48 protein-coding genes and 5 tRNA genes (1 of these 53 running past the window's edge) are annotated in these 57,671 nt (G+C 41.3%); 16 read left to right on the top strand and 37 right to left on the bottom strand.

Annotation, left to right across the window (positions count from 1 at the left end; genetic code table 11):
* The 13 genes from trpB to OFN98_RS04490 all read right to left on the bottom strand — a co-directional run.
* Window positions 1–815, bottom strand: partial view of a tryptophan synthase subunit beta gene (gene trpB, locus OFN98_RS04550; protein ID WP_270874216.1) — the 5' portion only. The gene continues 367 nt to the left of window position 1, outside the view; 815 of the gene's 1,182 nt are visible here — the first part of the coding sequence; it begins with the start codon at window positions 813–815; its stop codon lies off the left edge, out of view.
* Between the two features lie 141 nt (window positions 816–956).
* Window positions 957–2,636: an ammonia-forming cytochrome c nitrite reductase subunit c552 gene (locus OFN98_RS04545; protein WP_270862141.1), complete on the bottom strand. Its 1,680-nt coding sequence runs from the start codon at window positions 2,634–2,636 to the stop codon at window positions 957–959.
* A 21-nt stretch (window positions 2,637–2,657) separates the two neighbouring features.
* Window positions 2,658–3,158, bottom strand: coding sequence for a cytochrome c nitrite reductase small subunit (gene nrfH, locus OFN98_RS04540; protein ID WP_270859678.1), 501 nt, complete (start codon window positions 3,156–3,158; stop codon window positions 2,658–2,660).
* 187 nt (window positions 3,159–3,345) lie between these two features.
* On the bottom strand, window positions 3,346–4,617 hold the full coding sequence (locus tag OFN98_RS04535; protein ID WP_270871420.1) for a uracil-xanthine permease family protein: 1,272 nt from the start codon (window positions 4,615–4,617) through the stop codon (window positions 3,346–3,348).
* Window positions 4,618–4,631: 14 nt separating this feature from the next.
* Window positions 4,632–5,213, bottom strand: coding sequence for a LysE family translocator (locus OFN98_RS04530; RefSeq protein WP_270859676.1), 582 nt, complete (start codon window positions 5,211–5,213; stop codon window positions 4,632–4,634).
* Window positions 5,214–5,219: 6 nt separating this feature from the next.
* Window positions 5,220–6,587, bottom strand: a complete 1,368-nt coding sequence (locus tag OFN98_RS04525; RefSeq protein WP_270862138.1) for a sodium-dependent transporter — start codon at window positions 6,585–6,587, stop codon at window positions 5,220–5,222.
* Window positions 6,587–6,922, bottom strand: a complete 336-nt coding sequence (gene rsfS, locus OFN98_RS04520) for a ribosome silencing factor (RefSeq protein WP_270859674.1) — start codon at window positions 6,920–6,922, stop codon at window positions 6,587–6,589. The genes OFN98_RS04525 and rsfS overlap by 1 nt, the downstream gene beginning before the upstream one ends.
* The gene (gene nadD / locus OFN98_RS04515) at window positions 6,910–7,464 is read right to left on the bottom strand and encodes a nicotinate (nicotinamide) nucleotide adenylyltransferase (RefSeq protein WP_270866716.1); all 555 of its coding nucleotides are present in this window, start codon (window positions 7,462–7,464) and stop codon (window positions 6,910–6,912) included. Before nadD ends, rsfS begins: the two co-directional genes overlap by 13 nt.
* Window positions 7,465–7,565: 101 nt before the next feature.
* Window positions 7,566–7,642 (bottom strand) — tRNA-Arg (locus OFN98_RS04510).
* 13 nt (window positions 7,643–7,655) lie between these two features.
* Window positions 7,656–8,036, bottom strand: a complete 381-nt coding sequence (locus tag OFN98_RS04505) for a response regulator (protein WP_270859672.1) — start codon at window positions 8,034–8,036, stop codon at window positions 7,656–7,658.
* Window positions 8,037–8,046: 10 nt separating this feature from the next.
* On the bottom strand, window positions 8,047–12,159 hold the full coding sequence (locus tag OFN98_RS04500; protein ID WP_270876628.1) for an ATP-binding protein: 4,113 nt from the start codon (window positions 12,157–12,159) through the stop codon (window positions 8,047–8,049).
* A 147-nt stretch (window positions 12,160–12,306) separates the two neighbouring features.
* Entirely contained in the window at window positions 12,307–14,112 is a 1,806-nt protein-coding gene (uvrC, locus tag OFN98_RS04495; RefSeq protein WP_270874214.1) for an excinuclease ABC subunit UvrC, read from the bottom strand.
* The gene (locus OFN98_RS04490; RefSeq protein ID WP_270873833.1) at window positions 14,078–14,566 is read right to left on the bottom strand and encodes a hypothetical protein; all 489 of its coding nucleotides are present in this window, start codon (window positions 14,564–14,566) and stop codon (window positions 14,078–14,080) included. Before OFN98_RS04490 ends, uvrC begins: the two co-directional genes overlap by 35 nt.
* Window positions 14,567–14,717: 151 nt before the next feature.
* Between OFN98_RS04490 and guaA the strand changes: the two genes are divergently transcribed.
* Window positions 14,718–16,253: a glutamine-hydrolyzing GMP synthase gene (guaA, locus tag OFN98_RS04485; RefSeq protein ID WP_270874213.1), complete on the top strand. Its 1,536-nt coding sequence runs from the start codon at window positions 14,718–14,720 to the stop codon at window positions 16,251–16,253.
* A 32-nt stretch (window positions 16,254–16,285) separates the two neighbouring features.
* Here the strand turns inward: guaA and OFN98_RS04480 are convergent, their stop codons facing one another.
* From OFN98_RS04480 to OFN98_RS04445, 8 genes are all read right to left on the bottom strand, one after another.
* On the bottom strand, window positions 16,286–17,083 hold the full coding sequence (locus tag OFN98_RS04480) for a class I SAM-dependent methyltransferase (RefSeq protein WP_270874212.1): 798 nt from the start codon (window positions 17,081–17,083) through the stop codon (window positions 16,286–16,288).
* Window positions 17,084–17,152: 69 nt separating this feature from the next.
* Window positions 17,153–18,277, bottom strand: a complete 1,125-nt coding sequence (locus tag OFN98_RS04475; protein ID WP_270874211.1) for an ABC transporter permease — start codon at window positions 18,275–18,277, stop codon at window positions 17,153–17,155.
* Window positions 18,274–18,414 (bottom strand): hypothetical protein, encoded by a 141-nt coding sequence (locus OFN98_RS04470; protein WP_270874210.1) that lies wholly within the window; start codon window positions 18,412–18,414, stop codon window positions 18,274–18,276. The genes OFN98_RS04475 and OFN98_RS04470 overlap by 4 nt, the downstream gene beginning before the upstream one ends.
* Before the next feature lie 30 nt (window positions 18,415–18,444).
* Entirely contained in the window at window positions 18,445–19,188 is a 744-nt protein-coding gene (locus OFN98_RS04465; RefSeq protein WP_270874209.1) for an ABC transporter ATP-binding protein, read from the bottom strand.
* Entirely contained in the window at window positions 19,185–20,111 is a 927-nt protein-coding gene (locus OFN98_RS04460; RefSeq protein ID WP_270874208.1) for an HlyD family secretion protein, read from the bottom strand. Before OFN98_RS04460 ends, OFN98_RS04465 begins: the two co-directional genes overlap by 4 nt.
* 107 nt (window positions 20,112–20,218) lie before the next feature.
* Window positions 20,219–20,294: transfer RNA gene (locus tag OFN98_RS04455), tRNA-Lys, on the bottom strand.
* A 17-nt stretch (window positions 20,295–20,311) separates the two neighbouring features.
* A tRNA-Asp gene (locus OFN98_RS04450) sits at window positions 20,312–20,388 on the bottom strand.
* Window positions 20,389–20,393: 5 nt separating this feature from the next.
* Window positions 20,394–20,469: transfer RNA gene (locus OFN98_RS04445), tRNA-Val, on the bottom strand.
* A 118-nt stretch (window positions 20,470–20,587) separates the two neighbouring features.
* Here OFN98_RS04445 and OFN98_RS04440 point away from each other — a divergent pair.
* From OFN98_RS04440 to OFN98_RS04425, 4 genes are all read left to right on the top strand, one after another.
* Complete coding sequence (locus tag OFN98_RS04440; protein WP_270865254.1) at window positions 20,588–21,175, top strand: transglycosylase SLT domain-containing protein; 588 nt, start codon at window positions 20,588–20,590, stop codon at window positions 21,173–21,175.
* 57 nt (window positions 21,176–21,232) lie between these two features.
* Window positions 21,233–22,039, top strand: a complete 807-nt coding sequence (gene kdsA, locus OFN98_RS04435; RefSeq protein WP_270874207.1) for a 3-deoxy-8-phosphooctulonate synthase — start codon at window positions 21,233–21,235, stop codon at window positions 22,037–22,039.
* Window positions 22,040–22,049: 10 nt separating this feature from the next.
* Window positions 22,050–22,511, top strand: coding sequence for a hypothetical protein (locus OFN98_RS04430; protein ID WP_270874206.1), 462 nt, complete (start codon window positions 22,050–22,052; stop codon window positions 22,509–22,511).
* 101 nt (window positions 22,512–22,612) lie between these two features.
* Window positions 22,613–22,689 (top strand) — tRNA-Glu (locus OFN98_RS04425).
* Here OFN98_RS04425 and OFN98_RS04420 read toward each other — a convergent pair.
* Genes OFN98_RS04420 through OFN98_RS04395 form a run of 6 tightly spaced genes read right to left on the bottom strand, consistent with a single transcriptional unit; the run spans window position 22,668 to window position 26,132 of the window.
* The gene (locus tag OFN98_RS04420) at window positions 22,668–23,459 is read right to left on the bottom strand and encodes an energy-coupling factor ABC transporter ATP-binding protein (protein ID WP_270874205.1); all 792 of its coding nucleotides are present in this window, start codon (window positions 23,457–23,459) and stop codon (window positions 22,668–22,670) included. The genes OFN98_RS04425 and OFN98_RS04420 overlap by 22 nt on opposite strands.
* 35 nt (window positions 23,460–23,494) lie before the next feature.
* Entirely contained in the window at window positions 23,495–24,127 is a 633-nt protein-coding gene (locus OFN98_RS04415; RefSeq protein ID WP_270862235.1) for an energy-coupling factor transporter transmembrane component T, read from the bottom strand.
* A gap of 42 nt (window positions 24,128–24,169) precedes the next feature.
* Window positions 24,170–24,646, bottom strand: coding sequence for a hypothetical protein (locus OFN98_RS04410; RefSeq protein ID WP_270874204.1), 477 nt, complete (start codon window positions 24,644–24,646; stop codon window positions 24,170–24,172).
* Window positions 24,643–25,233 carry a cobalt transporter CbiM gene (gene cbiM, locus OFN98_RS04405; RefSeq protein WP_270874203.1) on the bottom strand — a complete coding sequence of 197 codons (591 nt, stop codon included), beginning with the start codon at window positions 25,231–25,233 and terminating at the stop codon, window positions 24,643–24,645. The genes OFN98_RS04410 and cbiM overlap by 4 nt, the downstream gene beginning before the upstream one ends.
* Window positions 25,223–25,366 (bottom strand): hypothetical protein, encoded by a 144-nt coding sequence (locus tag OFN98_RS04400; protein ID WP_270874202.1) that lies wholly within the window; start codon window positions 25,364–25,366, stop codon window positions 25,223–25,225. Before OFN98_RS04400 ends, cbiM begins: the two co-directional genes overlap by 11 nt.
* Window positions 25,367–25,376: 10 nt before the next feature.
* Window positions 25,377–26,132, bottom strand: coding sequence for a DUF4198 domain-containing protein (locus OFN98_RS04395; protein WP_270874201.1), 756 nt, complete (start codon window positions 26,130–26,132; stop codon window positions 25,377–25,379).
* A gap of 166 nt (window positions 26,133–26,298) precedes the next feature.
* Here OFN98_RS04395 and serS point away from each other — a divergent pair, with 166 nt between their 5' ends.
* The 3 genes from serS to lepA all read left to right on the top strand — a co-directional run bounded on the left by serS (window position 26,299) and on the right by lepA (window position 36,650).
* Window positions 26,299–27,552 carry a serine--tRNA ligase gene (gene serS / locus OFN98_RS04390; RefSeq protein ID WP_270874200.1) on the top strand — a complete coding sequence of 418 codons (1,254 nt, stop codon included), beginning with the start codon at window positions 26,299–26,301 and terminating at the stop codon, window positions 27,550–27,552.
* A gap of 689 nt (window positions 27,553–28,241) precedes the next feature.
* Complete coding sequence (locus tag OFN98_RS04385) at window positions 28,242–34,760, top strand: hypothetical protein (RefSeq protein ID WP_270874199.1); 6,519 nt, start codon at window positions 28,242–28,244, stop codon at window positions 34,758–34,760.
* A 99-nt stretch (window positions 34,761–34,859) separates the two neighbouring features.
* Window positions 34,860–36,650 carry a translation elongation factor 4 gene (gene lepA / locus OFN98_RS04380; protein ID WP_270876627.1) on the top strand — a complete coding sequence of 597 codons (1,791 nt, stop codon included), beginning with the start codon at window positions 34,860–34,862 and terminating at the stop codon, window positions 36,648–36,650.
* A 446-nt stretch (window positions 36,651–37,096) separates the two neighbouring features.
* On the opposite strand, the gene OFN98_RS04375 is transcribed toward lepA, so the two are convergent.
* From OFN98_RS04375 to OFN98_RS04365, 3 genes are all read right to left on the bottom strand, one after another.
* A complete protein-coding gene (locus tag OFN98_RS04375; protein WP_270876626.1) occupies window positions 37,097–37,906 on the bottom strand; it encodes a transporter substrate-binding domain-containing protein in 810 nt (269 codons plus the stop codon).
* A gap of 132 nt (window positions 37,907–38,038) precedes the next feature.
* Window positions 38,039–38,968 (bottom strand): ribose-phosphate pyrophosphokinase, encoded by a 930-nt coding sequence (locus OFN98_RS04370; protein ID WP_270859651.1) that lies wholly within the window; start codon window positions 38,966–38,968, stop codon window positions 38,039–38,041.
* A 57-nt stretch (window positions 38,969–39,025) separates the two neighbouring features.
* Complete coding sequence (locus OFN98_RS04365) at window positions 39,026–40,780, bottom strand: DNA polymerase III subunit gamma/tau (RefSeq protein WP_270876645.1); 1,755 nt, start codon at window positions 40,778–40,780, stop codon at window positions 39,026–39,028.
* A 94-nt stretch (window positions 40,781–40,874) separates the two neighbouring features.
* Between OFN98_RS04365 and OFN98_RS04360 the strand changes: the two genes are divergently transcribed.
* From OFN98_RS04360 to OFN98_RS04330, 7 genes are all read left to right on the top strand, one after another.
* A complete protein-coding gene (locus OFN98_RS04360) occupies window positions 40,875–41,420 on the top strand; it encodes a YajG family lipoprotein (RefSeq protein WP_270874197.1) in 546 nt (181 codons plus the stop codon).
* A 7-nt stretch (window positions 41,421–41,427) separates the two neighbouring features.
* Window positions 41,428–42,039, top strand: coding sequence for a ComF family protein (locus OFN98_RS04355; RefSeq protein ID WP_333720403.1), 612 nt, complete (start codon window positions 41,428–41,430; stop codon window positions 42,037–42,039).
* Between the two features lie 79 nt (window positions 42,040–42,118).
* Window positions 42,119–44,770, top strand: a complete 2,652-nt coding sequence (gyrA, locus tag OFN98_RS04350; RefSeq protein WP_270868799.1) for a DNA gyrase subunit A — start codon at window positions 42,119–42,121, stop codon at window positions 44,768–44,770.
* Entirely contained in the window at window positions 44,763–45,794 is a 1,032-nt protein-coding gene (locus OFN98_RS04345) for an aspartate-semialdehyde dehydrogenase (RefSeq protein ID WP_270862114.1), read from the top strand. The genes gyrA and OFN98_RS04345 overlap by 8 nt, the downstream gene beginning before the upstream one ends.
* Window positions 45,795–45,871: 77 nt before the next feature.
* Window positions 45,872–46,894, top strand: a complete 1,023-nt coding sequence (hemE, locus tag OFN98_RS04340; protein ID WP_270876624.1) for a uroporphyrinogen decarboxylase — start codon at window positions 45,872–45,874, stop codon at window positions 46,892–46,894.
* On the top strand, window positions 46,894–47,787 hold the full coding sequence (locus tag OFN98_RS04335; protein WP_270876623.1) for a radical SAM protein: 894 nt from the start codon (window positions 46,894–46,896) through the stop codon (window positions 47,785–47,787). The genes hemE and OFN98_RS04335 overlap by 1 nt, the downstream gene beginning before the upstream one ends.
* A gap of 100 nt (window positions 47,788–47,887) precedes the next feature.
* Window positions 47,888–48,973 (top strand): hypothetical protein, encoded by a 1,086-nt coding sequence (locus tag OFN98_RS04330; protein ID WP_270876622.1) that lies wholly within the window; start codon window positions 47,888–47,890, stop codon window positions 48,971–48,973.
* A gap of 268 nt (window positions 48,974–49,241) precedes the next feature.
* Here OFN98_RS04330 and OFN98_RS04325 read toward each other — a convergent pair whose 3' ends face one another.
* The gene (locus OFN98_RS04325) at window positions 49,242–50,339 is read right to left on the bottom strand and encodes an MBL fold metallo-hydrolase (RefSeq protein WP_270876621.1); all 1,098 of its coding nucleotides are present in this window, start codon (window positions 50,337–50,339) and stop codon (window positions 49,242–49,244) included.
* A 124-nt stretch (window positions 50,340–50,463) separates the two neighbouring features.
* Here OFN98_RS04325 and OFN98_RS04320 point away from each other — a divergent pair, with 124 nt between their 5' ends.
* The gene (locus OFN98_RS04320) at window positions 50,464–51,642 is read left to right on the top strand and encodes an NAD(P)/FAD-dependent oxidoreductase (protein WP_270876620.1); all 1,179 of its coding nucleotides are present in this window, start codon (window positions 50,464–50,466) and stop codon (window positions 51,640–51,642) included.
* A 57-nt stretch (window positions 51,643–51,699) separates the two neighbouring features.
* Here OFN98_RS04320 and OFN98_RS04315 read toward each other — a convergent pair whose 3' ends face one another.
* From OFN98_RS04315 to OFN98_RS04290, 6 genes are all read right to left on the bottom strand, one after another.
* Window positions 51,700–52,386, bottom strand: a complete 687-nt coding sequence (locus OFN98_RS04315) for a tetratricopeptide repeat protein (RefSeq protein ID WP_270862109.1) — start codon at window positions 52,384–52,386, stop codon at window positions 51,700–51,702.
* Between the two features lie 75 nt (window positions 52,387–52,461).
* A complete protein-coding gene (locus OFN98_RS04310) occupies window positions 52,462–52,944 on the bottom strand; it encodes a TlpA family protein disulfide reductase (RefSeq protein ID WP_270876619.1) in 483 nt (160 codons plus the stop codon).
* Window positions 52,934–53,602, bottom strand: coding sequence for an ABC transporter ATP-binding protein (locus OFN98_RS04305; RefSeq protein WP_270876618.1), 669 nt, complete (start codon window positions 53,600–53,602; stop codon window positions 52,934–52,936). The genes OFN98_RS04310 and OFN98_RS04305 overlap by 11 nt, the downstream gene beginning before the upstream one ends.
* 1 nt (window position 53,603) lies before the next feature.
* Window positions 53,604–54,740: an ABC transporter permease gene (locus tag OFN98_RS04300; RefSeq protein WP_270876617.1), complete on the bottom strand. Its 1,137-nt coding sequence runs from the start codon at window positions 54,738–54,740 to the stop codon at window positions 53,604–53,606.
* On the bottom strand, window positions 54,727–55,971 hold the full coding sequence (locus tag OFN98_RS04295; protein ID WP_270876616.1) for an ABC transporter permease: 1,245 nt from the start codon (window positions 55,969–55,971) through the stop codon (window positions 54,727–54,729). Before OFN98_RS04295 ends, OFN98_RS04300 begins: the two co-directional genes overlap by 14 nt.
* Window positions 55,971–57,353 (bottom strand): Fe-S-containing protein, encoded by a 1,383-nt coding sequence (locus tag OFN98_RS04290; RefSeq protein WP_270876615.1) that lies wholly within the window; start codon window positions 57,351–57,353, stop codon window positions 55,971–55,973. Before OFN98_RS04290 ends, OFN98_RS04295 begins: the two co-directional genes overlap by 1 nt.
* Window positions 57,354–57,671: the final 318 nt, after the last annotated feature.

Genomic DNA, 57,671 nt, shown 5'->3' with positions numbered 1-57,671 from the left:
TTGCCCTTTGTGATAGTCGCAGCGTGATAAGGGGTATCCACGCCAAGTCCTGCGGCTTCGACGCCGATTAAATTTACGCTCTCATCGTCTAAAAACGCAGTGAAAATTCCAATCGCGTTGCTTCCGCCACCCACGCAGGCGATGACGAAATCAGGCTTAATGCCAAGTTCTGTGGCTTGTGCTTTGGCTTCGTCGCCGATAATGCGCTGGAAATCGCGCACCATAGCAGGGTATGGGTGCGGTCCCACAGCCGAGCCGATGACATAAAACACGCTTTCAATCTCATTTACCCATGCTTGAATTGCCGCTGTGGTGGCCTCTTTGAGCGTTTTTAATCCGTCAGAAATGGTGACTAAATTTGCGCCAAGTAGCTTCATGCGAAATGCGTTTAATTGTTGTCTTTGTGCGTCTAATTCACCCATATAAACATCGCACTCTAAACCCAAAAGTGCCGCAGCTGTCGCAGTCGCCACGCCGTGCTGACCTGCGCCGGTTTCTGCTATGACCTTTTTTTTGCCCATTTTTTTGGCGAGCAATGCTTGGGCTAGGGCGTTGTTTATTTTGTGCGCGCCAGTGTGGTTTAGATCCTCGCGTTTGAGATAAATCTCATGCCCGTAATGCTCGCTAAGGCGCGTAGCGTGGTAAAGCGGGCTAGGGCGACCGGCGTAGTTTTTCAGCAAATCTGCCAGCTCGTCTTGAAATTCTTTGGTTTTTGAAATTTTATCGTAAGCTTCCTCTAACTCTTCTAGCGCAAACATCGCAGTTTCTGGGACAAACTGCCCTCCAAATGCGCCAAAATATGCCTTTGCGTTCATAAGCGTCCTTCAAAAATAAAATTTGGCGATTATACAAAATTTAGCGTTAAATAGTGCTTTTGTGAAGGTTAAATTTTAAAATTTTAGGGCAAAAAAAATGCCCCGATTGCTCGGGGCAGCTGAATTTCAATCAATCAAAGATTATTTAAAATTCATATTTTTGATATCCTCGTCAAGTTTTTTGAGTCTATCAGAAGGATCAATCGCTGTTGGGTAGTTGTGAGATGTGATAACCTCTGGCTCAGGGATCTCGTCTGCGTTTTGGCGTAGAGCGATTGTGATACCGTATGGAGCTAGGGCATTAACAAGTGCTGCTTGACCCTCTCTTGCGATAGTTTGGCATTGTCCTACGATTCTGCTTGCTTCTTGTGGAGCGTGGAATCCGTAGCTGTTCTCGCTAAATCCGAAGTCCCAGCGAATGTGAGCTTTTCTGTGGTAAGCTAGAACATCTTTTAGTGCCTCGCTGATAGCTGCTTTTTGAGCGTCAGCATCAAGGCCTGAGAATTGCTCGTGTTTAGCTAGCTCTTCGCGTGCTGTAACGACATCTTGGATAAATGCCATTAGGTTGTTTTCACATTTTCTAAGCTCGAACGCATAGCGATTTTGGATAAATGAAATTCTATCTTTTAGCTCTTGCTCGCTTTGCATGTGGCAAGTTTTGCAAGCACCAGTGATGTCAGCATAAGGTGTTTGGATAGTGTGATTTGTGATTTTCTTAGCACCTTCGCGTTTGTATGGCATGTGGCAATCTACGCATGTTACACCGCTTCTAGCGTGGATACTTGTAGAGTATAGCTCTGCTTCTGGGTGTTGCATTTTTACGATTGGAGCGTCAGTTAGTTTGTGTTTGTAGTCGAATTTGAACTGACCATTTGCAGCTTTCTCATCGTAGTATTCATCGAAATTCTCGATTTTGAAAGGCTCATCTTTTTTCCATTTAGCCCATGGGAAAACTAGTGTAGAGTTCATGCCTGGATAGTATTCGACATGGCATTGCATACAAACATAGTTTCTCATCTCTACTCTTGTGCCTTTGATACCTGATTTAGGATCTGCTTCATAACCACGCTCAACCATTGCATTTACAAATCCTGGGCGAGTTACGCGTAGGCTCATATCATCTGGGTGGTGGCAGTCTGCACAGGCTGAACCTAGTTGAGCGCCGCCGTGAGGATCTTCGCCGTGTTTTTTAGTGATCATTTTAACAACATCGAAGTATGGGATAGAGTTCATTTTTGTCCATGCTTCTTTTTTGAATACGCCATTTTCTTTGTCATTGTCGAAATAACCCATTGGTTGGTTAAATGACTCTGGGCGAGTAGCTGGATCGTGTAATTCTTTATAATCAGGATCGCTCATTATAGCCATGATATGACCGCTGTGGCAGTTCATACAATATCCTGGTTGACCGTTAAATTTAGGCAATCCGTGAGAATTTAGATACTCTTTGTTGTTGCGTTTAGTCTCCATTTGATCTATTTGTGAATAGTAGTGAAGTCTTGGGCGATTGTAATCTACCGCAAACGCATAGCCCTTCCAAAATACGCTAGCAGCTGGGAAGCGGCGAAGTTTTGAGTATGGTAATGAACCAGCCCAATCAGTCTCGAAATTTATGTCTTTCATTTTCAAAGTCATATCAAGATGACTTGGGAAATTTTTACCCCACTCTTGGATATTTGGAACAGTATCGTCGTTCTTAGTAAGCATTAGTGGATATTCTCTATCCTCATTTTTTTTACTGTTAATGTCAGCGAAAAGCGCAAGGACGCCAGCACCTGCAAGTGCCGCGATGACAAAAACGGTAGCAAAAAGTTTTTTCATTATGGTACTCCTATTTAAATTTTAATAATTATGGGCGTGTCCGGCTTGTCTATGACAAGATACGCAACTAAGGGCTTCGTTTTGGACATCTGAGCCACCTGCTTGTTTAGCGTGAATCGCTGGTTCAGCATACTCTTTATGACACTCGATGCAGTTTTGTTGCACGATTGCTTTGCTCTTAGGGCTAGCTGAAAAAGCTACCGGGTTGTCCTTGAAAGTAAAAGCATAGCCATGGTGAAGACCGCTTTCTGCTTTCATTAGCCATTTGCCGACAAAGTCGTGTGGCAAGTGGCAATCACCACAAGTAGCGACATGCTGGTGACCACCTTTTTCCCAGCTCTCATAGACTTGGTTCATGACATGGCATTTTTTACAGGCGATTGGATCTTTGCTAAGATGCACTAGGCCGTCTGCATAGACAAATGTAAAAACACCGAAGCCAAACACTAAGCCTATCAAGGCTGAAAGAATGAGGCCGGCTACAGAAAAAGGCTTTTTCTGTGATGATTTGTTAGTAATCAAAGCACTCCTTTCATTTAAAATTTGTTAAGTTGGTATTTTAGCACGATTTAGTAAAAATTTATTGATTTAAATCAATAAATTTGCTTAAAATGTTACATAATTATAATTTATTACAAATTTTTTTTATTTGGAATTTTAGTAGGAATTTAAAGATAAATTTTTGCAAATTTATCTTTAAATTTTGAGTTTATTCTTCGTCGCTTTCTAGCTGCTCGAAGTCCATTTCTTCGATTTTATCGACCTTTGGTAGAACTAAATTTAAAACCACGCCCACGATTGCTCCAAGGCCAATTCCGCTAAATTTAGCAAAACCAAAATCCAGCACCAACCCGCCGATTGAAACGACCAAGATTAGCGAGATTATGACCATGTTTCGCGGATTTGACAGATCAACTTTGGCTTTGATGAGAGATTCCATGCCCACAGAAGCGATGATTCCAAAGAGCAAAATCATAATTCCGCCGATGACAGGCACCGGGATTGTGGCGATAAATGCCCCTAGCTTGCCCACAAATGCAAGCAAAATCGCAGTTATGGCTGTCCATGTCATAATGGCTGGGTTGAAGGCTTTGGTTAAGCGCACAGCGCCTGTAACTTCGCTATAAGTGGTGTTTGGCGGACCACCAAAACACGCAGCTGCCGTGGTCGCCAAACCGTCGCCTAAAAGCGTGCTTTTAAGCCCTGGGTTTTTTAAGAAATTTTCCTTTGTTACATTACTAATCGTCAAAATATCGCCGATATGCTCGATTGTAGGGGCTATGGCGATTGGAAGCATGTATAAAATCGCATTTAGATTAAAGCTTGGTGCGCTGAAATTTGGCATGGAAAACCACTTCGCGTTGCTAATGGGCGAGAAATCCACGATCCCAAAGCACAGTGAGGCGATGTATCCCACGAAAATACCAGATAAAATCGGTATAAGCCTGATGATACCCTTGCCAAACATTATGGCGATTATCGTGGCGATTAGCGAGATAAAAGCGATGATAAGCGCGGTGGTTTGCGGGATTGCGTCGATATCCTTTGCCATAGCCATATTCACAGCTGTTGGGCTTAGGATTAGGCCGATTGCGATGATGACAGGACCCACGACGACTGGGGGCAAGAGCTTGTGTATGAAGCCATCGCCTTTGTATCTAACCACAAAGCTAAGTGCTACATAGAGCAAACCTGCCGCCATTAATCCGCCCATTGTCGCACTCACACCCCATTGCGATACGCTGAAAGTTATCGGTGTGATAAACGCAAACGAACTAGCCAAAAATATCGGCACGACCTGCTTTCTCGTGCAAAGCTGAAAAACAAGCGTTCCAATACCAGCTGTAAATAGCGCAACATTAGTATCAAGTCCTGTCAAAATCGGCACCAGCACTAGCGCGCCAAATGCTACGAACAGAAACTGCACGCCTAAAAGCGAATCTTTTAGCCTAAAATTATATCCTTCATACCTCTCTGCCATTTTCCCTCCTTAAATCATCTAAAAATCATCAAAATTCCGATTACGCACATTAAAATCGCGCAAAAAATCTCTAAATATCGCAAATGTGTTTTAAGCAAATTTTTCAAAATCGTTCCGCCAAGCGAATACACGCTAAGCGCGATAATCTCGCTTAGACACATTACGCCGATTAAGCCGAAATTATAATAACCCAAAATTTGGTTAGCATCGATAAATTTAGGATAAATCGCGGCGAAAAATATCCATGCTTTGGGATTTGTCGTAGAAATCACAAAGCCTTGCGCGAATAAATTTTTCTCTATTTTTTGCTCTTTTTCTTCAAATTTTCCGTTGCTTCTAAAAAGCGAAATTCCAAGATATAAAATGTAAATTCCGCCCAAAACCTTGATCACAAAAAGTGCGCTTGGGTGCGTTATCAAAAGCCCAGCAATGCCCAAAATGCAAGCAAGCGAAACGAGCGCAATGCCGATAGTTTGGGCTATGAGCGCAGGAAGCGAGCGCGCGTATCCATGCGACATGCCTAAATTTAGCGCATAAATCATATTAATGCCCGGCATTAGCGAAATCGGAAACATTGTAAGAAAAAATAAAATCATAAATTTCTATCCAAAAATTCCATACACAAAGACGACCGCTATGATTAGTGGTAGCACGAAGCGCACATACACTAGCCAAATTTTGGCTAAACCTGCGCCTTGTTTGCCGCCGTTCGTGAGCTCATACACGGCGTCATCGCCTAGCACCCAGCCCACATAAAGGCTACACATCAAGGCTGTTAGGACAAAGAAAATATTTGCGCTCACGAAGTCAAACGCGTCAAATATCGAGCGAGAGAGAATTTGCACATCGCCCAAGATATTGCTTGAAAGTATGCAAGGGATATTTCCTAGCACAAAAATGGCCAAAAGCACGATATTTGTGGATTTTATGGTGGTGAGGTTGAATTTTTCCTCGACATAATTTATCAAAACCTGATAAATCGTAAGCGATGTGGTAAGTGCTGCGATGAGCAGTATCGACAAAAACACGACGCCGATTAGATTGCCAAATGGCATATACGAAAACGCGATAGGCAGGGATTCGAACACTAGCCTCGTGCCCTTTGTAGGTTCTAAGCCCACAGAAAAGAGCGCAGGGAAAATCATAAATCCCGCAAGCACCGCAATTATCGTGTTTATCACGGCTGTGAGTGTGGCGGTTTGGATTAAATTTTCTTCTTTGTCTAAAAAGCTAGAAAGGGTAATCATAACGCCAAATCCCAAAGATAGGGCGAAAAATACCTGCCCTAGCACATCGATTAGAAGCTTTGGCGTGATTTTGGCAAAATCGATACTAAGGTAAAACCCCACGCCCGCTGTCGCGCTAGGCAGGGTCAAATTCGTAACAATAACCGCGATAAAACACAAAAAAAGTGCCGGCATGAGAAATTTGACAAATTTTTCGATTCCATCTATTATGCCCTTTTTTAGGATATACCAGTTAATGCTGACGAAAATAAATGTGTAAATTCCAATCCAAAGCGGGTTGTTTTCGATATTTGCGTTGTAGAAATTTTCCGTAAATTTTGGGTCTGTTATCGGGGCGGAGAGATTGAAATTTCCATTGATTATGTTGATAATGTATGTCAGAACCCAGCCGCCAAGTACCATATAATAAGCCAAAATTCCAAACGCGCCAATTAGCCCCATAATGCCTACGATTTTCCATTTTTGCGAGATTTTCTCGCCATTAAGTTTTGGCACACCAAAGGCATCGACTGAATTTCTTAGCGCCCTGCGCCCGATGACATTTTCGACCAAAATCATTGGAATTCCAAGCGCAATCATCGCTACGCAAAATACAAAAACATACGCCCCACCGCCGTTTTCGCCGACTAAATACGGGAAACGCCAGGTGCAACCAAAGCCGATTGTTGCGCCTGCGACGGTTAGGATATAGGTGAGTTTGTTACTCCAAGTTTGACGCTCCATTAGAACTCTTCTTTTTTAAGTTTTGCTAAAAAGTCCTCGATATCGTATTTGGCGCGGTATGTATCGCTCATAAGATGCACGATTATATCGCCCAAATCGACCACACTCCAATCATCGCCTTCTTCAATCGCCAAAAATTCCTCGCCAGCTGGTTTGAGAGTGGTTTTCATCTCTTCAATCAGCGAGTATGCGTGGCGACCGGTAAAGGTCGTGGCGATGACTACAAATTTAGCTATGTATTCTTTCTCGCTCATGTCGATGATTTGGGGATTTTCGGCCTTTTTTTCGCTTAGGATATGAGCGATTTTTTCGGCTCTTTGTCTTACTTCTTGCATTTTTTTCCTTTATAAAAATTTATTACTTCATCTTTGATTTGCGCTGGAATTTCGCCCTTTAAGCTAGCACGAAAAGATGAGGAAGAGATTTTAACATTAATATTAATTTTTGGCAAATTCGCCCATTTTGTGGGGATACTTGCGCCCTCTCTGGTGGCGATCACGAAGCAAACCAAATCTCGCAACTGCTCGAAATTTTGCCATTTTTCAAGTTCGGCGAGATTGTCTGCGCCGATGATGAGGTAAATTTGGCTAGGGTTAAATTTTTGCTTTAAAAATTTCACGCTTTCAATAGTCGCAACCTTGCGGTTTTGCGAGATTTCGTAATCGCTAATAAGGATATTTTCGCGCTCACCCCAAAGGCTTTGACACCATTTTAGGCGCAGGCTTGGAGGGGCTGTGAATTCGGACTTAAACGGATTTATAAAAGTCGGCATAATCACTAGCAAATCGGCTAAATTTGCGCTTAGGGCCTCTTTTACTATCGCGTCGTGTCCGGCATGAGGCGGATCGAAACTCCCGCCAAAAAGTGCGATTTTCACTATTATCCTTAAACTTTTGCCTTAAAATTTGGCGCGATTATAGCGTTTTGTGCTTTATAAAGGGGTTAAATTTTAATAAATTTGATTTGAAATTCAATAGGTGGTGTCCCTGGCGAGATTCGAACTCACGGCCTCAAAATTAGGAATTTTGCGCTCTATCCAGCTGAGCTACAAGGACAAAATCGGTGAAATTAATCACCGATTATGTTCATAACATCATCTAGCTTGCGTTGTAAATCTGAATAATCGATTGGCTTAGTCATAAAGTCATACGCGCCTTTATTTAAAGCCTCTCTTTTTGCAGTTTCATCTGTGGTCAAAACTATTACAGGAATATGTGCGATATGCTCCCTAGAATGCAAGTTATCTAAAAATTCTAAGCCGTTCATTACAGGCATAACAATGTCAAGTAGGACTAAATCCACTGGCTCTGCCTCTAATACGGCCAATCCGTCCAAGCCGTTTTTGGCTTGGAGGATTGTGGTAAATTTACCATATTTTTTTATCATAACTTCTAATAGTTTCAAATTTATAAGGTCATCATCAATCATCAAAACTTTTAATTCTTTCATCAACTATCCCTTATATATATTTTTGCGCAAGTTTTTCTAGGCCAGATTTAGTGATATTGTAAGTAACAACTTCGCTAAATGCAGGGTTCTCGTCGTTGTCGTTAGAGAACAATACTAGATTTGTATTTGGCGCTTTTTGGTGTAGATTTTCTAGGGCAGCGAAATCGATACCAGCTAGTTTTTTATCTATCAATACCAATTTGTAGCTATCGTTAGTTGCCATAGAAATTAGTTGCTCAAAATTTGCAGCCATATCAACATCTTTGTATTGGTGTTTCAAAATGCTTGCGAAAATTTTGCTTTCCATGACATTTGCTTTACAAATCAAGACATCTTTTGCTTTTACAGCTTGTGCTACTGGCTCATTAACGATAGTTTTCTTAGGAACTTGTTTCATTATCGTTTTAGGTACTTTCACGGTTTTTAAAATAGTTTTTGGAACTTGGCGTTTTACAAGTTTTTTGACTATTTGTTTGACTGTGCCACCAGCAGGAGCCGCGTCAGAGCGTTTGTCACCGATAAAGTCATTAAGCATATTAGCCAAAATGTCTTTTTTGATCGGTTTTGTACAATACTCATCTAAGCCAGCTGCCATAAATTTCTCTCTATCGCCTTTTAGCGCGTTAGCTGTAACGGCTACGATTGGGATATGGCGTAGGTTGTTATCTGCTTCGTATTGTTTGATTTGTTTTGTTGCTTCGATACCGTCCATTACAGGCATTGAAATATCCATAAAAATCAAATCATACTCTTCGCCTGATTTTCTAGCTTCTAGTGCCAACAAGCCGTTTTCTACGATCGTTAAATCCATTTCGAAGCTGTTTAATGTGTGCTTCATAAGTTTTTGGTTAATTTCATTATCTTCTGCGATTAGAATTTTAGCAGCGTATTTGCGATTAACCATAGGAACATTGTCATCGTTTGGATTGTGCTCAGCAGGAACTTCAACTTCCTCTTCGACTTCAACTTCCTCTTCAACCATAATTGTCTCTTCTTGTTGAACTTCCTCGTAGATTGTAACAGGAACTTCGATGATTTCTTCGATTACTCTTTGTTTAGTAGCTGCTGCGGCAGGAGCGACTGTTTCTACCACTGGCTCGACTACTTTTTCTACGACTGGCTCAACTACTTGTTCTACTACTTGTTCTACAACCGCAGCAACTGGCTCGACTACTGGCTCAGGCTCTACGACCGGTTCTACCACAGGAGCGCTAACTTCTACGCTTGGAGCTTCTACTTTGATCTCAGGAGTTTGAATTGCTACTTCTGGCTCGCTGATTTGAGCTTCGATATCTGAAATTTCAATCTCTTGGCTTTCTGCTTCTACAACCGGTGCCACAACCGGCTCTTCAATTGTAATCTCAGGGATTTCTACCTCGACATTTGGTGTTTCAGGGATATCAAGAGTGATATCAGAAATATCAGTTCTAATCTCTGGGATTTCAGGCTCGATGCTTACGCTAGGTTCTACAACTGGCTCTGAGATTGCAGGCTCTGGTGTAGATACGAAGCTTGCTTCGCTAGCTGTGCCTCTGTGTCTGTTTTGTAAAATTGCACGCAATTCATCTGCTGATGAGCTAGATGGTTTTGGTTCTTCTACTTTTGGTTCTTCTATTTTTGGCTCTTCTACGGCTAGTGGAGCTTCTTCCATAATCATCTCTTCTGCAACTATCGGAGTTTCTACGATAGGGCTTTCCTCGACGATTGGCGATTCATCAAGAGTGATATCTGGGATAATTGGTGATTCATCAGCGATAGCAGATAGGCTAGGCTCCTCTACTACTGGCGCTGCCGCTGCTGCCGCTGCTGGTCTAGCTTTTAATGAACCAGATTTTTGAATTTTGTCTATTGTTTTGCCTAGTTTTGATAAGTTCACTGGCTCAGATAGAGTGAAAATTCTAGGGTTTGTAATGCTAATACTTTGTAACTCTTTTGGTTTTAGAGTTAGGATTGTAGGTAAAATCGTAGTATTGCTTACATCGCCATAGTTTTTAAATCTAGTAATCAACGCGTCAAAAGAGTTATTGTTTTGTGCAGAGCGAAGTTGCGCGCTTGAATTAAAGACTGAAATTTTTGCACCTAGATTATTTACATATCTCTTAACGACATCGCTATACATTACATCGTTAGGATCTGCTAGAAGTGCGAAATTTAAGCCACTGATGTGAGCAAACATCTCTTCTGCGTCTGATTTTTGAGTCTCTTTAAGTGGTAGAGTAAAGAAGAATTTCGTTCCTTTACCAACTGTTGATTTAACTTGCAACTTACCACCCATCATCGCAACATATTTAGATGAAATGGTTAGACCAAGACCGGTTCCGCCGTATTTTCTAGTGATTGTAGAATCAGCTTGTGAGAAGGCGTTAAATACATTTGCTAGTTTATCCTCAGAGATACCGATACCTGTATCTTCGACGCTAAATGTTACGATAGCTTCGCCAGGGTTTTTCTCTTCTTCTCTGACGATATTAACAGCAATGCTACCTTGCTCTGGTGTAAATTTAACGGCATTTGACATAAGGTTGATAAGAACTTCTTTAATCTTAGTAATATCGCCGTATAGGTGATGAACCAGCGTAGGGTCAATGTAAAGCAAGATATCGATGTTTTTCTCAGCAGCTTTCGCAGCGTAGATCTCAACAGCACTTTCGAAATCTTGAATTGGGTTGAATAAAATATCCTCAATCTCAACTTTATTGCTTTCGATTTTAGAAACATCAAGAATGTTATTAATAATGGTTAGAAGGTTTTCAGATGATTTTTCGATTGTATCGACATAATCGCGTTTTTCTTCGTCCAAATCTGTGTTTTTGAGCAACTCTGTAAATCCAATAATACCATTAAGCGGAGTTCTAATCTCGTGTGACATATTCGCAAGGAAGATAGATTTCGCTTTGTTAGCATCCTCGGCTTCTGCTTTTTGCAAGGCAATGAAGTCGATCGCGTCCTCGATAAGCGAGTAGGCTTTGTCGATACCGTCAGCTGTGTTGATATCGAATTGCTCGTTGTTGTTAGAAAGCTCACCAACTCTACCAAGAACCCTTCCAAGGTCGTTGATGTTTCTGTTAATGCGTCTAACGACGGCGATTGAGAAACCAACTAGGATAAGTGATAGCAAGAACGCAGCAGCAGCGAAAATCAATGTTTGAAGTTGTTGCGCTGAGTGAGTATCAACACGCTCATGTAGTGCGTTAGAAGTCATTTTAACAGCTTCGTCTAGCATTGCATATTTTTTAGATTGGATACTAAACCACTCGTTAAATGGAATATCATACTCGCCAGTTGCTAATTGAGTTTCAATCGTTCTCATTGCATTTTGTGCATTTTCGGCGATTTGCTCATTTTCAGGTTTAGCGAAATACTCTTCTAGCTCGCCTTTGATAGCGATATCTTCACCAGTAGCAGCATAGTGAGTAGCGATGACTAGGTCAGGCATTTCTGATGTCCATGCGTGCTCTTTCCAGTGATCAATCTCTTCCCTAGGAAGTGGGCTACCTGAGATGATGTATTCGATACTAACATCGCGAACCGCAGCTGTTCCAGAGATCGTGTCATACATGTTTGCAAGAGTAAGCGATAGAGTACCAACATCGGCTGAATACAAGTTTTCGTTGATAGTATCACGGAAGGCAGTCATTTGCTCGTCAAATTTATCATAATACTCATCGAATAACTCAACGAATACTTTGTCACGATTGTCAATGCTTTTTCTAACCTCAGGAAGTCTGCCAATCAAATTTGTAATTTGATCAATCGCAGCAGATTGTGCCTCTGAGTGCTCGATGAAAAGTTGGTGAAGAGCATTGTCTTGTTCGTGTGTTTGAGCGTGATAGTCAAGGAAATCTTGCCATGCTTTATCAGTTTTGGCGCGTTGTGTTTTAAGAACAGAGCCAAGACCGACATTGTTACCGCTACCTAGATACGCCGCTGTGATACCACGCTCTTTGGCAAACTCCTCGTAGAAGTCATACAAAGCAGCTGAGATATCGACTTTATGCTTGAGGTTTTCGTTGATTTTATACAACCTCGCAGCATCATACAAATACCAAGACGCAACGACAAAAATGATTAAAAGTGGAACCCACGCAACCATTTTAAGAGCGCTAGAAGTATTTAGTCTCATAAAACATCCTTCGTATTTTGCAAAATGCAAAAAAGTGAAATTTCAACCTCAAAATAAGCTTTACAAAGAAAAATGAAAACTGTATTTCAAAGATTTAATCTCGGATTTTACTCTAAAAATCTTTAAAGGTAGCTTTGTTTGGCTGTTTTATGGGCGGAATTTGAATAATTTTTCAGCAAAATTTTGTCCGATTAAGCTTTTTATTTCATCAAAATTTGCCAAATATATATTTTCAAAACTTCCGTAAAAATCTAAAAGTTTTTTGATTTTGCCTTGCGTCAGCCCCAAATTTAGGAGTTTTGAGCTATTTAAGTCATTTTTGCGTTTTGTTTTTTGATGAAATGAGATCGCAAATCTGTGTGCCTCGTCCCTTAATTTTTGGAAAAATTGTAATTTTTTATCGTTTGGTTGGAGTGCAAAAATTCCATTATTTGTGCAAATTTTATCCTTTGCAGATCCTTTGGCGCGGTGAGCTTTGGCGCCTAATTTTTCCTTTGAAATCGCGATTACATCGACATTTGCTCCCACGCTCGAAATAATGTCGTAAGCTAAATTTAACAAAACTTCGCCACCGTCAATCACCCACAAATCAGGCGCGCCAAGCTCGTCAAATTTAAGCGCACGCGAGGTGAGATATTCCTTCATTTGGTCGTAGTCGTTGTTTGAGCTTAGGTGTTTGTGGCGATAATTTTCTTTGAAAAACTCGCCCTCTTTATAGCAGACCATTGCCCCTACTGGCGCACTTCCGAACATGTGCGAGTTATCAAAAATTTCGATATTTACAGGCAAATTTTGCAAGCCAAAATAATCTTTCAATTCTGCTAAAAATCCGTAATCATGCGTTTTGAGATATTTTTTTATGTTTATTTGGCAGTTTTGGTAGGCGATTTCGCAAATTTTGCGTTTTTCTCCGATTTTCGGGACGATAATGCTAAAATTTCTGCCATGCCTGCTGGCTAAAATTTCGCTCACAAGCGCCTTGTCGTCAAATTCAGCGTAGCAATAAATTTTAGAGCATGCTACGGGCGAACCCCCTGGAAATGCGCTTAAAATGAGCTGTTTGTAGCCGTTTTTTGCGTCGTCATCGTTTGCGTTTTTTAGGTGAGAAATGTGATAGTTCGAGGCCGAAATTTTGCCCTCTCTCACGCTAAAATGCACAGCACAAATCAAATTTGCCTCCCCAGCAATCGCAAATACTTCAAAATCATCTAGCTTTGCTAAATCCACCTCGACTTTGATATTCATTTGTTTTAAAATTTCGATTTTATCGCGCATGCTGGCAGCTTCTTCGAAATTTTCATTTTCGGCAAATTTAAGCATTAGCGAGCTTAGATACGGCACCATTTTTTGCGGATTTTTGAGCGAATTTAACGCTTCTTCAACTATTTTTTTATATTCGCTACTTGAAATTTTGCCCTCGCACGGGGCTTTACAGCGGCCAATCTGAGCAAACAGGCAGGCTTTTTTGTCTTTGATACAATTTTTTTTCTGCACGAGCGGAAATTTCATATAAAGCGTCTCTAAAATTTCCTTTGCGCCGTGAAAATACGGTCCGAAATAGCGAATATTCGCCCCTTTTATCACCTTGCGCGTGATTTCAAAGCGCGGAAATTCGTCGTTTAAATTTATATAGATATAAGGGTAAGTTTTATCGTCGCGCAAAAGGATATTATATTTGGGTTTGAGCTGTTTGATAAAGGAATTTTCCAAAATCAGCGCGTCGCTCTCGCTTGGGGTGATGATGTATTCTAAATGCACAGCTTCGCTTATCATTTTTGCGATTCGAGCGCCAAGGCGTGGGCTTGGAGCGAGCGTGGGAGTGAAGCTAAAATAGCTTTTGACGCGGTTTTTTAGCACCTTTGCCTTGCCCACATAGAGCAATTTCCCGTCTGCGCCGAAATACTGATAAATGCCGGGATTAGCGGGTAGGGATTTGATTTCGTCGATTAGCAATGATAATCTCTCTTATTTCTTCAAAAATTTTATGAATTTTTTCATCTTTGATATTGTTTGTGAATTTGCCCTGTGATTTTTCTGCCACGCGCACATCGCTACTACTTGCCTTTTTTTGTGCGAGTTCTTGCTTGCGCTTTTTGCTCATTGTTTTGGTAGCGACGAAAATTTTCACATCCATATCAGGGTGAAATTCGCCAAATTTATGCACGCTGGCAAAGATTTTTAATATATCTTTTATCAGTTTTATACTACTATCTCGTTTTAGCTCTTGAAGTCCTGCTGGGTGCTTCACAGCTATCATCAAAATGTCATTTTTGGTGTAGATAAAGGCTATGATTTTTTGCCAGTTTTTGGGCAAAATTTTAATAAAACTCTCTCTGGCACGAAATTTGGCGTATAAAGGACTATTTTTCACATGTGCAATGATTTGTTTAATACTTTTAGTTTCCATAAGTTGATTTTAGCATTTTTTATTTTAGGTTTGCTTAGTGGGTGCGGATACAAAGCCGATCCGTTTTATAGCACAGACTCAAATTCGAGCAAGGTAACCAAATAATGGCTAAATTTAGTTATAATCAGTGAAATTTTAATGAAGGGAAAATATGCAAACAGCTGACATTTTAGTTTTGGATTTTGGTTCGCAATACACGCAACTTATCGCGCGTAGGCTTCGCGAACAAGGTGTTTATACAGAGCTCATACCATTTGATGCTTCAATCGAGCAAATTTTGGCGAAAAACCCAAAAGGCTTGATTTTAAGCGGTGGGCCAGCGAGCGTGTATGCGAAGGACGCTTATTTTTGTGATGAGAAAATTTTTGATTTAGGTTTGCCTATACTTGGGATTTGCTATGGTATGCAGCTAATCGCGCAGCATTTCGGCGCCTCTGTCGTGCCAGCAGCGAAAAAAGAATTTGGCAAAGCAAGCCTAAAACTACTTCGTTCAAACAAGCTTTTTAACGGCGTGAGCGATAACTCGACCGTGTGGATGAGCCACTCGGACAAGGTCGCTAGCCTGCCAGAGGATTTCGAGGTTTTGGCGTGTTCGGACGAGAGCGAGTGGTGCGTGTTTGGCAATGATGCGAAGAAAATTTACGCATTGCAATTCCACCCAGAGGTGCAACACAGCGAGTTTGGAGATCAAATTTTAAAGAATTTTGCAAAAGAGATTTGCGGGTTAAGTAGCACTTGGAATATGGGAAGCTTCGCAAAAGAGCAAATCGCAAAAATAAAAGCAAAAGTAGGCAATGACAAAGTCCTTTGTGCCGTAAGTGGTGGCGTGGATAGCTCTGTGGTGGCAGCTCTGCTTGCTCATGCGGTGCCAGAGAATTTAATCGTAGTTTTTGTAGATAACGGACTTCTTCGCACAAATGAAGCAAAGCAAGTCGAAGAGATGTTTAAACTCAAACTTGGCGTGAATTTAATCAGCGTCGATGCGAGCGAGCTGTTTTTAAGCCGACTAAAAGGCGTAACTGAACCTGAGAAAAAGCGCAAAATCATCGGCGAGACTTTTATCGAAGTTTTTGATAGGGAAGCCAAAAAATTTGAAAATGTAAAATATCTAGCACAAGGCACACTTTATACCGATGTGATCGAAAGCTCTCCAAGCGGGGCAAGTAAGACGATAAAAAGCCATCACAATGTAGGCGGTCTGCCTGAGTGGATGAAATTTGAGCTAATCGAGCCGTTAAGAGAGATTTTCAAAGACGAAGTGCGCCAACTTGGGCTTGAACTTGGGCTTTCGCGAGATGTCGTTTTCCGCCACCCTTTCCCGGGACCGGGCCTTGCGATTCGCATTATGGGCGAAGTAAATACGCCAAATTTAGAGCTACTTCGCAAAGCAGATGTGATTTTAAGAGAAGAGCTAAAATCAAGCGGTTGGTATGATAAAACTTGGCAAGCATTTTGCGTGTTATTAAATGTCCGAAGTGTCGGCGTCATGGGCGATAACCGCACTTATGAAAATGCAGTTTGTATCCGCGTAGTCGATGCGAGCGATGGCATGACGGCTAGTTTTTCGCGTCTTCCTTATGACCTGCTAGAAAACTGCTCACGCCGCATTATAAATGAAGTTGAGGGCATAAATAGAGTAGTTTATGATATTTCGTCCAAACCGCCTGCGACCATCGAGTGGGAGTAATTTTTAATTTGACGGGCGTTTTGCCCGTCTTTTTATTTTTTTCGCAAATTTAATCTCAAAATAAACGCCAAATCAAATTTATCCACAAATGCCATTGTAAGGCGAGTGGAGAGTTTTGTTTTATTTTTTAGCATTTTTCGTGCAGTGATGAAAAACGGCGTTTTGCTTAAAATTTCACACTCGCACTTACTAGCAAATTCGTCCCTGTTTTGCACGAAAAACTCCATTTTAGCCATATTTTCGCCAAAGCGCCCAACATAAAAATTCGCGCATCTTATACCAAATTTTGTCGTAGCGTCAAAAATAAGCTCGGAATTTTTAAAATTTGCCTTTAAATTTGCGATTAAATTTAATATTTTTGTCTCGGTAAAATACATAAAAACGCCGTTTGCGACAAAAATCGTAGGCAAGCTTTTATCAAAATTTTCGCTCCATTTCATATCAAACAAATCGCTAGAAATCAGAGTTTCATTATCATTTTGTGGGAGTAAATTTTGCCTAAATTCGATAACTTCTGCCAAATCAACGCCGTAAAATTTCGCCCCATTTTTGCCAAAACGAAACGCCAAAGTCTCCAAGCCGCAGCCCAAATTTACGACATTGCAAACGCCGTGCGTGGCAATGAAATCCTTTATTATAATGTCGGTTTCATAGTATCTTGCAGCAGAAGCCAAAGACTCGTATTCGGACGAAATTTTTAGGAATTTTTGCGGGATTTTATCTTCAAATTTCATCGCAGTTTCATCGTAAAAATACTGCTTGAAATTTTTACTTGCATGAATTCTTGCAATCAACGGAATAAATAGCGTATTTGCGATTTTATTTTGCATAAATATCCTTTTTACGGGATTTTCTAAATTTCAATAACGATATATTTTATCAAAAAATGCTTAAATTTCTCAGTCCAATGTGTTTTTGTAGGCTTTTAGCGTCAGGGCGGTGATTACAAGCACGATTAGGCAAAGCGGGGCAAGGTTTGGCAAAACATCGGCAAATTGCGCGTTTTTTAGCATTATCGCGCGACAAATTCGCAAAAAATATGTCAGTGGAAAACACTGTCCCAAAAACTGCGCCCAGCTTGGCATGCCTAAAAATGGGAACATAAACCCGCTTAATAGCATTGATGGAAGCATTACGAAAACCGACATTTGCAGTGCTTGGGTCTGGTTTTTGGCGATTGTCGATATCAAAAATCCTAATGCCAAATTGCAAACAATGAAAATAAACGAACAGAAAAAAAGCAGTGCCAAAGAGCCTAAAATAGGCACTTCAAAGAGAAATTTCGCCATTATGATTATGAGAGAGGTTTGCACAATGCCGATGAAAACAAACGGCGTGATTTTGCCAATCATCACTTCGAGCGGGGTTACTGGCATGGAGAGCAGATTTTCCATCGTGCCTAGCTCGCGCTCCCTCGTCAGCGATAGTGCCGTCATCATAACGCCGGTAAAAATCAAAACCATGCCGATTAGCCCAGGGATTATGTTATATCTCGTAAATCCCTCCGGGTTGAAATTTCGGTGAAGCAGAATTTCAAATGGCGGATTTTTGGTGCGCAGATGAGCCAGATTTCCTTTAAATTCTTTATTTATCACGCTTTGGCTGACCCCAGAAATCGCGCTTATAGCCGACGATACAGCCACTGGATCGCTAGCGTCTGCTTGAAGCAAAATTTTAGGATTTTCAGCGCGGATTATACCCTTGGTAAAATTTTCGCCTATATTTAGCACGAACAAAACTTTTCCCTGTTTTAGGAGCTTTTCGCCAGTTTTGTCATCTGAGATTTCGGCGACTATCCTAAAATAGCCCGAATTTTCAAGCCCACTTACAATGCTTCTGCTAAGCGGCGAATTGTCCCTGCAATTAAGCGCCATGGGCAGGTTTTTGGGGTCCATATTTATGGCGTAACCAAACATCAAAAGCCAAATTATCGGGATCGCCACGACCATGCCAAATGTGGTTTTATCGCGCCTTAGCTGAATTAGTTCTTTTTTGACGAGGGCTTTTATGCGCGCTAGCTTCATTTAAGCGCCTTTTTTAGGTAATACACGAAGGCGTCTTCTAGCAAAACCTCGCTTTTTTGCCACGAAAGTTCGTGCTTAAATTTATAGGTTTGCAGGATTTTTTCTAGCCTTTGCTCATCTTCGCCACAAATTCGCAAACTCTCTCCAAACATCGCTGTGGTGGTGATTTAGTCCATGTTTTGCAAAATTTGCGCCAAATTTGCCAAATTTATTCCGCCAAGTATAAACGAAAAAAGCCCAGTTTGCCTAGCGACGCTTTTTGGCGTGCCTTTGACGACGATTTTGCCATTTGCGATATAGACCAACTCATCGCAACGCTCAGCCTCGTCCATATAGTGCGTGCTCACAAGTGTGGTAATTCCCTCGTCCCTGAGCCTGCCAAGCTCGTCCCAAAACTCGCGCCTAGCCTTTGGATCGACGCCTGCCGTGGGCTCATCAAGCAACAAAATTTCAGGCTTGTGCAGTATGCAAGCACTAAGCGCAAGTCTTTGTTTCCAACCGCCAGAAAGTCCCCTGCTTAGCTGATTTTGTCTATCCATAAGGCCTAAGTTTGCAAGTGTTTCGTCGATGATTATTTTCGAATTTGGGATTTGATAAATTTTGGCTACGAATTCTAAATTTTCCCTTATCGTCAAATCTTCCCAAAAGCTGAATTTTTGGGTCATGTAGCCGACTTTTTCGCGGATTTTATCGCTTTGGCTCAAAACATCGTATCCTAAAACCTGACCTTTTGCGCTATCTGGGGTCAAAAGTCCGCAAATTAGCCTGATTGTCGTGGTTTTGCCGCTGCCATTGGGACCCAAAAATCCATAAATTTTGCCACGCGGGACTTGAAGCGAGATATTTTTTATGACCTCTTTGCCGCCGAAACTTTTTCTTAGCTCGCTAACATCGATTGCAAATTCGCTCATTTTATTCTCACGCTAACGCCCAAACCCGGCTTAAATTCGGTGTTTGGCGCAAAGGTCGCTTCGAGCATAAAGACCATTTTTTCTCTGCTTGCGACGCTGTAAATCACGGGCGGAGTAAATTCAACGCTTGGCGAGATATACGAGATCACAGCTGGTTTTTCGCCCTCGCAGCCGTCGCACGAAACTCCGATTTCATCGCCGATTTTGAGCTTTGCAAGGATTTTTTGTGGCACAAAAAATCTGACCTTGATATTTTGCGGTTCTAAAATCGATAAAACCGGGCTATTTGCGCCGACAAATTCGCCTTTTTTGAAATAAATATCGTAAATTTGACCGCTGTGTTGCGAGACGGCTGTGTTTTTGGCAAAGATTAATTTTGTTTTTTCTAAATTTTGCTCAGCAATGGCGATATTTGTTTTTGCGATTTCGATTTCATCGTCCCTTGCGCCAAGGTTAGCTGTTTGTAACACTGCCTCAAATTCCGCAACTTTGGCTTTTGCAGTGTCGAAATTCGCAGATTTTTGGTCGAATTCGGATTTGCTTATGGTGTTTGATTTGAAAAGATTTTGCGCTCTAAAAAACTCTTTTTGTGCGTTTTCGAGTGCGATTTTAGCGGAATTTAACTGGGCATTGAGGGCAGAGATTTCGCTTTGTCTTTTGCCTTTGATTAAATTTTCGTAGTTTGATTTTGCCTTAATTACCTCGTTTTGGGCGATTTTGACATTTGCTTCGCCAAGAGCCTTATCTACGCAAAAAAGTTTATCTTCTGGCGAAATTTCTTGCCCTTTTTGGACATAAATTTCATCTAAAATCCCAGAATTATACGGCGAAATATAGGTAAATTCAGCCTCTATGTAGCCATTTAGTAGCTCTTGCGAGTTAGCAAACGAAAAAAAGAAAATTAGCAAAAAGAAATTTTTCATAAAATACCCAAAAATTGAAATCTGGCGATTATATCAAAAGAAAAATAAAATTTATATAGGTTTTAAGCCAAACACTTTAAGGATTAAAAATTATGTGGATAAAAAAGTGGTGTCCTGCGTTGGATTCGAACCAACGGCCCCCTCATTAAAAGTGAGATGCTCTACCGACTGAGCTAGCAAGACACGGATTGTAAAGTAAGTGGCGCGATGGATGGGGCTCGAACCCACGACCTCCGCCGTGACAGGGCGGCATTCTAACCAGCTGAACTACCATCGCACAAGTGGTGGTCGCTATAAGACTCGAACTTATGACATCCACCTTGTAAGGGTGGCGCTCTACCAACTGAGCTAAGCGACCATTTATTAAAAATGAAGTGTGATTATATATCGATTGATATTAAATTTCGCTTAAATTGGAGAAAAAAATCGAATTTTTTGCTATACTCACGCAAAGCTAAATTTAATAAGAAAGAGTTATGAGAAATTTTATACTGATTTTATTTTTTTCATTACGATTGTTTGGGTATTCGCACGCAGATATTACAAATTCCATCGCGTATGTCGCCACAAACGAGGGTGTCAAACCCGAAATTTTATACACAATCGTAAAAATCGAAAGCGATTTTAACCCCTTTGCGATTTCATTTCTCACAAATAAAGCAAACGCTGATTATTTCGCCACCCTAAGCAGTCCAAATGCGCGAATTCGCACTAGCAATTACAGCCTAAATCGCTCCAAATGGGTCGTGGCGATCCACCCCATAAACGAAGCCTACGCAATCCAAATCGCAAAAGAACTCTACGAGGACGGCTTTCCTATCGATGTGGGACTTGGGCAGTTAAATGCCGTAAATTTCGACAAAAGCGAGATTGATTATATCTTCAATCCCGTTTATAATCTCACAAAATGCGCCAAAATCCTGCGCAAATGCTGGAACGCCAAAAATAAAAACATAAAAGACACAATCGAGTGCTATAATTACGGTATGCGCAAACGCTACTCCAACCCCTACTACAAGCGATTTTACGAGCATTACGAGAAGATGTTTGGCAAGCCGTATTAAGATTAATTATTAATTAAATTTGGTTAAAATAGCCAAAATTTAAACAAAGGATAGAAAATGATTTTAATCGCAGGACCTTGCGTCATCGAAAGCAAAGAGCTAATTTTCGCGGTGGCTGAGAAGCTTCGCAAATTTCACGAAATGGACGGGATCGATTTTTATTTTAAAAGCAGTTTTGATAAGGCAAACCGCACGAGCATTTCGAGCTTTCGCGGTCCGGGGCTTAAAAAGGGCTGCGAAATACTAGCCGAAGTGAAGGAAAAATTTGGATTTAAAATCCTAACCGATATCCACGAAAGCACCCAAGCTGCGCCTGTGGCGGAGGTCGCTGACGCTTTGCAAATCCCGGCATTTTTGTGCCGTCAAACTGATTTGCTCGTAGCCGCTGCTAAAACAAAAGCGGTAGTAAATATCAAAAAAGGGCAATTTCTCGCACCGCAGGCGATGAATCACAGCGTGAAAAAAGTCCTTGAAACGCGTGGCGTAAAAAGCTCAGGTTACGAGGCTGCCAAAGAAAACGGCGTGTGGCTGTGCGAAAGGGGAAGCACCTTTGGATACGGAAATCTCGTCGTAGATATGCGAAGTTTCCCGATAATGCGTGAGTTCGCGCCCGTGATTTTCGACGCGACACACAGCGTGCAAATGCCAAGTGCAAACGGCGCCACAAGTGGCGGAGACGCGAGATTTGTGCCATATCTAGCGCGCGCAGCTGCTAGCGTGGGGGTCGATGGGTTTTTCTACGAAACTCACTTAAATCCGTGCGAAGCCTTGTGCGATGGGCCAAATATGCTAAATTTGAACGAATTAGAAAAAAATATTAATGAAATTTTGGCGATTAAAAGGGCTTTGAATTTTGAAATTTAAAGGGGCTGTAATGTCTAAAACAATTTATATATTTTATATACTTTTTGCGATTTTTTTGAGTGGTTGTGGTGCAAAAGGCGCGAAATTTGAGCATTTTGTCGAACCGCAAAATAATAATGCCGTAGTTTATGTTTATAGACAAACAAGTGCCATGGGGGCGTTGGTGCGCACTACGGCTTACTATGATAATGGAGATGGCGCGAAAGAAATCGGCACGATAAGCAACGGGGCGTATGCAAAAGTCGAAATTCCTGCAAATATACAAACGAAAATTTATGTTGGTATCCCTGAGTGGGGCGAAACAATCGTGGCAAAAGTAGGAGAGACTTTATGTTTCAAATATGGTTTAAAAGAAAATGGCACTGTTTTCAATGGATATACCTATGCGCCGATTTACACGGCGTTTCTTTATAGGGTAGATTTGCAAACTTGCAAAAAAGAGATTGTAGAGACGCAACTACACAGCAAATAGCTAAATTTTGGCAAATTTCGCCTTTAAATTTGCCGAAATTTTTAATTTTATTTAGAGTAAAAGCAAAATTTAGCAAAAAAATAGTATAATTCATATTTTTTGAGCTTTTCGTCTAGCGGCCCAGGACGCTACATTCTCAGTGTAGAAACGCGTGGTTCAAATCCCGCAAGGCTCGCCATTTGCGCTAAATAATCCGTTTTCGCCCAATGTGTAAATTTTATCCGCCACGGCACCTATAAATTTCTCGTCATGGCTTACGATAATCTCGCTAAGATCGAGGTTTTTGAGGATTTTTGCGACGCGCGATTGCATAGCAAAATCAAGCCCAGTCGTGGGCTCATCGAGCAAAACTATCTCAGGCTCGCACACGATCACCCCAGCAAGTGCTACGAGTTTTTTCTCGCCGCCGCTTAGATGATATGGCACGGCGTCCCTTAAATGCGAGATTCCAAAGCGTTGCAAAATCTCATCAACTTGGATTTTTATCTCGTCTTCGCTTAAAATTTTTCGTGGTTTTATGTGGTGATTGTGCGGTGTGGTGAAAATTTCGCTGGAATTTTCGCTGACATTTTCCCCTAAATTTCCGCCCGAATTTTTGCGGAAAAATTTTAAAATTTTAGCCTTTTTTGCGCCCTCATTTTGTCCCTTTTTTATCGCTTCGTTTCGCGCCCTAAGCCCAAATGCGACATCGTCAAAGACATTGGCGCAGATGAATTGCTCGTCGGAGTTTTGAAACAAAAACCCGATATTTTGGCGAAATTTCGCAAACTCTTTGACGCTAGAAATTTTTTCGTGAAAAATCTCGATCTCTCCGCCACTAGGCGCCCTTAACCCGCACAAAATCTCCAAAAGCGTGGTTTTTCCGCGACCATTTTCGCCCAAGATTACGATTTTTTCCTTGTGCGCGACATCTAAATTTAGCCCCGCAAAAAGGGCTCTCTCGCCCATTTTCGCGCTTAAATTTCTAAGTTTTACCGAACAGCTCAAATCATCTCTCCAAGCCTTGCAAAAAGGCAAATTAATACAAAAAATAAAAATCCGATTTCAAGTGCGCCAAATTTCTCTTTGGCGAAGAAAAATTTCCCGCTAAACCCGCGCGTAATCAGGGCATTTTGCAAATTTTCTGCCCTGCCTAACGCCCCTAAAATCAGTAGCGCGACGCAGTTTGCGTAGGTTTTGTAGCTAAAAATCGAACTTTTCGCCCTAAATCCACGCACCAAAAGCACGGTTTTTTGGCGTTCTAACTCAGCGCGCAAAAATGCGATAAATTTCACGCAAAAATAAAAAATAGATGAAATTTTATCCCCAAGCCCTAAATTTCGCACCCCACGCGCCAAAAAATACTCGTCCCGCTTCCAAAAAATCAAAATCGCAAAAAGCATAATCAAATTTGCTCGAAAAAACACAAGCAGTGCAAAGTGCGAATTTTGCGCTATTAGCGCGCTTAGTATCATAAAAAATACAAAAATATTTAAAATCGCAAGTTTTTTAAAAATCTCTTTAAAATCGGCGAAATTTAGCGCCAAAAGAGCCAAAACTGGCAAAAAATAGCTAAGATAAATTTTGCCCCCAAGTGCGACAAAAAAGCTATAAATCACAAAGCAAAGTAGGCTAATTGCGGCGTTTTGGCAGGGGTTAAAAGTTTTGATTTTTGATCCTTATTTGCGTTTTTTTATGGCGTAGAGTGCGCCAAAAATCGCGAAAATTATAGCCAAACTAAGCGCAAAATTTAATAAATTTTGGTTTGATGAATTTTTTGGTTCGAGCGAATTTTGCAAAATTTCGCTCGAATTTTGATCTAAATTTTGGCTTTGCAAATTTTGCGAATTTTCACCTAAATTTTCCACTTTGAAATTTATTTTTTTCGCATGACCTGCGCCGCCGTAAATTTCGATTTCGTATTCCCCAGCGCCCAAATTTAGGCTTAAAACGCCAGTTTTATCGGTTTTTGATTCCAGTAATACTGCGCCGTTTTGGCTGATTTTCACATCGCAGTTTTGGCAGGGCGAATTGCCATAAAAAAAGCTTTTTATGCGCACATTTTCCCCGTCTTGGCTGGCGAAAACTTTGAGCGAGTGAGCCGGGGCAGTATTCGCCAAAGCTAACGCAAACAGCGCAAAAATGAGCCTTTTCATAGCAAAATTTCCTTTTTTACCCGCACGATAAATTTCAGCGCAAACAGCGCGATAATCCCCTCCAAAACCGCCAAAACTGCCGATTCTAGCGAGATTAGCGTGATGATTGTGTAAAATTCCTTGCCACTAGCAAAAAGGATTAAATCCAAAAGTAGCGTCGAGATGAGTATCGGCACCGCTCCTGCTAGGAAAAACGCCGTCGTGGCGGGCATTTTGGCGCCTCCCCACGCACGCACAAACACTGCGCCCAAAACGGCTGGAAAGCCGATGATTGCGGTATTTACGCCCAAAATCGTAATCCCACCAAATCCAAAGAAAACCCCTTGGAGCATGAGCCCCACAAATATCGCTAAAATCGCGTCAGCACCCAATACTGCGCCGATTAATCCGCCCAAAATCAAATGCACGGAGCTTGCGCCCACTGGCAAATGGATAAACGAGGCGATGAAAAAAATCGCGCTCATACACGCTACTTGCGGGATTTTCTCTACTTTTAAGCGGTATGCGAGATACGCCACCACGGGCGCACTTATCGCCCAGCCTGATATTAAAATTTCGCTTGGTAAAACGCCTTCGCTAATGTGCATTTAATGTCCTAAATTTCGTAATTTTAAATGAAATTTCGCTCAAATTTGAGCTAAATTTATGGGCAAAATTTGCGCCAAATTTCTCGCTTAAATTCATACTAAATTTCGCTCTAAATTTTACGCTGAATTTCACGCGCAAATCCCTATTTTTCGTAGTCTTTGGTCTGCACCCAAAGCACCGCGCCAAGCTCGACGCCATATTCCTTGCCCTCGTGCGCGATTTTTTCGTCATCGTCGATTAAGGCCGCAAAGCCCCAATGCCCAGATAAAGGCATCGTAAAGCAAAATTCCCCGTTTGCATTAGTCTTTACAACCTGCGTGATATGGTCCTCGCTAGGGGCTTTTAGGGCGGATTTGTTGTAGTATTCGACCTCGACTTCTACGCCCTTAGCTGGGGCATTTTTGTATAATACTGTCCCGCAAAACGAGTTTCCCGCATATAGTCCAAATGGGCGCGTAAGTGGCACGATTTCGGCTTTTAGCCCCACTGGCTCGTCCCAGCCATCGCCGTATCCGTAAGCGTCGATTATGGTTTTACTTTGGTGGCGGATAAATTTTCCCTCGGCTGGTTCGAAATATGGCTTTGGATCGAAATAAAATTGATAAACGCCCGGTTCTTTTACCTCAAATTCGGCTGTGAAATAAGCGTTTTCGCCATCTTTTTGCGCTTTTAAATTTTGCAAAAACGGCTTTTTCTCGCCATTTATCCAAATTTCAGCCACATTTGGAATTTCTAAATTCATGCGATTTTGTTCGAAAGGGTGAGTGAATTCATAAACTAAATTTAGCTTGTTTTTGGCTTCGTCTTCGATAGTATCACTATCTGCCAAAACTACGCCAAAGTGCGCAAATGACGCAGTTGCAGCGCAGGTTAGAAGGGATAAAATTTTAAATTTCATATTCGCTCCTTGTGAAAAATTTCGGTTTCGTAATATTACAGAATTTAGCTTAAAATAACACTAAAAATTTTTAGATATTATAAAATTTCGCTTAAATTTGCCCACTTTATATTTTTAAAGTAAAATTTCGCTAAAATCCAAAAATTTTTATTTCACGGAGAAAGATATGATAAATTTACGACTAATCGAAACGAATTTTGACGAATTTAATAAAAAACTAATCGCCAAAAAAGTCCCCGCAGACACGCTAAAAAGCCTACTTGATGCTTACAACGAACTAAAAGAAAAAAAGACAAATTTAGAAAATTTGCAAGCCGTGCAAAACGCCAAAAGTAAAGAAATGGGCGTAATCGCACGAAATGGTGGCGACATGAAAGCCCTAAAAGCCGAACTTGACGCAAACAAGGCAAAAATCGCAGAACTCGGCGCAGTGGTCAGCGAGTGCGAAGAAAAGCTAAATAGTGTGGCAGCCATCGTGCCAAATATCATCGATGATGATGTCCCATTTGGCGCAGATGAAAACGAAAATGTCTGCGTAAAAACCGTGCTAGAACCGCGTAAATTTGACTTTGCGCCAAAAGAGCATTTCGAGCTAGGCGAAAGCCTTGGTTGGCTAGATTTCGAACGAGGCGTGAAGCTTAGCGGTAGCCGTTTTACCGCACTTCGTGGGCTTGGTGCGAAGCTAAATATGGCGTTGATAAATTATATGATTGATTTTAACAACAGCCGTGGTTTTGAGCTTGTAAATATGCCGTTTTTGGTGCGTGATGAGATACTTTACGGCACAGGACAGCTACCCAAATTTAAAGACGATCTTTACAAAGTAGATAGCGACGAGCTAAATTTGTATCTCATACCTACGAGCGAAGTTACAGCGACGAATTTATTCAACGATGAGATTATCGAAAGCGCGAATTTGCCGATAAAGCTTACGAGTTACAGCCACTGCTTTCGTAAAGAAGCCGGTAGCGCAGGGCGCGATACTAGGGGTATGATTCGTCAGCACCAGTTCGAAAAGGTCGAGCTTGTGGCGATTACGAAGCCAGAAGATAGCGCAAAAATGCTAGATGAAATGGTCTCTTGCGCTAGTGATTTACTAGCTTCTTTGGGCTTACCGCATCGCCACATGGTGCTTTGTAGCGGAGATCTTGGATTTAGTGCGGCAAAAACTATCGACCTTGAAGTCTGGCTTCCCGGACAAAATAAATATAGAGAGATTAGCTCGATTTCAAATTGTCGTGATTTTCAAGCTAGACGCGCGAAAATCCGCTATAAAGATGAAAACAAGAAAAATGCGTTAGTGCATACGCTAAATGGCTCATCTTTGGCAGTGGGTCGCACATTAATCGCTGTCATGGAAAACTACCAACGCGCCGACGGCACAATCGAAATTCCAAAAGTTTTAGAAAAATATATGTAGGTTTTGGCTTTTCGCAATGACACATGATCTGTCACCCTGAAATACTGCGCCGAAATCTTATCGTCATTGTAAGCGAAGTAAAATTTATTTTATTTTGTCATTGCGAGGAGCATAGCGACAAAGTCAATCTACGACTTAAAATTACCGAACGCTGAATTTTTTGTCATTGCGAGGCGTGTAACGCCGAAGCAATCCAGGGAAATTCAAATAAATTTTAATTCGCAGAAAAATTTATCGGAATTTATATTTTATGGAATTTTAAAAAACTCACTCTAAATTTTACTGGATTGCTTCGACGGCGTTGCCGTCTCGCAATGACACGGAATTTGCGTTTTGGTAATTCTTGCTCGTAGATTGCTTCGCTTTCTGCGAAAGCTCGCAATGACAGATTAAACAAATTTCACGCTCGCAAATTCTCGCAATAACAAATCAGACAAAATTTGCTCGCTATTGTCATTGCGAGGAGCATAGCGACGAAGCAATCTACGACTTTAAAATTCTTTGCGCCAAATTTGCATTTTTTCGTTTGTAAATTTGCACGCAAATAAATTTGCCCAAATAACAAAAATAAAAAATCCGCTAAATGCCTTGATTATTCACATTTTCAAAGGTTAAATTTATATTTATTTTAAGCGATTTAGTAATAAAATAGAGAAAATTTTTACACATAAAATGATGGAGGTCATATTATGAAAAAAGAAAAGGTATTTAGCAGGGCGTTATCTGCTATGTTGATTTTGTTTGGAGTTAGCGTTGGCGCGTTCGCAGATGATGATGCGTATGCGGATTATGACGATACTCATCATATCAAGATAGTACCAGCTTTCGAAAGAGCAAATGAGATTCCAAATAGCGGCGAGATTCCCTCTGATTCTCGTGGGGCTCATTTAGGAGATATTACATACGGTGGAAAGGCGACGGGGACTAATCTATGGGGAGGTCTTGCCCCGACAAATCCAGATGGTTCGCAAAATAAGTGGTATGATGAAAACGGAAAGAAACAATTAGTAAATTTTAGCGATGTGGATTTTATAAATATTTATGATCAAAGTAGTGCGCTTAAAGAGAGATTTGGTGGAAGTGGCACCTATGTATATGGCGATATGGTAACAGCTGGTAAGCCTATCATTAACCCTATGCCACTTAGAGGAACTGGTACTCTTGGTGAGACTGACGATAATTGGAAAGCTGGTTATATCACCGATGGTGGCATAAGCGGGACCAAGAATAGTGCTGCTGATACGGTTAAGCTTCCAAAGGGTGTGACGAAAGATGATATTGTCTTTGCGAGACTTTATTGGTATGGTCATTTGTATAACGATAACGAAGTGTTAAAAGACTCTTATGGTCCTGAGAACTGCACGCAAGCTGAGTTAGATGAGGTCGCGAAGCTAAAAAGAGAGGGCAAATTAGACCAAAGGGCTAATTGTAAAAGATTGCCTAAGGTTCTTAAAATAGATGAGATTAAAGGCTACCAAGATGTAAAGGTAAAGATTGCTGGTTCTACTTATGATGTTAGTAGAGAAATTTGCAATGGATACTTTGCCTATAATTCATCTAGGGGTGGTTTAAATGGTAATTATCAAAGATATGCTATGATGTATAACTGCTCTGCTGATATTACCGATAAAATTAAGGCAAATTTTACAGATTATGATGAGACTATAAATGTAGCAGTCGGTAACATCAATGCTAGCTCCGTAGATCCAAGAAAAGGCGGCGATGGCATAAGCAACCAAGTATATAGACCAGCCGATGCTGCTATGGCAGGAAATTTAGATGGTGGTTGGATGAATAAGCCGCATGCTAGGCTTTTGCCATTTGGTGGCTGGCAACTAGTAGTAGTATATGATAAGAGTATGAGATCGCAACAAAAACTTCTTGCTGATCCTAGTAAGGTAGGTGCTAGCAATAGAGATGCTGCAAAAAAATATTTGGATACATATTTTAAACCAAAAAATATTACTTTATATGATGGTCTAACATCGCTAGAACCAGATACTTCTGGAAATAAAAATATTACAGCTAGTTATGCTTTGACTGGATTTTTTACTCCAAAAAGTGGTGATATCAAAGGCAAACTGATAATGGGAGCCTTGGGCGCAAATGGTGGTTTAAGTCCAAATCAAGGTGAAGGTATTTTTATCGCAGAAAATATGGAAAATGTCACTAGGCTAGATACTAACGATTATAATAGCCCAAATTTCTTTAATGGTTCAAAGACTTGGCTGACAGTAAATAGCGATGGAGAATATGTGCTTAATGGCGCAAGTGGTTATCATCAAGGTTTTGACTTAGATGAATTTGATATTTCAGATAGGCTTCGAAAGGAACAAAATAAAATGGCGGTAAGAATAGTAGCCGCTCCAAACCCTGGCGGAACTACAAACCGTTCTATGGTTTCGTTTATGGGTGTTTCAATCGATATGTATGTCCCTAAACTATGCTATGTTCAGAGATTTTATGATACGAGCGGTTGGATGGGATTTTATGATTGGAAGACTGGTGAGAAAAAAACTACCCCAGATAGCAATATCCCTACCGTGCAACGCGTAGTAGCGGGTGAGACGCTGTATTATCGAACAGAGATTCGCAACTATGACGCCAGCGGCGAAGTTGCGTATGACCTAGAAGTCCAGCTAAACAAAGGTGCTTATAATACCTATCAACCAAATTCATCTGGTGTAGATAATACTACGCTAGAATCTAAGAAAATAAGTGAAGCAAACAAACTAGACTATGTATATATCGCCGATAATCTACCTGGTGCATACTCTACTCAAAAAGATAGAGCCAACAATACAAACCCGATAGCTAGCTATAATGGCAAGACTTTGATGAAGCTTGTAAATAATACTCCGAGATTTTATCTAGGAAGCAATGCTGGATCTAGTGGAAAAGATAACCCTAATGGAGGTGGTAGGCTAGAAATCGGAGAGTCTGCATATATCGAGTTTAACGCTACTGTCGGCAACACTTATCTGTATAATCCTATTAGTTATAGAGTTACTTATAAGATGAGACTTGCTAATTCGACAGAGCTTATTACTCTGCCAGAAGCTGAGCTTTCGATGTGTGAGGGTGAAAAACCCCAAGATGTAGAAATTGCGTTTTTAAATGGTCTTAAAATTGTAAATCAAAATTTTGAAGATTTAAAAGATACAGATAAGACAAATAAACAAGATGACAGACTATATACCCAAGTAGCAGAGTTGCCGTTTAAGGTAAATATGGTATTTAGACCTGATATTAATGATTTGTTCCCATGCCCTACTGAGAATTTGGATAATGAAACAGGCGATTGCTCTGATTGGAATAAAAAGAATTCTCGCGTAGATTTGTGCGATGCGTTTAGTAATATTTTTCATCGTGTAGGCGAACATTGCGTACCTATAAATACAAAAGAGTTGCCAAATGGTAGAATGGGAATCGACTATCCTAATGCTGATGGTAGCTTGAAAAAATTTGACCTAGAAGGTCCGATTTTCTTATCTGCAATTAGAGCTAGCGACAAGGGTAGTTGCTACTATATCGATAACAAAACAAAGCTTCCGTTTAAATTCAACGGTGTGCGAGGAGTCGATCATAATACGAAATTCCAAGAGAAACAAACAGATGAGAAACTAATCGTTCCTATCGATGAGGTGGAGATAGAAGATGCCTTTAAGGGTGTAACATTTATGTTTAGTTACTATCCAAGAGGACTGGAAAATTTCGTTGCGACTAGACCGATAAATTTGGAAAATTTGGCTCTTGATGTCAATGGCACTGTTTTATATGAGTATGTCGATGACGAACCTGTCGCTATCGAAAATGTAACACAGTATTATATCAGATTGCAAACAGAGCGTTTATATGAAAAATATATAAACAAAAAAATGGATTTGCCACAATCTGTAACTAATCTACTTGAACGATATGGGGTAAGCAGATATAAAATAGAGCTAGAAGAACCTAAAAAACGCGAATTAGAGCTTGCGTGGTTAAATGATACATCGGGCAATGATGAATTTGAAGATGAAAGAGAAGCCTTTAATGCGGATTTGGCTAAGATTTTATCTGAGATCGAAACCGCTCAGTCGTATTTCGGAACAGAGATGTCAGCTGACGGGTCTTTCCATATTTGTGATAGTGATAACTTCGTAGTCAGACCTGCGTATTTCGAAGCAGATATGAGTGCTACCGATAAATATGCAAAATTAGTAAATCCTGCCGCTACTGGTGATATTACCGAGAAATTAGATGAAAGAAATAGCAATAATTTGCGTGTAGGTGGAGATTATAAATCAAATATTGATGTGCTAAGCAAGGTATTTTATGCAAAGAGCTATAAAGGCAATTCAGTGCCGAACTATTATGGTATTTTAGGTGGAGATCTAAGCAAACTTAGATTTAGCCAGAGAGATAGTTACACAAATGCTTCTTTGGATGTAGATAAAGATACTGCGTATTTGGCATATAGAGAAACTGCGACTTACCTAAAACCATTTATTTCTGGTGCTTGCCGTGAAAATATATCTGGACAATCTTATTATATAGAAAAGGAATTGGCAGATCAAGACGGACTTAAATCGACAGTTGGAACTTGTGCAAATGTGCCTGTGCCTTATGCTGGATTAGTATATAAATATGGCGAAGGTAAATATGAGTTAGATAGCAATGCTGTATCTAAACTCTCAAAAGGCAATAAAGATGCAGAATTTGGTAAAGTTACTAAAATCGAAAACTGTTTAATAAATGGCAAGGATTTTGATGCAAAATATGATAGGGTTTGGGATAAAGACGCCATAAGTATGATAGCTGATTTTAGTGTGAAAAATATCAATGTTACAGATGGTGCAGCCAAACTCAAAAGATATAATGCAAATGAACTTAGAGCACAAGGTCTTTTGGAGGCAAATAAAAAAGATAAACGCCCAGCTGCTTTATATACTTCGACATTGTATGCTGATAAAAATAAAGATAATCCAAAGGGCGAAATTTTTAACTACTATAATGTCGGCGATGTAATGGTAAATATCTATGACAACTCATGGACAGATGATTATGCAGATCAAACCTTTGATTCTAGGGAACAACCTGCACCTAAGAGCCAGGATATGCGAGATAAGTATTGGGGAACAAAATGTGTAATTAACTCTACTAGCAATGTCCATGATGATAGAGGTAGAATCGGTTGTGATGTCGGTATAAAACAAGCTAGCGATAAAGACGCAGAAAAAGCATTGGGACTAGTGCTTAGATATCAACCAAAAAAAATTGGAATTTCTATGACCAGTTTGGATAATGGAACATACGGATTGTCTTGGCTTGGTGAAGATACTGATGGCGACGGTATTCCTGATGCTACTACTGCTTATGATGCAAATGCTTCGCGTTTTAGTAGTTATGACAACAATATAACCGGTGCTACAACCGCTGCTTTCACATATTTTAACTCTGTTGATATAGAGAATAATTTGTTTATTGATGTGCTTGGAGATGGTACAAATTATGTTAATCCAGCTAATAATAAAGCGGTAACAAATCAGCTAGATCAATTAGCTATGTTGAAATTCAATGCTGTTGCTTATTTAGATGATAGCGTTTATAAGGATATAGTGGCTACATTGTATGATGGAAGAATGGCGACAAATTCTAATGGTACTTCACAACAAGTTTGTGGATTTGCAAGTGATATGGATGTGGATGTGACATTTGGTTACGATTGTGCTAGTGCTACTGGTGCTAACGACGGTCGTTGTGCAACTGGGGTTACTGCTAGTACGATTACAAACGAATCAAATTATATTCCGTATCCTGATTTAGCAACAATGTCATTTAGAATTCCTCGTGGAACTTCCTTCCTTACTACCGGTGAGTGTGTTGCTAGTGCGAATTATGATAGTAGATGTTATAAGTATAATGTCAAACAAATAACTGCTACTGGTGTTAGAGAAGAGATGACTAGTGGTGTTAATCAATGGCAGCTTCCTATACCTTTAAATCAAGCTATTAGTTATTATACCGATGCGAGTTTGAATAGCGGATTTGTCCATAGGTTAGATACAGATAGTCAAATGAATCCTAAAATAGCAAATTTTGCCTTGATGGCTCGTGGATTTAAAGAGGGTAAAACTCCAAATGCAACCGTTTATTTTAACTTTGACAGAATGCAAAAAAATCCTAGTTTGCCGGTTTTAATTTACGCTAGTGATTTTGGCTTTTCTCGTGTGGCTCTTGATGGAGGAAATGGAAAAATTCAACCGGCGAAATTTGATAAAGATTTAAAAATTATTCCTTATACAGCGTCTGAAATTGCAGGCTCAAAAGTGGAAATGGGTTCAGGAGTTGAAATATTTAATGAAAACTTTGATCAATACATAACGAGGATTGCAAAAGGCGTAGATAAAGCGACTGTCATAAATAGGATAAATGGCACTAACGATGCGACATATAGCGATGGAACACCATATACAAATTTCGCTGACAATATCGGAACATACGCATATTTTGTCTATGGTAAATCTTACGATGTAAGCGATGGTGAAAATGTATATGAAGGTGTAACTGGCGCACCTATATCAATTCCTATCAACGAATATCTATATTGTGGTAAAACCAATTTAAATGATTGTTTTGTTATGCCTGCACCAAGAACTGGTTTAGAATATCTTGTCCCTGCGGCAAATGTTTTTGGAATCCTTAATCCTAATGTGCTCATTAATACTAATAAAAGTAATGGTTGGGTTATAAATACTTTCGCAACAGGTGCAAATATTGCCAATAGATTTGTTTCTAGATACAAATCTACAAATGCAGGTGTAAGAGTGGCTACGGCGGCTAATCCAAATGATGGAGCTGGTTTTGTAAATGGAGTTCAAACTATTACTATAAATTCTGGAAATCGCGCAGCTTCTACTATCAGGATACTTACAAATCCTTGGCTTATCCATACCCCTGCACATGATAGAACTAGGGTATATGAAGAAGAGAGTGTTGGAGTTCATGATTATGCTGCGCCTTATGCAGTCTCAGGTGTGCCACAATACTTCAATCCTATTGAGGTAAGATTTAACCCTGCTGGTTCTTGGATGGGTGAAGGTACTATCAAAGGTAAGGCAGATGATGTCGGTAACTTTGTAGGAGAAAGCGATGCAAGTGCTTCAACTGGTGGCACAAATGAAAGTGCGGGAAGAACCTACCGCAATAGGCGTATCAGTTGGTAACTTTCACGCCAGTTAAAATTTAAAGCCTAGCCTTGGTGCTAGGCTTTTTTAAATTTAATCAAATTTAAAAAAATAGTAAAATTTAAATTAGGAAGACATTTGAAAAATATACGAAATTTCAGCATTATTGCCCACATAGACCACGGCAAAAGCACCCTTGCAGACAGATTAATCAGTGAGTGTAAGGCGGTCGAAGATCGTCAAATGAGCTCGCAAATCATGGATACTATGGATATCGAAAAAGAGCGTGGTATCACTATCAAGGCCCAATCCGTGCGTCTAGAATACGAGCTTGGTGGCGAAAAATATGTCCTAAATCTCATCGACACCCCAGGTCATGTGGATTTTAGCTATGAAGTAAGCAGAAGTCTGGCTAGCTGTGAGGGCGCGATACTTGTCGTCGATGCCAGCCAGGGCGTGCAGGCTCAAACTATCGCAAATGTCTATATCGCACTCGAACACAACCTAGAAATTATCCCTGTGCTAAACAAAATCGACCTTCCATCAGCAGATCCTACGCGCGTCAAGGACGAGATCGAGCATATAATCGGACTTGATTGCTCGGAGGCAATCGAAGTAAGCGCGAAGACTGGGCAGGGCATAAAAGAGCTATTAGAAGCAATTATCACAAAAATCCCAGCTCCCAAAACTGACGAAAACAAGCCATTAAAAGCACTTATTTATGATAGCTGGTTTGATAACTATCTTGGCGCACTTGCCCTTGTGCGCATTTATGACGGAGTGGTCAAAAAGGGCGATGAGGTCTATGTCATGGGCACTGGCGGTCGCCACGAGGTGCTAGGGCTCATGTATCCAAACCCTCTTGCGCCGATTAAAACAAACGCCGTGCGAAGCGGCGAGGTCGGTATCGTAGTAATGGGGCTAAAAAATGTCAGCGATGTGCAAGTCGGCGATACGATTACGCTCTATCGCAACCAAGCCTCCCAGCCAATCGGTGGCTTTGAAAAGGCTAAGCCTTTTGTGTTTGCTGGAATTTACCCCGTCGAGACCGATAAATTCGAAGAGCTCCGCGACGCGCTAGATAAGCTCAGCCTAAATGATAGCTCGCTTAGCTACGAGCCAGAGACCTCGCTTGCGCTTGGATTTGGCTTTCGCGTGGGGTTTTTGGGCTTGCTTCACATGGAGGTTGTCAAAGAGCGTTTGGAGCGCGAGTTTAATCTCGATCTAATCGCTACTGCGCCGACCGTTACTTATGAGGTCTATCTCACAGACGGCTCTATCAAGCGAATACACAGTCCTAGCGAACTGCCTGAGCCGAACTATATAGATCGTATCGAAGAGCCTTATGTGCGCGCTACAATCATTACGCCGAGTGAATTTTTGGGGAATTTAATCACGCTTTTAAATTCTCGCCGTGGCGTGCAGACCAAAATGGACTATATCACGCCAGAGCGTGTTTTGCTCGAATACGATGTGCCGACAAATGAGATTATTATGGATTTTTACGACAAGCTCAAATCCTGCACCAAAGGCTATGCGAGTTTCGATTACGAGCCTAGCGATTATAGGCGCGGAAATTTGGTCAAACTCGATATTCGCGTCGCTGGCGAGGCTGTCGATGCGCTCTCTATCATCGTGCCGGTAGAAAAGGCGCAGTCTAAGGGCAGGGATCTGGTAAAGGCGATGAAGGAAATCGTCCCGCGTCAGCTTTTTGAGGTGGCGATTCAGGCTAGTATCGGCAACAAAATCATCGCCCGCGAAAATGTGCGAGCAATGGGCAAAAATGTAACCGCCAAGTGCTACGGCGGCGATATTACGCGCAAGCGCAAGTTGCTCGAAAAGCAAAAAGAGGGCAAAAAGCGCATGAAGGCTATCGGCAAGGTGAATTTGCCTAGCGAGGCGTTTTTAAGCGTTTTGAAGATTGATTAAAATTTGGCTCTTTGAGGAATACTGCCTCGGATTTCGCCTAATTTGTCATTGCGAGCTTTCGTAGAAAGCGAAGCAATCTACGAGCAAAAATAACCAAAATGCGAATTTCGTGTCATTGCGAGATTTTCGCAAGAAAATCGAAGCAATCCAGTAAAATTTAGAGTGAGTTTTTAAAATTCCATAAAATATAAATTCCGATAAATTTTTCTGCGAATTAAAATTTGTTTGAATTTCCCTGGATTGCAACGCTGGGCTCGCAATGATAGCAAATTTGGCGCAAGGAATTTTAAAGTCGTAGATTGCCACGCCGTGCAAGCACGGCTCGCAATGACAAATTAAAAGTCAATGAAAATCCCATGGATTAGCATGTTAGCTGCGTTTGCTTGCAAATGACAAATCGGGGAAATTTATAAGCCCAAATTTGGGCTTATAAAGTAGAATTTAGCTTAAAAATTGCTAAGGAAATCGTCTAGCAGAAGGTATTTTTTATCAATACTGCCTTTGTAAAATTTCTCGAAAGTATCGGTGTATGCGTGTTGGAAAAACTCCGCCTTTGTCAGCTCAATAATCGCGTTATTTACGAAATTTACAAGCTCTGCGTTGCCTTTTTGCGCGCCCACACAGATATAATCTATCTCGCCTACGCTTTTGACGCCAGTTTCTAAGCTAGGATTATTCATCACAACTGCGGCGGCTGTGATATTTGTGTGCATGTAGCCATCAACTTCGTTTGATAGCATTTTTTCCGCGCACTCTACGCCATGTTCGCAGTAAGAAACATCAAAACTGTATTTTTGTGCATTCGTTTTGAGCCAATCATCGCTTGTGGTACCCTTTTGGACTATGATTTTTTTGCCCTTTAAATCAGATAGCTTTGTAACTCCGTCAGCTTTTCTGGTGACTACGACTTGCACATCTGCTAGGTATGGCACTGAAAAATCCACTTCCTTAGCGCGCGCTGGTGTGGCAGAAAAGTTGCCGACCACTAGGTCTAAATCGCCGTTTTTAAGCATAGGAAGTCTGTCTTTTGCCTCGATGACTACTAAGTCGATTGAGCCGTCGCTTCCTACTAGCTTTGTGCCGATTTCTTTGGCCAAAGATACCTCAAATCCCTCGCTCTGCCCATTTACCTGCGAACTAAATGGAGGCAGGTTTTCTCGCACACCGATTTTAACCTTTTTGCTTGATTGAATATCTTGCAAAGAGGCACCAAATGCACATGCACAGCCAAGTGATAAAAGTAAAAACTTTTTCATTATATACTCCTATAAATGAAATTTTAGTTTTTTTTAAAAAGATATTAGGAGTAATTTTACCGTGAAATTTTAAAATAAAATTTAAATTTCACGGCAAATTCTGGTAAATTTAAAGAATTTCTAGTATAAATTTTAACCAAAAAGGCTATTTACGCTCTCGTCGTGATATACGCGACGGATAACCTCGCCAAATAGCGATGTTACCGAGATGACTTTGATTTTATCGCACTCTTGGCGCAACGGAATCGTATCTGTGACGATTAGCTCATCTAGTGCGCCCTCATTTAGCCTCTCATAAGCTGGTCCGCTTAAAACCGCGTGTGTGCAAAACGCCATAACGCTAGTCGCACCCCTTTCTTTAAACGCAGCGGCGGCTTTGACGATAGTGCCGGCTGTATCGATCATATCGTCGATTAAAATCACATCTTTGCCATTTACATCGCCGATGATATTCATAACTTCGCTTTTGTTGGCTTCTTCGCGTCTTTTATCTACAATAACCATATCCAAATTTAACTTTTTAGCAAAGGATCTTGCGCGCGCCACACCGCCGACATCTGGGCTAGCGATGATAGGGTTTTTTAAATTTTTGTTTTTGAAATAGTCCAAAAACGCCAAAGATCCATATAAATTATCTACCGGAATATCGAAAAATCCCTGAATTTGTCCAGCGTGTAGATCCATTGTCACCACTCTATCAATGCCCGCTGTTTGCATCATATTTGCGACGAGTTTGGCGCTGATTGGCACTCTTGGGGCTGCCTTGCGGTCCTGTCTAGCGTATCCGAAATACGGCACCACGGCTGTGATTGATCTAGCGCTTGATCTTTTTAGCGCGTCGCTTAGGATTAAAAGCTCCATTAAATTTGAGTTAGCCGGAGCGCAGGTCGGTTGTATGACGAAAACATCCTTGCCGCGCACACTTTCGCCGATTTGCACGCTAATCTCGCCGTCGCTAAATGTCTTGATAGAACACTCGCTAAGTGGCAGGGATAGGTATTTTGAGATTTTTTTTGCGAAGTCAGGATTGGCGCTTCCTGATACGATTTTATAGCCACGCATATTTTGCCTTTGTGATAAGATGAACCCTAATTTTACACCAAAGCTGATAAATTTAAGCTAATTTTCTACGATTTTACTCGGTTCGCCGAAAAGATTTGCAAGCTCGGTTTTTAAAATTTCTTCCTTGCTCACAGCCTCGCTTGCAAGCTTGGCAAGCTCGCTTCTAGTTTTTTGCATATCAGGCTTGGCTACTTCGGCGCTGATTTCGTAATTGCTCAAATTTGTCTGATTTAGCAAATTTGGCTTGGGTAAATCCTTTGGCGAATTTGCCAAATTCGGCTTTGGCTCCGCCTCGCGAAGTGGGGCGTTTTGGGTGATTGAAATTTTAGCATTTTCACCAAAAGTCATTTTCAAAACGCTATTTATCGCCCTTGACGCGGCGCGCAAATACTCTTTGTCCTCGTTTTTGGCGCGAGAAATCAGATACAAAGTGGAGTTTTCGAATTTGACAAATTCAATGCAATTATCAAATTTCTCGCCCAGCTCGTAGCTTCTATCGTATAAATTTGAGAGAAATTTATCATACGCCGAATTCGCATTTAGCGTATCTGCGCCTGTTTTTTGCGCTACTTTTTGCTCTAAATCGTTTAGTTTTTGGCTAGTGCTGTTTTGCACAGGGGCTGGATTTTGCGCTGAATTTTGCGTCAAATTTGGAGTATTTCGCGGTGCGCTGAAATTTGCATTTGCCTGCGCGCTTTTTGGCGTAGCAAAATTTGGCGCAGAGCCCAAATTTGCCCCGCTTGCACCGCTACCCTCAATGGATTTTGAAATTTCGATTAACTCGTCGATTTCTTGCAAATTCACAGCTTCCATCATCAAAAATATCATCATCAAAAGCGAGTAAGTATTATCCGAACTCACGCCTAGCATGCTTTTTGCGCCGGCTAAAATTCGGAAAAATCGCTCATAAATTAGCATGCTAAATTTGGTATCATTTCGCAAAAATTTCTCTTTTAAATTCGCAATCATCTCGTCGATTATGGTCTCGGCGTTGTAGTTTTCGATCTCTTTGACGATTTCGATAGCGCCCACGCGGTCTTGGCGCAAAACGATTTCTAAAATTTCATTGATTTTGGCGGGATCTAGGAGCCCCAGCATATCGGCTACTGCGGTTTGCGTGACATTTTCTTCGCTATAAATTATGGCTTGATCTAAAAGCGTGAGAGTATCCCTGAGCGAGCCAGAACCGCTTCTAGCTAGGATTTTGAGCGCGCCGTTTTCGTAAGAAATACCCTCATTTTGCAAAATCGCTTCAAGGTGCGAAATAATCGCTAATTGGGCGATTGGTTTGAAGCGGAAGTGTTGTGTGCGCGAAAGCACGGTCGCTGGAAGCTTCAAAGGATCTGTGGTGGCTAGGATAAATTTTACATACGCAGGCGGTTCTTCAAGCGTCTTTAAAAGGGCGTTTGAAGCCTCTTTGGTAAGCATATGAACCTCGTCTATGATAAAAATTTTAAATCTCGCACTAGCCGGGGAGTATTTGGTCTGCTCGATTAGCTCCCTGATATCGTCGATTTTGCGGTGGCTTGCAGCGTCCATTTCGATGATATCGATATGGCGACCTTCGTTTGCCATGATACAGTTATCGCAACTCTCGCAAGGCTTCGAAGTGGGTCCGTGATCGCAAAGCAGGGCTTTGGCGAAAATACGCGCGGTCGAGGTCTTGCCAGAGCCTCTAAGTCCGCTAAAAAGATATGCATGTCCTAGTCTTGCGCCGTCGAGTGCGTGCGCTAGGGAGCTTGCGATTGCGTTTTGTCCGATTAGGGCGTCGAAGTTTTTTGGTCTGTATTTTAGTGCGAGTGCTTGCAAAATTTCTCCTTGATTTAAAACCTTTAATAATACAAAAAAAACTATAAATTTAAAATTTATCGCTATATTACGCCAAATTTTTCAAAAAAGGATCAAAATGAAATCAATTTTTGTCGCAATCTTTGCACTTTTAATCGCGGGGTGTTCGAGCAATACGCCTGTTTTGGGGCTTAGTCCATATATTTCTGGTGTTGCGCCACAAGCAAAAACCAAAAGCGCTGGCGAGCTAAATATCAAAGACTCTCGTCAAAATACCCTAATCATCGGCACAATCAACGATAATAGCGGAAATTTAATTGACGAGGTTTTGCTTAAAACAGATTTGAGCTCGTGGTTCGAAAACGCCCTTAAAACCGAGCTTGGCGCGCGTGGCGTAGCCATAGGCGCAGGTGGGGCTAACATAAGCGTGGATATCAAAACCCTAAATGCCGCAATCGAGGGGTATTCTAAACAAAATATGAGCGCAAAAGCCGAAGTTTTCATCACTATCGTAAATGGCACTAGAACGATTACAAAACGCGTAGCCCAAGATCAAAGCGAGTTTGCAGCCCTTCGCAATGCCCGCACAATGGAGCCTTTCGTCGAAAGTATGCTAAGAGATATCATCAAAAAATCAGCCGATCAAATCGTCTCTTCGCTCTAAATTTTAAATGCGTTGCATTAATTGTGGCGCATTTTCCCTGCGCCTTTTTTGCACCTCTTGTGCGCGAACCCTCTCGCAAAACCGCCTAAACGCGCGTGTGGTGGAGGATTTCGTGGTATTTTATTATTACGGATACTCGGAGGTTAAAAATTTAATCCTTTCCAAGCACCATTTGCACGGAAGTGCGGTTTTATCGCGCTTGGCTAAATTTAGTCTAGCGAAATTTCCAAATGAATTTAAGGCTTTTTTAGATGAGAATTTGCCAAATTTGACGCGCGAAATCCCAAATTTCAAATTTCAAGCCGTCCCGCTAGATGATGATATTGGCTCTGGATTTTCGCATACTGCCGTTTTGGCCCGCGCGCTAAAATCGCGCGAAATAACGCCAACTTATGGCGTGATTAAAGCCCAAAACAAGGTCAAATACGCAGGTCAGTCCTTGGAATTTCGCCTAAAACACAGGCGCGATTATAAAATTACAAAAGAGCCAAAATTTCCCGTGATTTTAGTCGATGATATCGTTACAACCGGGCTTAGTATGTTGGAGGCTAGGGAGGTTTTAAAAAAGGCTGGATTTAGAGTGGTTTTTGGCATAGTTTTGGCAAATGCACAAATTTAAGCAAATTTACGCGAATTTTAGGTTACTCAAAAGGTTTTTTTGCTAGAATTAAAAGTTTAAATTTGCAATAAGGAAAGATATGCAAGAAAGTATTTTTGACACACAAGAAATCATAGACATAGATGTTGAAGAATCAATAAAAACAAGCTATTTAGACTATTCGATGAGCGTTATCATAGGTCGCGCCTTACCTGATGCCAGAGACGGCTTGAAGCCTGTGCATAGGCGAATTTTATACGCTATGAACGACCTTGGAGTTAGCTCTCGCCAACCATATAAAAAATCAGCGCGTATTGTGGGTGATGTCATCGGTAAATACCACCCGCACGGCGATACAGCGGTGTATGATGCGCTAGTGCGTATGGCACAAAGCTTTTCTATGAGAATTCCAACCGTCGATGGTCAGGGAAACTTCGGCTCGATTGACGGCGACGGCGCAGCTGCTATGCGTTATACAGAGGCTAGAATGACGCCACTAGCCGAAGAACTTTTGAAAGATTTAGACAAAGAGACGGTCGATTTCATACCAAACTACGATGAGAGCCTAAGTGAGCCTGATGTGCTTCCTGCGCGCGTGCCAAATTTGCTTTTAAACGGATCGAGCGGTATCGCTGTGGGTATGGCGACAAATATCCCGCCACACAGCCTTGATGAGCTTGTTGATGGGCTTTTGCTTTTAATCGACAATAAAAACGCTAGCCTTGAAGAGGTCATGCAATACATCAAAGGTCCAGATTTCCCAACTGGCGGACTTATTTTTGGTAAAAAAGGTATAATTGATGCTTATCGCACTGGGCGTGGCAGGGTCAAACTCAGGGCTAAAACGCATATCGAAAAAAAGGCCAACAAAGATGTCATCGTCATAGACGAGCTTCCATATCAGACAAACAAAGCCCGCTTAATCGAGCAAATCGCGGATTTGGTCAAAGATAAGCAAATCGATGGTATTAGCGAAGTGCGCGATGAGAGCGATTTCGAGGGAATTCGCGTCGTAATCGAGCTCAAACGCGACGCTATGAGCGATATCGTGCTAAATAATCTTTTCAAACAAACCACTATGGAGGGCACTTTTGGCGTAATTATGCTCGCAATCGACGGCAAAGAGCCAAAGGTATTCTCGCTAATCGAGCTACTTAAACTTTTCTTAAATCACAGAAAAACCGTCGTCATTAGACGCACGATTTTCGAGCTTCAAAAGGCGCGCGCTAGGGCGCACATTTTAGAAGGCCTTAAAATCGCGCTTGATAATATCGACGAAGTGATCGAAATCATTAGAAATTCAGCCGACACTGCGATAGCTAGGGAAAATTTAATGGCTAAATTTGGCCTAAGCGAGCTTCAATCAAACGCGATTTTGGATATGAGGTTAAGCAAACTAACTGGCTTAGAGCGCGAAAAAATCGAAAATGAGCTAAAAGAGCTTTTGGTCGAAATTTCACGCCTTGAAAATATCCTAAAATCTGAAAATTTAATCGAGCAAATTATCAAAGATGAGCTCTTAGAAATCAAAGATAAATTTAAATGCCCGCGCATTACAGAAATCGTCGATGACTACGATGATATCGATATCGAGGACCTTATACCAAACGAAAATATGGTCGTAACTATCACGCACCGCGGATATATAAAACGCGTGCCAAGCAAGACTTACGAGAAGCAAAAAAGAGGTGGCAAGGGCAGGGTAGCAGTGACGACATACGATGATGATTTCATCGAAAATTTCTTCACTAGCAACACCCACGATACGCTTATGTTTGTTACAGACCGCGGACAGCTTTACTGGCTCAAAGTCTATAAGATCCCAGAGGGCTCACGCACAGCCAAAGGCAAGGCGATTGTAAATTTAATCAAACTCGTAGGCGATGAAAAAATCATGGCGATTATCCCGACTACCGATTTTTCAGATAGCAAATCGCTAGTATTTTTCACCAAAAATGGTATCGTAAAACGCACAAATTTAAGCGCGTTTTCGAATATCCGCTCACTTGGCGTAAGGGCTATCAGCCTAGACGATGATGACGCGCTAGTAACCGCGCTAATCGTGCCAAATGAGGCAGGCGAGAGCGCACCGATTGAGAGCGATGATGAAAATGGACAAAATTTAGAAATTTCGCAAGAAATCGAAGAAGTTGAGAGCGAAATTTTAGATGAAAACAGCAGCGAAATCAACGAAAATATGATTTTCATCGCTACCAAAAAGGGTATGTGCGTTAAATTTAAACTCGGTAAAGTTCGCCAAATGGGACGCGTAGCCAGAGGCGTGAGAGGGCTTAAATTTAAAGAAGCTGGCGATGAGGTAATCGGTGCGACATTTATTTTAAATGATAATTTAGAAATTTTAAGTGTGAGCCAAAAAGGCATTGGCAAACGCACCACAGCTAGCGAATATCGCCTTACAAATCGTGGCGGCAAGGGCGTAATCTGCATGAAGCTCACAAACCGCACCGGCGATTTGGTAGGTGTAGTAATGGTCGATGAGGAAATGGATCTCATGGCGCTAACCACAAGTGGCAAGATGATTCGCACAGATATCCAAAGCATACGCAAAGCCGGACGCAACACAAGTGGCGTCATCGTGGTAAATGTCGAGGGCGATGATGTGGTTAGCATTGCTACTTGCCCGAAAGCAGAAAGCGATGATGAGGGCGAAGTGGGCGAAGAAAATGGTGGCGAGAGCCTAAATTTAGAAAATAGCGAAAATCAAATCATACAAGGAGAGGGTGATGAATAGATATAACATCGCAATCGTTGGCGCAACAGGCGCTGTTGGCGAAGAGATACTTAGAGTTTTGTCTGAGTTAAATTTCCCAGTAGCAGATATTTTGCCACTAGCTAGCGCACGCTCGGCTGGCGAGGTCGTAGAATTTGAGGGCAAAGAGTATGTGGTAAAAGAGCTTACCGAGACTACATTTGAAGAAAACGAGATTGATATCGCGTTTTTTAGCGCAGGTGGAAGTATTTCGGCGCATTTCGCACCGCTTGCAGCAGCTAGTGGCGCAGTGGTAATCGATAATACAAGCCATTTTAGAATGCAAGATGATGTCCCTCTCGTGGTGCCTGAGTGCAATCCTGGCGATATCGAGCTATGGGAGCAAACAGGAATCATCGCCAATCCAAACTGCTCGACTATCCAAATGGTGCAAATCCTAAAACCACTAAACGACGCTTTTGATATCGAGCGCGTAGATGTGAGCACATACCAAGCCACAAGTGGCGCAGGTAAAGAGGGTATGAGCGAGTTAGTCGAACAGCTTCAAGCGTTTTTTGCCTTTAAGCTTGATGAGTGCGAGCCAAAGGTTTTCGCTCACCAAATCGCAATGAATGTAATCCCTCATATCGATGTTTTCAACGAAAATGGCTTTACCAAAGAAGAGCTAAAAATGGTCAATGAAACGCAAAAAATCCTGCACAAAAACTTCCCAGTGGCGGCCACTTGCGTGCGTGTGCCTGTCATGAGAAGCCACAGCGAGGCGATTACTATTAAATTTAAACAAGATTTCACCCTTGAAAAGGTGCGCGAAATTTTAGCAAACGCAAAAAGCGTCGTGCTTTGCGATGATCCAAGCGAAAAAAAATACCCTATGCCAATCGTCGCTACCGATACGAACGAGACTTTCGTAGGCAGAATCCGCCGTGATATCTATGATGATAAAATTCTCCACCTTTGGTGCAGTGCCGATCAAATCCGCGTCGGAGCGGCTACAAATGCCGTTAGAATCGCGCTTGATTGGATTGAACTTCAAGAAAACAAATAAATTTACGGGCGCAAATTCGTTGCGCCCATTTTAAATTTTACAAATTTCACTAAATTTAGCCTATTTAAGGAGCAATGATGATTTTTATCGACGCATGTTTGAAAAAGCCGACACCTTATACGCCTGTGTGGATGATGAGACAAGCAGGGCGTTATTTGCCCCAGTACATGGCAGTGCGAAAAAGCGTGGGCGGATTTTTGGAGCTTTGCAAGGACTTTCGCAAGGCTAGTGAGGTTACGATCCAGCCTGTGGAGATTTTAGGCGTCGATGCGGCGATTTTATTTAGCGATATTTTGGTTGTTCCGCTTGAAATGGGGCTTGATTTGGAATTTGTCGCAGGCGAGGGACCAAAATTTAAAAATCCTTTGAAAAATTTGGAAGATTTAAAGGCTTTAAGTCCCGAAAAAGCCGTGAAAAATCTGCAATATGTCTATGATACGGTCGCGCTAACAAGGCAGAATTTAAGCGATGATAAGGCGCTGATTGGCTTTTGTGGTTCGCCTTGGACGGTGGCGACATATATGATCGAAGGCGGCACAACAAAGACTTATGCGATTTGCAAAAAAATGGCGTATTCTAACCCTGAGCTTTTGCACGAAATTTTACGCGCCGTTACGGAGACGACCAAATTTTACCTTGAAAATCAAATCAAAAACGGCGTAAATGCCGTGCAGATTTTTGATAGCTGGGCGAGTGCATTAGAAGAAAGCGCGTTTTTCGAGTTTAGCTGGAAGTATATTTTAGAAATTTGCGACTATTTAAAGGCGAAATTCCCGCAAATTCCGATTATTGTTTTTCCAAAGGGCATTAGCGGATATTTGGATAAGATTAGCGGTAATTTCGATGTTTTTGGCGTGGATTGGAGCACTCCGATAGAGCTAGCTGCGGCAAAACTTGGGCAGAAATACACGCTTCAAGGAAATATGGAGCCAACCCGCCTTTATGACAAAAATGCCATAAAACATGGTGTTTCGCAGATTTTGGAAGTTATGAAAAATCGCCCGCACATTTTCAATTTGGGGCATGGAATTTTGCCTGATATTCCTGTGGAAAATGCGAAATATTTCATAAATTTGGTGCATGAAATGAGCGCGAGATAATGAAATACATTTTTGGTCCCGTAAGCTCACGCCGTTTTGGGCAGAGCCTTGGGATTGATTTAAGTCCAAATTCGAAGCAATGCAACTTCAACTGTGCATATTGCGAATTAAAAGCCAAAAAGCCCATTTCGCAAATGAGCGAGATTTGCGATATTCCGCCCGTGCTTGATGAGCTTAAAACGGCTTTGGCTAAATTTAAAAATACCCAAGTCATCACGCTTACGGCTAATGGCGAACCTAGTCTTCACCCTAAATTTGGCGAACTTGTAAGCGAAATTAAGGCTTTAAAACTCTCTCAAAAACTGCTAGTTTTATCAAATTCAAGCAGAATTTGCGAAAATTACGAAGCGTTTTTGAAATGCGACATTTGCAAATTTTCCCTTGATAGCGTGGTTAGTGAAACTTTTAAAAAAATCGATAATCCGCATGATAGTGTAAATTTGGACGAAATTATCTCAAATTTGATTAAATTTAGCTCTGAATTTAAGGGCGAATTGGTTATTGAAATTTTGGTTGTCGCAGGTCTTAATGATAATGTCAGCGAATTTGAAGCTCTAAATTCGGTGCTTGAAAAAATAAATCCCGCTCGCATTGATTTAGGCACGATTGATCGTCCGCCTGCGTTTAAAAACGCTAAGCCAGTAAGCTACGAGAGGCTAGAATTTTTAAGCAAATTTTTGAAAAATCAAAGCGTAAATATAGTCGCAAAACCAAAATACGATAGCGAAAAGCTCGATTTTAGCGAAGATGAAATCCTATCTATGCTAGTTCGCCGTCCCCAAAGCCTAAGCGATGTAAAAGCAAAATTTAGCGAACTCTCAAAGGCAAATTTAACAAATTTGCTAAATTTAGGAAAAATCACTCTAAAAGACGGATTTTATAAGGTTTTATGAAATTTATATTGTAAGAATTTGCAAATTCGCATTTTTTGATTACTTAACCGCAATGGTGAATTTATTTTTCATCATTGCAAAAAATTGTAAAAGGAAAAATATGAAATTTTTGTTTGTATATTTATCTTTATTCACATTTTCATTTGCAAACATAGTAGATATGTTTATTAAAGATTGTGAAAATGGAAATGCAAAAATTTGCACTGATTTAGGGCATAGTTATGAATACGGTAGATTGGTGCGTATGCTCCCAAGTGATTACTATGAAAATTTTACAAAACTAAAATGCGAACAAAACAGCGCCATAGACTGCATTGCATATGCTGATTTATATGAAAAAACAGACAAAGCCAACATTAGAAAAAAAGCATTAGATATTTTCATAAATGAGTGTGATAATGGTGATATTAACGCATGCGATAACGCTGCTAAACTGTATTATCATCACGAATTTTTATTTAATAAAAAACTAGAAAATAGTGAAAAAATAGGGTTAGAATTCTATATGAAAGAAAAATCGCTATATGAAAAAGAGTGTGAAAAAGATGACGCATATAGTTGTATGAAGGTTTATGAATTATGTAACCTTATATTAAAAACTGATGGTCAAATTTATCTTAGCAAAGCTCACCAAATTTATGAAAAAGAGTGTGAAAGTGGCAATACAAAAAGTTGTATAGAAAGACTAAAACATGAAGAAGACAATGGAATTACTACAAAAATATTTGGAATACTAAAAGATAGTTGTAATAATGGAGATTTGGATAGTTGTGATTTACAACAATATGAAATTTCTTCGTATTTTACAAAAACAATAAGTGAAAATGATAAAAATGAAATTATTAAGAACTATCTAAATTTATCTTTTAATGCTTGTGAAAATAAAAACGCTTTGGCTTGTCTTAGACTTGGCAAAGCTTATATAAACGGCGAATTTTTAACGAAAGATATAGAAAAAGCCAAAGATTTTTTCATAAAAAGTATGACATTATATGCAAAAGAGTGCGAGAATGAAAATAGAGATAGTTGTAAAACATTTGATTTATATTATAACAATAAGGCGAGTATTCCAGTGTTTGATTTTGAAATTCCGATTAAAAAAGATGAAAATTTGTCTCGAAAATATTTTTTAAAAGGTTGCGAGATGAACAAGAATGCTTATTGTCACGATACGCATTTAAGGTGAAAATTTTGAGCATTGTAGAGTGGGTATCCTTGCCCACCTTATTGTCTAAATTTTTGTGTCATTGCGAGCGAACGAAGTGAGCATGGCAATCCACTAAAATTTAGAGAGAATTTAAAATTTAAAAAATATTTGCGAATTAAAATTTATCTAATTTTTCTGGATTGCAACGCTGGGCTCGCAATGAGACCAAATTCGCGCATTTGAAATTTCAAATTCATAGATTGCCACACATTTTGCTAACACAAATTTTCGCAATGACAATCAAACCTCACTCCACACTGCGCCACCACGGCGTTTTTGGCAAATTTTGCAGGTCAAAAATCTCGCCAATCATCGGCGTTGTTATCTCGAAATTTTGCCCCGCACTAGCACTCATTAATCGCTCCATAGGCTCGCTCCATTTATGATACGCCAAATCAAATTTCGCCCAGTGTATCGGCAAAATCGCGCGCACACCAAGCACGCTGGCGTTTTTCGCGCTTTGCTCTGGCATGGAGTGGATCTGCGCCCAGGCGCGGTTGTAGGCGCCGTTTTCTAGCATGGCGATATCAAAGTGTCCGTATTTTTGCGCGATTTGCGCGAAATGCTCGCCATCTCCGCTATCGCCTCCGTAAAAAATCCTAGCCCCATCAGCGATAATCGCATACGAGCCCCACAGCGTGGTATTTCTGTGAAATCTACCGCTAAAATGCCTAGCGCGTTCGAGCGTGAAGCTCACACCATTTACGCTTGCGCTCTTTTCTAAATCTAGCTCCGTGATTTTCGCGTCCTGCACGCCCCAGCGAAGCAGGTGGGCGCGCACCCCAAGAGGCACGATATAGCGCTCTGCTTTGGCGTCAATCTCCCTGATAGCGCGCATATCGAGGTGATCGTAGTGATCGTGGCTGATTACCACGCACAGCTTATCCGGCAGTTCCGAAATCCTAGGCGTTATCTCATACTTAAATGGCGCACCACCCACGAAAATGGGCGAGGCGCGGTAAAATACAGGGTCGGTGATGATATTTAAATCATTTATGCGAAATAGCACACTCGAATGCCCAAACCAGACAAAATCGCCGTTTTTGAGAGCGCTAGGCTCGAATTTCACGCTAGGAAGCGCGCGGGAGGGGTTTTTGCCCTTTGGGGTAAAAATCATATCATAAAGCCAGCTTAGCATGCTTGGCATTTCATCGCTGGTCGCAAGCACCGTAGGCTGGGCGTTTTCGAAGGTTTTGCCGTTGTATGCCTTGCTGGCGCGGATTTTTGCCATAGAAATCTCATCTGGCACGCCGCCAAAAACAGGGTGAAATTTCACGAAGCAAAGCACGAGCGCGCCCAAAAACAAAACCGTAGCAAAAAACCAAAATATCGATTTTAAAATCATTTTTTTCCTTTGAAATTTTTGGTTTATATTAGCGAAATTTTGAAATTTTGCTTAGACAAATTCTCCAAATTTATTGCCCAATTTTGCAAATTTTAGTAAAATGCGCCCAAAAATAGGAGAAATTTTGATTTACGATGTGATTATTGTGGGCGCGGGCGCGGCTGGGCTTTTTAGCGCGATAAATTTGCGCGCAAAAAGCGTTTTGATTGTGGAGAAAAACGCCTTGGCAGGGCGCAAAATCTTAGCCAGCGGTGGTGGGCGGTGCAATATCACAAATGCAAATTTGAGTGCGAAAAATTATTTAGGAGATGAAAATTTTATCTCGCAAATACTGCGCCGGCTAAGCGTAGATGAACTTTTGAGCGTGTTTGCGCCTTTGGAATTTGGCTTAGAAAAAAACGCTCAGTATTTTTGCAAAAACCACTCGCGCGCAGTGTTACAAAAACTACTATCTATGGCGCAAAAGAGCTGCGAAATTCGCACAAATTGTGAAATTTGCGAAATTTCAAAGAGTGGCGAAATTTTTAATGTGCTTAGCGTCAAAGGCGAGAAATTTTGCGCCAAAAATCTCATAATCGCCACTGGCGGACCTAGTTTTAGGGCGCTTGGTGCAAGTGATAGCGCGCTAAGCTTTGCGGTGAGTTTTGGCATAAAGTGCGAGAAATTTCGACCAGCCCTTGTGGGGCTTTGTGTGCAAAAGAGCGAGTTTTGGTTCAAAAATCTAAGTGGAGTAAGCCTGCCCCTGCGCGCAAAGCTCGCAGGGCGCGAGATCGCAGGGGAGGCGCTATTTACGCACAGGGGCATTAGCGGGCCAGCGATTTTAAATGCGTCGCTGTTTTGGAGAAGTGGCAAAATCACTCTAAATTTCGCCCCAAATCACAATATGCAAAGCCTAGAAAAGGCCCTAAATGGCGGGAAAAAACAGCTTTCGAGTTTGCCGTTTTTGCCAAAACGCTTTGTTTTGGAGTTTTTGCGCTCGCAAAATTTGCAGGATAAAATTTTCTCAAAATATAGCCTCGCAGAGCTAGAAAAAATCGCGCGAATTTTTTCTTACGAGTTTGCGCCTGCTGGCACTTTTGGCTTTGAAAAGGCCGAAATTAGCGCGGGTGGCGTTTGCACGGACGAGCTAGGCGCGGATTGTGAAAGTAGGAAAATCCCCGGGCTGTATTTTGCAGGCGAGTGCATAGACGCATCTGGAATGCTTGGAGGATATAATCTGCATTTTGCCTTTGCTAGCGCTCTTTGCGTGGCGCGCGCGATAAATTCTAAATTTAGCGCGCGAAATTTGGCTAAATTTGGCTAAAATTTGCGAATTTGAGAAATTTTAAAATTCGCCAAATTTCGCAAATTTAGCCCAAAATTATCGCTCAATTTTTTCGATTATGATATCGCCTGATTTTAGCCCTTCGAGCGTGGTTTTGGCCTTTTCGTCGTCTTTGAACTCGGCGCAGTAAATCTCCAAATACTCAATCCCTTTGGCGTTGTTTTGATTCATTAGCTCGATTGCTGCGAGTGCCAAATACGGGCGTTTTGCGCCAAGTTCGGTAGCGCGAGATAAAATTTCTTTTGCCTTGTCTGTGCGAGTGGAATTTAGCAAAAACTCGCCATAAGTGGTTAAAACCTCGGCGTTTTGGCTATCGCGCGCTAGTATTCTCTCATAAATCGCGTCGGCTTTTTCCTTGGCTCCCAGCACATCGAAATTGTGTTGGGATACATAAATTTGGGCGAATTTCATATCGAATTGCGTGCGGTCTTTGGCGTCGATTTTATCGGTGATAATCTCTTTGTTTATATATTCAAAAACGCTCGCCATTAGCACGGAGTCGTTGTATCCTTGCTCGGCTTCGTCCTCGCTGTCAAATTTCAGCGGATACTCGCAGGCGTGTTTGCACAGCGCGTCGGAGTATTCGTAGAGTTTGGCGATGTCGAGGTTCGCACCTCCATTAGGATTTTTTTTCATTATAGCGTCGTTTGAATACGCGCTATACGGCTCGGCGCAAAGTGCGCTAAATAGGGCGAAAATCGCGATTAATATGCGGTTTGTCATTTTCTTATCCTTAAATAAAAAAGTTACTAATTCTAGTGGAAAAATTTAAATAATTACTGAATTTAGACTAAATTTTTAAATTTCATTTTTAAACGCACTTTTTGGATACAGACCGATTAGTTTTTTTACCATTTTGCCGTTTTTATCATATATCAGCGAGGTTGGCGTGCCAAATATCCCACCAGCGACATTTGATAGGTATTTCACAGAGGCTGGTGCGCTAAGCGTAGGGAATTTTACCCCTTTTTCGCGCGCGGTTTTCAGATCCGTTTCTAGCTCACCGCCACCGCCTAAAACGCCGATTACAAGGGCTTTTTGCGAGGCGTGGATTTCATTTAGGATAGGGGTTTGCGCCCCACATGCCCCGCACGAAGCCGTGAAAAAAAACAAAATCACAGGTTTGTCATTTCCGCTCACGCTAAAAGAGCGGGTTTTAGGGTCAAATTTCGTCGCGATACTCTCGCCATTTAGGGCTAAATGGCGTTTTTCGCCATTGCATGCGCCAAGCATTAAAGCGCACGCTAGGGCTAGCGCAAATTTTAAAATTTTAAATTTCATTTAAAACCTCGATTTTATCTAATTTTCCGTGCCTTAAACGCACGACTTTATCAGCGTATTTGCCTAATTCTTCGTTGTGCGTAACGAGTATGAGGCTCTTTCCTTCGGCGCGCAGTCCCTTAAAAAGCTCCAAAATCACAGCCTCGTTCGCCTCGTCTAGATTGCCCGTAGGCTCATCGGCGATGATGATATCAGGCTCGTTGATTAGGGCGCGCGCGATACATAATCGCTGCTGTTCGCCACCACTAAGTTCGCTTGGTCTATGCGCCAGTCTGTGCGCTAGGCCGACCCTTTCGAGCGCGCTTTTTGCACTTTTTTCATCGACGCAGGAGTGGTAGTATTGATTTAGCATGACATTTTCAATGGCGTTTAGGTATGGTATGAGGTGGAATTGCTGAAAAACAAGGCCGATTTTTTTGCGACGAAATTCTAAAATTTGCGCTTCATTTAGCGAGCTAGCATCATCTCCGCCTAGCAAATACTCGCCCTTTGTGGGGCTATCCATCAAAGAAAGGATATTTACAAGCGTGCTTTTGCCACTCCCGCTTGGCCCCATTATGCTCACCCACTCGCCCTTTTTCACGCCAAAGCTAATGTCATCTAGCGCCTTTACATCACCGAAATATTTACAAATACCATTAAATTTTAAAATTTCCATATTATTCCTTTAATAAATTTGCCAAATTTGGATTTAGCGCCCGTTTTATGGGATAATAACTCGCACTAAGCGCGAAAATCAGCGATAAAATCACCGCCATTACAAGCCCTATAAATCTAAAATCCACTCCGCTAGAAAATAAAATTTGACCCAAAATTATGGCTAAAAAATACCCGATTATCGCGCCAAATACTGCCCCGCTAACGCACAAAAGCAAAATTTCGCCCAAAATTATGTGAAAGATATTGGCCTTGTTTGCGCCGATTGCGCGAAGCAGGGCGAATTCTTTAATGCGAGAGAGTAGGACCTGGCTCAGGCTAGTGTTTATACAAATCGAGGTTATGGCTAAAATCGTAAAGCCACTTAGTAGCATTAAAAGCTTGATTTTATCTAGGATTATGCCTTGTGTTTTGGATACTTTGCCCACGACATTAAAGCTCATTTTCTCATCGCTCAAATTTTGTGAAATTTCGCTAAGACCCTTAAAATCGCTATCTACAATCGCTTCGGCGTAGTTGATTTCGCCTTTGGCATTAAAGATATTTTGCGCCAAATTTAGCGAAATTAAAAGCAAGCCATCTTCCTTGCCTCCGTCAAAAACAATGCCCTTTATGCGGACTTTGTGAGTGAAATTTGCATTTGCGTTGTGCGGAGAAATGCCGATTTCATCGCCTAGCTTCACGCCTAAAATTTTGGCTAAATCCTCGCCGATTAGGGCGTTTTTATCGTCGAAATCCACTCTGATTAGCTCGCCCTCTTTGAGCCCCAAATATGGCATTGTTTTTGCCAAATTTGAAAACTCCACACCCATTACCACAGCCGAATTTACCCCTAAATTCGCACTTTTAAATAGATAGCTATTGTGTGCTTTGAGATTTGGAATTTTTTCAAATTTCGCCCTTAGCTCATCTTCGCTAATGATAAAATTCTGCGAGGAATTTGGCGAGATTATCAAATTTGCCCCATAAGAGTTTAATTCTCCTGCGACTTTTTTGTCGATATCTGCCCAGATATTCACAAATGCCGCGCAAACTGCCGAGCCAAGGGCGATTGCGATAAAAATCACAAACGAGCGCAAAGAGTTGGCAAAAATGCTTTTTAAGACTATCGTGCGATAAAATTTATTATTTTCTACCATATAAAACCTCCGCTGGTGGCAGTTTTAGCGCGCTACGAAGTGGCAAAACCGAGCCGATTAGACAGATTACAAACCCAAATGCAATGCTTAGTGGCAAAACTAGCAGAGCAAAGCCCAAAAATGAGCCAAAGATTTGCTGTGCGATAATTTGGCTTGCTAAGTATCCCGCGCTCGCCCCTAAAATCGAAGCGAAAAGGCACACGACGAGGGTTTCGGCGATGAATTGCAAATATATAGCCAAACCGCTTGCCCCAAGCGCCTTTAAAAGTCCGATTTCCTTTTTGCGCTTGAAGGTTTCGTTGCTAAGCAAGCTTGCAATGCAAATGCTAGAAATGATGAGCGAGAGGATACTCACCACGCCCATTAGGCCTTGGATTTTTTTGGTGATTCCACTCTGGGCTTCGCTCACGCTAAGGACTGCTTTGGCGCTTGCGTTTGGGAAATCCTCGGCGATTTGGTATGCTATGGAGCTAACATAGGCTGAGCAATACCATGTATCGTGCTCGACGGCGTCTAGGCTGTCTAAATTGCGCCTAGCTTTTACCGATAAATCATCTTCTGGGATTGTCATTGCGGATACTTCTGCTTTGGCGATTTGACCCTCGCGGTGAGTGAGCTTTTGCACGAAGGCTAAATTTGCGACGATTTTATCGCTGTATTCCTCCGCGTCGTGCAAAATCCCCACCACGCGCACAGTGTAAATGCCTAGATCAATCTCATCGCCGATTTTTAAACCCAGCTTTTCGCCTGCGATGACTTCATCATCTGCGCCGTCCTTTGCCCACTCGCCCTCCACGCGCCAAAATGGATAAAGGTGCCTTACCCCGACCCTAAAATCAGGTTCATCACTCACACCTGCGGGTCTGTCGAAGTATGTCCCAACGACCTCAAATTCATCGATTTGCTCGGATAAAAACGGCGCGTAGCTTGTGATATTGTTGCGCCAAAAAATCTCTTTGATTTTGACTAAATCACTTTCGGCTAAAAAATCATCGTTTGCAAGTGGCGAAAAATCGCGCCCTGCAATTTCGATATTTAGGTTGGCAGATCTGGGCAAAACCACGATATTTGCGCCGTATCTTCCAAGCTCGCTTGCTAGTTTGTCGCCGATTTTAAGAGTGATATTTAGCATGCAAGCGATTAAGCCAACAGATAAAAAAATCGTCAAAAACGCTAAAAATTTCGACTCCTTAGCCCCAAAAATCGAAGCTTTTAAAATTCTAAAAAACATTATTTAAGCTCCTTTAAAGTGCCATTTTCATCGACGAAATTTTGCGGATTTTGAGTGAAAATTTCTTCGTTTTTTTCGTTTTCGAAAAAGTAAATCCTGCCATAATACAAATAGCTAAATTTCGATGAATTTGAAATTTGCGCGCGCGAAACGGGGTCGATGACCTGTTTTTCGACGATTTCGCTAAAATAGCTCGCCCCGCTTAAAATTTCGCTAAGCGCGATTTTTACGCGCTCGCCGTCAAAGTCAAATTTCATAGGGATTGGGTTGCAGCCGCCTATTTTGCCGACACTTGGCAAGAAAATTCGCACATTGCACGCTATGCAGATTAGCTCATCGCCCTTTTTGACATAGCCCATATCTCCGCAAATCGAGCACGCGTCAAAGACCGCAACTGGCGAGAGATGAGTGCTAAATTTATTTAGTAAAAAAAAGCGGATTTTATGGCCATCATCGCTGATATAGGCGTATCTGTGAAGGCGCCCGTCTTGCAAAGCCTGCGCGTCAAAGACAAACTCGCCATTTACTGGCTCTACGAGCGTGGGTGTATCAATCGTAGGCGGGCGAGAAGCTACTAGCAGATAATAGAGGCTAATAGCGCAAAATAGGGCGCAAAGTGTAAGTGTGCAGAGGAAAATGCGCCAAATTTTAAACCTTGCGCTTTTGTTTATGCGCCAAGCGATGATATTTTCATCTCGCGCTAGTTTTTTGGGGGCTAAATTTAGGTAGAAAATCCCCATAAATAGGGCAATTGCACACAAAATCAATATTAAATGCTGGTTGTTGTGGTAGATGATTTTGGCGATTATGCTTAGAAATTCGCTCGAATTTATAAATTTGAGCGAGGCGAAATTTGCGAAGTATCCGCCCTGCCTAATCCCTAGCCCCACAAATCCGAGCTTGGCGATGAATAAAACGGCGCAGGTTAGGGCAAGGGCGACAAAATTTGCGCGCGCTCGATTTTTTAAAATTTCGCTATAAAGCAGGTAAAATAAAGCTAGGCACGAAAGAGCCAAAATCACCATAAAAAGGTTTAGAATAGCCCCGCTATCAAGGAGTTCGGTGCTAAAAATTTTAAAATTTGCGCTGATTAAAAAATACTCAAAACAGGCGCAAACGCCAAGGGCAAAAATGCAAAATTTGGCAATTTTTGAAAGGCAAAATTTAGCGCAAAATGGCAGTAAAAATAGCGCAATCAAAGCCAAAATATCAAAGAAAATTTTGCCTTCTTGCGCGATTAGACTATGATTTAGCGCGCTAAAACAGGCACCCCCAAACACCGCTCCAAAAAAGGCAAATGCAAAATCTTTTTTGCCAAAGTGCGCGGCGATGATAAATAGTGGCAAAAATGCCAAAACAAAATGGTAAAAAAATATCGACAAAACTGCAACCTAAATGTGAAATTTTAGAGCTGTTTGAAATAAAATGCAAATTTAAAATTTAAATTGTGTCTAATTTGTCATTGCGAGAATTTTGCGTTAGCGAAATTCGTGGCAATCTACGAATTTAAAATTCCTTGCGCTAAATTTGCTGTCATTGCGAGCGAAGCAAAGCAATCTAGGGAAATTAAATTCAAAATTCAACCTAAATTTAGCATTGAACGATTTTTTAAATTTTAGGCGAAATTTTGCTTTTCTCGTAAGGGGGAAGGGGGCTTGAATTGCGAGGTCGCGCCCCTTCCCCCTTACAATCCCCCAACC

Source organism: Campylobacter sp. JMF_15 NE4 (assembly GCF_027737645.1).
In the GTDB taxonomy this organism is placed as follows: domain Bacteria; phylum Campylobacterota; class Campylobacteria; order Campylobacterales; family Campylobacteraceae; genus Campylobacter_B.
Note: the sequence above shows the minus strand (reverse complement) of the source record. Positions and strands in the feature narration are given on the sequence as shown.

Bases quoted from the DNA above. Each gene is read 5' to 3' on its own strand.
- OFN98_RS04545 (WP_270862141.1), bottom strand. From the start codon at position 2,636: ATGAAAAAACTTTTTGCTACCGTTTTTGTCATCGCGGCACTTGCAGGT.
- OFN98_RS04535 (WP_270871420.1), bottom strand. From the start codon at position 4,617: ATGGCAGAGAGGTATGAAGGATATAATTTTAGGCTAAAAGATTCGCTT.
- OFN98_RS04530 (WP_270859676.1), bottom strand. From the start codon at position 5,213: ATGATTTTATTTTTTCTTACAATGTTTCCGATTTCGCTAATGCCGGGC.
- OFN98_RS04525 (WP_270862138.1), bottom strand. From the start codon at position 6,587: ATGGAGCGTCAAACTTGGAGTAACAAACTCACCTATATCCTAACCGTC.
- rsfS (WP_270859674.1), bottom strand. From the start codon at position 6,922: ATGCAAGAAGTAAGACAAAGAGCCGAAAAAATCGCTCATATCCTAAGC.
- OFN98_RS04505 (WP_270859672.1), bottom strand. From the start codon at position 8,036: ATGAAAGAATTAAAAGTTTTGATGATTGATGATGACCTTATAAATTTG.
- OFN98_RS04500 (WP_270876628.1), bottom strand. From the start codon at position 12,159: ATGAGACTAAATACTTCTAGCGCTCTTAAAATGGTTGCGTGGGTTCCA.
- OFN98_RS04490 (WP_270873833.1), bottom strand. From the start codon at position 14,566: ATGGAAACTAAAAGTATTAAACAAATCATTGCACATGTGAAAAATAGT.
- guaA (WP_270874213.1), top strand. From the start codon at position 14,718: ATGCAAACAGCTGACATTTTAGTTTTGGATTTTGGTTCGCAATACACG.
- OFN98_RS04480 (WP_270874212.1), bottom strand. From the start codon at position 17,083: ATGCAAAATAAAATCGCAAATACGCTATTTATTCCGTTGATTGCAAGA.
- OFN98_RS04475 (WP_270874211.1), bottom strand. From the start codon at position 18,277: ATGAAGCTAGCGCGCATAAAAGCCCTCGTCAAAAAAGAACTAATTCAG.
- OFN98_RS04465 (WP_270874209.1), bottom strand. From the start codon at position 19,188: ATGAGCGAATTTGCAATCGATGTTAGCGAGCTAAGAAAAAGTTTCGGC.
- OFN98_RS04460 (WP_270874208.1), bottom strand. From the start codon at position 20,111: ATGAAAAATTTCTTTTTGCTAATTTTCTTTTTTTCGTTTGCTAACTCG.
- OFN98_RS04440 (WP_270865254.1), top strand. From the start codon at position 20,588: ATGAGAAATTTTATACTGATTTTATTTTTTTCATTACGATTGTTTGGG.
- kdsA (WP_270874207.1), top strand. From the start codon at position 21,233: ATGATTTTAATCGCAGGACCTTGCGTCATCGAAAGCAAAGAGCTAATT.
- OFN98_RS04430 (WP_270874206.1), top strand. From the start codon at position 22,050: ATGTCTAAAACAATTTATATATTTTATATACTTTTTGCGATTTTTTTG.
- OFN98_RS04420 (WP_270874205.1), bottom strand. From the start codon at position 23,459: ATGGGCGAGAGAGCCCTTTTTGCGGGGCTAAATTTAGATGTCGCGCAC.
- OFN98_RS04410 (WP_270874204.1), bottom strand. From the start codon at position 24,646: ATGAAAAGGCTCATTTTTGCGCTGTTTGCGTTAGCTTTGGCGAATACT.
- cbiM (WP_270874203.1), bottom strand. From the start codon at position 25,233: ATGCACATTAGCGAAGGCGTTTTACCAAGCGAAATTTTAATATCAGGC.
- OFN98_RS04395 (WP_270874201.1), bottom strand. From the start codon at position 26,132: ATGAAATTTAAAATTTTATCCCTTCTAACCTGCGCTGCAACTGCGTCA.
- serS (WP_270874200.1), top strand. From the start codon at position 26,299: ATGATAAATTTACGACTAATCGAAACGAATTTTGACGAATTTAATAAA.
- OFN98_RS04385 (WP_270874199.1), top strand. From the start codon at position 28,242: ATGAAAAAAGAAAAGGTATTTAGCAGGGCGTTATCTGCTATGTTGATT.
- OFN98_RS04375 (WP_270876626.1), bottom strand. From the start codon at position 37,906: ATGAAAAAGTTTTTACTTTTATCACTTGGCTGTGCATGTGCATTTGGT.
- OFN98_RS04370 (WP_270859651.1), bottom strand. From the start codon at position 38,968: ATGCGTGGCTATAAAATCGTATCAGGAAGCGCCAATCCTGACTTCGCA.
- OFN98_RS04360 (WP_270874197.1), top strand. From the start codon at position 40,875: ATGAAATCAATTTTTGTCGCAATCTTTGCACTTTTAATCGCGGGGTGT.
- OFN98_RS04355 (WP_333720403.1), top strand. From the start codon at position 41,428: ATGCGTTGCATTAATTGTGGCGCATTTTCCCTGCGCCTTTTTTGCACC.
- gyrA (WP_270868799.1), top strand. From the start codon at position 42,119: ATGCAAGAAAGTATTTTTGACACACAAGAAATCATAGACATAGATGTT.
- OFN98_RS04345 (WP_270862114.1), top strand. From the start codon at position 44,763: ATGAATAGATATAACATCGCAATCGTTGGCGCAACAGGCGCTGTTGGC.
- hemE (WP_270876624.1), top strand. From the start codon at position 45,872: ATGATTTTTATCGACGCATGTTTGAAAAAGCCGACACCTTATACGCCT.
- OFN98_RS04335 (WP_270876623.1), top strand. From the start codon at position 46,894: ATGAAATACATTTTTGGTCCCGTAAGCTCACGCCGTTTTGGGCAGAGC.
- OFN98_RS04330 (WP_270876622.1), top strand. From the start codon at position 47,888: ATGAAATTTTTGTTTGTATATTTATCTTTATTCACATTTTCATTTGCA.
- OFN98_RS04325 (WP_270876621.1), bottom strand. From the start codon at position 50,339: ATGATTTTAAAATCGATATTTTGGTTTTTTGCTACGGTTTTGTTTTTG.
- OFN98_RS04315 (WP_270862109.1), bottom strand. From the start codon at position 52,386: ATGACAAACCGCATATTAATCGCGATTTTCGCCCTATTTAGCGCACTT.
- OFN98_RS04310 (WP_270876619.1), bottom strand. From the start codon at position 52,944: ATGAAATTTAAAATTTTAAAATTTGCGCTAGCCCTAGCGTGCGCTTTA.
- OFN98_RS04305 (WP_270876618.1), bottom strand. From the start codon at position 53,602: ATGGAAATTTTAAAATTTAATGGTATTTGTAAATATTTCGGTGATGTA.
- OFN98_RS04300 (WP_270876617.1), bottom strand. From the start codon at position 54,740: ATGGTAGAAAATAATAAATTTTATCGCACGATAGTCTTAAAAAGCATT.
- OFN98_RS04295 (WP_270876616.1), bottom strand. From the start codon at position 55,971: ATGTTTTTTAGAATTTTAAAAGCTTCGATTTTTGGGGCTAAGGAGTCG.